We start from the raw sequence: 51,950 nt of genomic DNA, 5'->3' as shown, positions 1-51,950 counted from the left end.
CGAACACAGAAGTCAAGCTTCTTAGCGCCGAGAGTAGTTGGGGGATCGCTCCCTGCGAGGGTAGGACGTTGCCATGCATCATGGAGGATTAGCTCAGTTGGGAGAGCGTCTGCCTTACAAGCAGAGGGTCACAGGTTCGAGCCCTGTATCCTCCATTGAGCCGTTAGCTCAGTTGGTAGAGCATCTGACTTTTAATCAGAGGGTCGACAGTTCGAACCTGTCACGGCTCATTGGTTCACCAATAAAAAGAATTAAATTAGTTATTGATTTATATGACTTGTCATGATATGATGTTATAGTTGTGTTAATCAGTGAAGTCATGCCGACTTAGCTCAGCTGGCAGAGCATCTGTCTTGTAAACAGGGGGTCGGAGGTTCGAATCCTCTAGTCGGCATTAACTGAATATTATGCGGAAGTAGTTCAGTGGTAGAACATCACCTTGCCATGGTGGGGGTCGCGGGTTCGAATCCCGTCTTCCGCTTTCATCAAGTGCTGCCGGGGTGGCGGAATTGGCAGACGCACAGGACTTAAAATCCTGCGGTTAGTGATAACCGTACCGGTTCGATCCCGGTCCTCGGCACTTTTATGAAGCACCCATAGCGCAATTGGATAGAGTGTCTGACTACGAATCAGAAGGTTGTAGGTTCGACTCCTACTGGGTGCATATAGCGGGAAATAGCTCAGCTTGGTAGAGCACCTGGTTTGGGACCAGGGGGTCGCAGGTTCGAATCCTGTTTTCCCGATTAAGTAATCAATTTGGTTATTTAACAGATCGCGGTGTAGCTCAGCTGGCTAGAGCGTCCGGTTCATACCCGGGAGGTCGAGGGTTCGATTCCCCCTGCCGCGATAGGAATAAAGAACTTGGACCTTTAGCTCAGTTGGTTAGAGCAGACGGCTCATAACCGTCCGGTCGTAGGTTCGAGTCCTACAAGGTCCATCTGCTATTATAGTAGACGTGTTCCTAGTTACATTTTATGGAGGATTACCCAAGTCTGGCTGAAGGGAACGGTCTTGAAAACCGTCAGGTGGGTCAAACCACGCGAGAGTTCGAATCTCTCATCCTCCTTATATTATCGCGGGATGGAGCAGTCTGGTAGCTCGTCGGGCTCATAACCCGAAGGTCGTAGGTTCAAATCCTGCTCCCGCAATTATATGGTCCGTTGGTCTAGTTGGTTTAGGACGCCTGCCTGTCACGCAGGAGATCACGAGTTCGAGTCTCGTACGGACCGTTACATTAATTAAATAGAAGTATGGCTAAAATGGCTCGGTAGCTCAGTCGGTAGAGCAATGGATTGAAGCTCCATGTGTCGGCAGTTCGATTCTGTCCCGCGCCATAGCATTAGTTCCTGCGGGTATAGTTTAGTGGTAAAACCACAGCCTTCCAAGCTGTTGTCGCGAGTCCGATTCTCGTTACCCGCTTTTTATGGGCCTATAGCTCAGTTGGTGAGAGCGCACGCCTGATAAGCGTGAGGTCGATGGTTCGAGTCCATTTAGGCCCATTGGAGAAGTACTCAAGTGGCTGAAGAGGTGCCCCTGCTAAGGGTATAGATCGCGCAAGCGGTGCGAGGGTTCGAATCCCTCCTTCTCCGTAGTTCTATTTTACAAATATGACCCCTTGGTCAAGTGGTTTAAGACACTGCCCTTTCACGGCAGTAACATGGGTTCGAATCCCGTAGGGGTCATTATATTATCGCGGGATGGAGCAGTCTGGTAGCTCGTCGGGCTCATAACCCGAAGGTCGTAGGTTCAAATCCTGCTCCCGCAATTTGGTCCGTTGGTCTAGTTGGTTTAGGACGCCTGCCTGTCACGCAGGAGATCACGAGTTCGAGTCTCGTACGGACCGTCTTTAAAAAGGCGTTATTCATTAAGTTGAATGACGTCTTTTTTATTATCATTAATCAAACGATTTTCAATTCCTTCTTACTCGCATTGTCGGTGGTCAGACGCCCAGTTAAGGTCATGTGCAACGTTTTAGGGCATGACAAGTGCGTGATGGAAATAGTAGCCATACTAAAATGACTAGTTTTAAGTGATATCACCGGTGAATGTGATTGGGAGGACATAAAAGTAATGTTAACTAAAAAAAGAGGCGCTACCGATGAAAATCAGTAGTGTCTCCTTTAAGGTGTAGATGAATTATGATTTTAATGATCGAACAAATGAATAACGACTTTCATGATAATCATAGTCGGCCGATAAGTATTTGGCAAATGGCTTGAATGAGGCGCTACGTAACCAAACCGCGTACTCAGAATCACTGTGCCAGTTCGTTACAATAACGAAGGCAGCGTCATTTTTAGCTTCACGAAGAATCCAGAAGTGTTTAAGACCATTAGGCTTTTCATATTCAGCCCGGAAAGCACTAAATTTTGAATTAAAGACCTTTTGTTCTTCAATAGGTAGATCGATGAAAATAAAACTAGTCATACCATGCCAGTCTTCACTGCCTTTAGAAACTAAAACATCATATGAGACAGGACTTGAGAAAACTGTTTTTTCACCAGAGAGGTCGAGTAACATGTATCGATCTTCAGTGGCATTGGCTTGCATCAATAATAAATCACGATCGGCATTTTGTTGTTGAATCATGGTTAAAATTTTGCGAGTCCCAAAAGTTGCTGAAATCTTTCCACTCATTAAATATCACTCCTTAATTATTACAATTATCATTATACGTGTTTTCGAAAATAAATGAAAACAAGATGGTGAACGGTTTCAATTATTTTTATAGTTAGGTTAAAATAGATTGGAAGGGAATGATCTTAATGAAATTAACGGTATTAGGTTATTATGGTGGTTATCCTTATGATGGGGTAGGTACCAGTGCTTATTTAGTGACAGCAGGTAACTATCAACTTTTATTAGACTGTGGTTCTGGGGCGCTGAATGCGCTGGAAGAAATATTAGATCCATTGCAACTAGATGCGGTTTTACTAACACACTATCATCACGACCATACGGCTGATGTTGGCGTTTTGCAATATTACTGGCAATTACGTCAAGGTGATCGTAAAACGCCAATTCTGCCCATCTATGGCCATACAGAGGACCCATTGAACTTTGGGGCACTTACTTGGGCTGGTGCAACGGTTGGTCGAGCCTATGATCCAGCTGGTGTGACGCAAATTGGGCCGTTTGACGTGACGTTTTTAAAAACCAAGCATCCAGTACCTGCCTTTGCCGTGAAATTGGTAGAACGTTCAACCGGACAACAACTGACTTTCTCAGCAGATACTGCCGTTATACCGGAGCTGGCTGAATTTGCGACTGGTTCACAATTGTTGATGACCGATACTAACTTTGGTGCTGATAAGACTGGCAAGATGTGGCATATGACATCCACACAATCTGGCAATATTGCGAAGAAAGCCCACGTTAAGCAACTGCTGTTAACGCATCTTCCACAGGATGTTGAATTTGAACAATTACGTCAGGAAGCACAGGCTGCTGCTGGTACTGGCGTTAACGTGGTGGTGGCACAAAAGTATTTACAATTAGAACTTTAATGAGTTTTAGAAGACTAAGGGTGACTGACTTAGTCTTTTTTTGTGCGCTGACTGTTTTATGAAAACAATAAGCAAACGCTAAATTGCACACCATTGAATTAAAGACGGAAAATAGTGTTTTTAGCTTAATTTTTTACAAAATAATACATATACTAGTATAGTGTCTAGAAAACTAACCCATTCAGTTTAAACAATTTGTCGTAAATCGGTTCACAAATAATTGTTAAGGGGGTATAATAAAACTTATCTTAACCAGGTGATGTCAGTGCGCAAAAGGAGGAAAAACAATGGTTACTTTATATACCTCACCAAGTTGTACCTCGTGTCGCAAGGCGAAACTATGGCTCCAAACCCACGAGATTGATTTTACTGAACGTAATATCTTTTCAGATCCGTTATCTATTGCGGAAATTAAAGGCATTTTAAAAATGACGGAAGATGGGACGGAAGAAATTATTTCGACGCGTTCTAAAGCTTTCCAGCGGTTAAAATTAGATATTAATGAATTGTCACTTAACCAGCTGTATGGCTTAATCACTCGTGATCCAAGTATCTTGCGGCGACCGATTTTATTAGATGACAAACGCCTACAAGTTGGCTATAACGAAGATGAAATTCGTCGGTTCTTACCGCGGCAGATTCGAACGTTAGAATTATTAAAGGCCCAACAATTGGCAAATCTATAACCACAAATTGACTAGTTGGGCAATCTAATTAGTCAATTTTTTAATTTTCAGATAGATTACTTTACAAAGCGCTGAAATAAGTTAGAATTGTGATAGTGATTATGGCCCTTGACACTTAGAAAGGGGTGGATCTGTAATGGAGATGGAACGAATCAATGAAGATACGATTCGAGTTCTAATCGGCAACGATGATCTCAATGAACGCGGTATTCGCATATTGGATTTACTAGGGAATCATAAGCAAATTGAAAGTTTCTTTTATAGTATCTTAGAAGAAGTCGATGTTGATCATCAATTTCAAGATAATGATGCAGTAACTTTCCAAGTTCTACCGAACCGAAATGGCTTGGAGTTATTTATTAGTAAAAATAGTGAAAATTTACAAGACACCATTTCAAAAGCCACACAATCAGCAATGGATAATGATGATCGTGATAGCTCGCAAGATGATGTTTCTGAATATTTAAAACGTAAATTAATGCAAACAGATACTGATGGCACTAATCAAGCCCAAGGGGTACAACATAATCAGGCTAAGGATACCAATGATTTGGATCCTTATATTGAAGATCCGGATACACCAACAAAGGAATTTGTGCTACAGTTTGCAAATTTTGAAGATGTCATTGCGTTAGCCCAAATTTTCCGGCCTGACGGTTTGGCATCTAACTTATACAAATATCGTGATAAGTATTATCTGGAACTTGTTTTCTTTGTCGACCAGTCTTCAGCTGGTGGCATTCAAGACGATGTTGCTGTGGCGTTAGAGTATGCCAATAAAACTAAAGTGACTGCCGATGTGTTGTTAGAGCACGGTGAAAAGGTCATGTCGAATGCAGCGTTAGAAACTGTTCGACACTATTTTAAATAGCTTCACCTAGAAGTCGTAACCAATTCATTTGGTCGCGACTTTTTTAGTGCCGTTAAGTGACGATTTACGGAGCTGGCGTAAAAAGGAGGGGTGCTCATGTTAATGGCACAAGATGATCAGCAGCGATTGATTGATGCGGCAACAGCTAAACGACAGCAACACTATCAATGTCCGGGATGTCGTGCACCGGTGCAATTAAAGCGGGGAACCGTGGTAACCGCCCACTTTGCACATCAAGCGCACCATAGTTGCCAAACCTTTTCAGAAGGGGAAACCGCTGAACACTTGCTAGGCAAGCAACAATTAGCCGCGTGGTTTAAAGCTAGTGGTTATCAGGTCCAACTGGAAGCGCCGTTAAAAGCCCTACATCAACGGCCAGATGTTTTGGTACAGCTACCTGGTCAGCCACCGTTAGCCTTAGAGTTTCAATGTTCACCATTGTCGGTGACTCGGCTCAAAGCGCGAACTCAAGGTTATCATAATCATGGTTATCGGGTGTTGTGGTTGCTGGGGTCACCGTATCAACAGCCACGATTGCGGCCGACATCTAAAGCCATGAAATTTTTACAACTAAGCACACAATGGGGATGCTATTTGGTTTTCTGGGAGACCCACCAACAAGCCCTACAATTAAAATTTAATTTATTGAGTTTTGACGGTGATCCACTTACCAGTCAACGGCAATTCTTTCACAGCCAGCATCAATCAGTTGCGCAATTGTTGGCCTATCACCCCATACTGTTGCGACCTCAATTAGTGCCTAAGCAATTTCAACGACAAAAACGCCGACTACTCGTCGGTCGTTTGACCCAGCAACCTCGATTAGTAGCCTTACAAACGCGCTGTTATCAACAAGGTGGCACTTTAGCTACTTTGCCCAGGTGGGTCTATCCAATGACAGCTAAATGGCCAATATTAACCACGCCATTTCTAGATTGGTATATGCAAGTCTTCTTTCAATTACGGCAACTGGCGGATACCATTTTATCGTTAAAGCAGTTGGTTCAGCTTGGCTGGCAGACGTTACAACCTTGTTTAGCAGTGACTAGTTGTATCATGAAACCGCGGCAATTGCAGTTGCGATTAATTCAAGCTTTATTAACTGAACTAGTGACGCAGCATGTGCTAATAGCCGTGCCAAATGGCTGGCGAGTAAACTCACGACAATTAGCTTGGCGACGATGAAATGGGCGAAAGTTCAATAGTGTGGTACGCTAAATAACAGTGAGATTGATTGGTCGTTGGCAATGAAGCATAACGTGTAGCATTGTAAGTGGCGCCAATCTGGCTAAGGTAGACTTAGCCATCAACTTTGAAAGGAGGGCTATACCAAGACTTTTCCCCATTAGGATGATGGACTACACGTGGTATAGTCGAAATTGATATGGTTGCAACAAAAAAATTACCCACTCGTTCGGAAGTTCCAGAAGCCTTAACGTGGGATTTAACATTGATTTTTGCGGATCAAGCTGCTTATGATCAAGCTGTTATCCAAGTTAAAGCCGATATTCAGACGGTCACCGAGTTAGCAGCGTCATTTACATCATCTGCTGAAACTGTGTTAGCTGGTGTTCAAGGCGTATTAGGCTTGTATCGGCACTTAGAAAAAGTTGCCGTATATGCTAGTTTGAAGAGTGATCAAGATACTGGTAACAGTACTAATCAAGCTCTGGATGAGCAGGCCAGTGCACTAACGGCTCAAGTGTCGGCGGCCACCGCTTGGTTTGAGCCCGCCTTGTTGACGTTAACGCCTAGTCAATTGGATACGTATTTAGATGAAAATGTGAGTTTACGTGATTACCGGCATTTATTTGATACGATCCGATTGCAAAAGGGACATGTATTGTCGACTTCAGAAGAAGCACTATTAGCTGGAGCTAGCGACATTTTTGATGCTTCTGCTAAGACGTTCGGTGTGTTAAATAATGCTGACTTTGATTTCCCGGTAGTTAACGATGAACACGGAAATCCCGTTAAGTTATCCCAAGGTGTGTACGGGGTCTTATTGGAATCCGTTGATCCAGCAACCCGACGGACAGCATTCAAAGCGCTTTATCAAGTTTATGCGCAATTTCGGCGGACTTTGGCGTCAACCTTAGCCAGTCAAGTGAAAGTGCATAACTTTGTCGCGACTGCGCATCACTATCCTGATGCCCGGACAGCCGCATTAGCTGCCAATCAGATCCCGACATCGGTTTATGATCGGTTGGTCGATACGGTCGATCAACACCTTGACTTGTTGCATCGCTATGTGGCCTTACGAAAGTCAATTCTCGGCGTCGATGATTTACACATGTATGACCTTTATACGCCGTTGACCGCTAAACCGGCCCAAGCTTACACTTATGAAACCGCGCAAGCGACAGCCTTAAAGGCACTTAAGGTCTTAGGCCCAGACTATGTCAAACATGTCAAAACAGCTTTTAGTTCACGTTGGATTGATGTGGTGGAGAATCAAGGTAAACGTAGTGGGGCTTATTCATCAGGGATGTATGATACGGCGCCATATATGTTATTGAATTGGCAAGACAATATTGATAATCTGTATACCTTAGTGCATGAAATGGGTCACAGCATGCATTCATACTTGACGACGCATCATCAACCATATCAATATGGCGATTACTCAATCTTCGTTGCGGAAATTGCGTCAACGACTAATGAGAATTTATTGACGAATTACTTCTTAGCGACAACGACTGATCCAAAGGTCCGCGCTTATGTCTTAAATTATTATTTGGATGGTTTTAAAGGAACCTTGTTCCGGCAGACGCAATTTGCTGAATTTGAACAATGGTTGCATACAGAAGCCGCGGCTGGACGACCATTGACGGCGGATCGATTGTCGAAGCATTATTTACAATTGAACCAACGTTATTATGGCGATGCTGTCGTCAGTGATCCTGAAATTGCCGATGAATGGTCGCGCATTCCCCATTTCTATTACAATTATTATGTTTATCAGTACGCAACCGGTTTTGCGGCTGCCTCGACGTTAGCCCAAGGCATTTCGACTGGCCAATCCGATGCGGTTAAAAAATATCTCGGCTATTTACAAGCGGGGTCTTCAGACTTTCCGATTGACGTGATGCGCAATGCGGGTGTTGATATGACTAAAGCCACTTATTTAGAAGATGCCTTTAAAGTCTTCGAGCAACGGCTTGATGAATTTGAACAATTAGTTAAAACTAAATAATCAAAAATACCGACCATTCAGCAGTTGAATGGTCGGTATTTTTATCGGGTGGCCAAGTAAAAAGATCGCTACAGATGAGTAACGATCTTAACAATAATGGCTATAACTTTTATAAAACGTGTAGTTGTGTATTATCCAAGCTGACACAATTTTTCGTGTGTTGATTGAGCGCTTGGAAAGGGTCTAGTTGACCGTTGACTAAATCGAATAGGGTATTGTACGTAAATTGTTCCAGTAACACACCATAATCATAATTATCACAATCAAAAACAACCGCAGAAGAAGACTCAGTGATCGCCATTTCAGAAGCTAAGCGTTGATCAGCATGGAAGGCTTGTTTCGCTAAATCGCTATCACGATCTTCCATAAACATATCCAAATCAATCTTGCATTGTTTCGCCACATCTTGTGCTAGTGCGACAGAGTAACTTTGACCGGCTTTGAGGAGTGCATCTTGCATGGCAATTAAGAAATTAAGACCACGCTTTTTGCCTTGAAATAGGGCGGCCTTGTAATCCAGAATCAACCGATAAAGCGTCTGTGATTGTTGATTTTGGGCTTGCCAATCGGAAGGCTTGAAACCTTGGCGTTGCATGGCCTTTTGAATCACGTTGATATTCAATAAAGGTACGAATTGAAATTGAATTTGTTTATCTGAATCATTGGCTAGGCGTAACACATTTTGTTCATCGCGGACACATTGTTCTCCCAACGGATTTACAAATAAATACACTTCTAACACGTCATAATTCCTCCACTTTCTCTTTTCGCGTCATAGTGCAGAATACCAAATGTACATAGGTATTTGCAAGTTTTTAAATTCATAAATAATTTCATTATCAGTAAGTAAGTGTTCATTTGCATGAAACCTTCGACTGTCATCATGCACCGATTTTGTAAATCCGTAAAGTATTTTGCTCTTAAATTTCATAATTGTCATGATGTTAATGTGAATTGTCGAACCGGGATCTGATCCCTTTTTATTCTTGGAAAATATGGTAAAATTTTAGGGTATGGATTTGCAACGGAGGTGCCTTGATGGAAGATTGGAACCATTTCTTATTGCCTTATCAACAAGCAGTTGATGAGCTGAAAGTGAAATTACGCGGCATGCGCAAACAATTCCGGGATTTAAATCAACATGAACCGATTGAATTTGTGACGGGTCGGGTAAAACCGGTTGATAGCATTAAAGAGAAAATGACACGTCGCAAAGTCCAAGAAGATCGAATTGAACAAGATATGCAAGATATTGCTGGCTTGCGGATTATGTGTCAATTTGTTGAGGATATTTATCAGGTGGTCGATTTATTACGGAAACGTTCTGACATGACCATTTTGGAAGAACGGGATTATATTAGCAATGAAAAGCCATCGGGGTATCGCTCTTATCATATTGTGATTGAATACCCAGTTCAGATGGTCGGTGGGCCTAAAAAGATTCTAGCAGAGATTCAAGTTCGAACCTTAGCAATGAATTTTTGGGCAACCATTGAACACTCATTAAATTACAAGTACCAAGGCGATTTTCCTGAAAATTTGAGCCAACGACTCCAACGAGCCGCCGAAGCTGCCTTTAGTTTGGACAAAGAAATGTCCGAAATTCGCGAAGAAATTCAAGAAGCCCAAAGTCTATTTTCATATGGCAAGGGCACCCAGGGTGAGGCGACATCGCCAACGAAAGAAGATCAAGACCAATGAAAGTCACAATATTTGCGAATTCGAATGTTAAATCAAAAAAAGTTGCGCAAGAACTACATACTAAATTAGTGGCTGCTGGGTTTGAAATCGATGATTATACGCCGGATTTGGTTTTTTCAGTCGGCGGTGACGGCACGTTATTGTCGGCCTTTCATCATTATAGTGAAATGGTCGATCAAGTCCGGTTTGTCGGTGTGCATACGGGGCATTTGGGCTTTTATACAGATTGGCGTGATTACGAAATCGACCAATTAGTAGCCGGCTTAAAAGAAGATAATGGTCAAAGTGTCACGTATCCGTTATTGTCTGTCGAAATCATGTATGCGGATACTGGCGAAACGGATCATTATCTAGCCTTAAATGAATCAACGTTGAAAAAATTGGGCAGTACGATGGTGGCTGATGTTTATATTCAAGATGAATTGTTTGAGCGTTTCCGAGGTGATGGCCTATGTGTGTCAACGCCAACTGGGTCAACGGCCTACAACAAGTCTGTTGGTGGCGCCGTCATTCATCCGCGTTTAGATGCCTTGCAGATGGCTGAAATTGCCTCGATTAATAACCGGGTGTTCCGAACGTTAGGCTCGCCGGTAATTGTGGCGCCATATGAATCGATTACGATTAAGCCGCAACAACAATCACACTTTGTTTTTACGGCTGATCAAATGGATACCCAACCACGCCCAATTCAGCAAATTCGCTATTCAATTGCGAATCGGCGAATTGCCTTTGCACAACATCGGCATAACCGGTTTTGGCAACGGGTTGGCAGCTCCTTTATTGGGTTGGACGAGCAATGAAATTTACTTGGGAAAACACGTCAACGACGCCGATGAAGGTGAAGACTTTACTGACAGCGCATGGCGTAACGCGCAGTTTATTAAAAAAAGTGAAGTTCCATGGTGGCGCCATTTTAGTTGACGATCAACCGGTGTTAGCGATCCATATGCTCACTGGTGGCGAATCTGTCACGATGGTGACGCCGGATGAAGTGGGTAATGACTTCTTAGGTGTTTCTGAGTTGCCGATTGACGTGCTTTATGAAGATCGAGATTACCTCATTGTCAATAAACCGGCAGGGGTGGCGTCAGTACCAGCGCATCGTTTGCCAGATAATACCTTAGCTAACCGGGTAAAGGGTTACTATCGGGCCCAAGGTTATCAAAATGAAGTGGTCCACATTACGACGCGGTTAGATCGCGATACGAGTGGGATTGTTTTGTTTGCGAAACACCATTTTGCCCATTCAATTATCGATCGTGAATTAAAGACTCATGCGATGCGTAAAATGTATCTGGCGGTGGTAAGTGGCACGTTACCAAATGCGCACGGCTGGTTTGATCAGCCGATTGGTCGAGCGGAAGGTTCGTTTATTAAACGAACCGTAACCCCAACGGGACGCGCATCGTTAACGGAGTATTGGGTGGTCAAACGGCTTAAAAATATGACGGTCGTACGGGTTCGCCTACACACTGGGCGGACTCATCAAATTCGCGTCCACTTTGCGGCCGCTGGACATCCTTTGGTAGGGGATAGCTTATACGGTGGTCCAAGTCATCCAGCGATTGATCGACAGGCGTTACACTGCATGCAATTATCGTTTGAAGATCCATTTATTGATCACACGTTAACAACCTTTGCGCCGCTAACACCAGATTTGGTTCGATTAATTCAAAGCGAAAGTCACTAAGGCCTGAAAAACTGGCGGTAGAGACCTTACTAGCATTGGCTTAAGCTGTGCTAAAGTTAACCTCTACGCTAGCCAGTGATTCTGCCGACTGTGGGACCAGTTACAGCCAAAAGTCGGGCTTCCACTTCACTTTTGAGCCTAGCCCAAACCGCTATTCTCAAAAGGCGTCCACATCGTAAAGTCCGGAAAAATCACCCGGACTAACGATGCTTTCACGGCCGACGCCATCACTGGCTAGCTCCGACTGTATGGGGCCACATACGAATTGATTGTGATTATAGCCGAGAGTGAGTCCATGTGGGCGAACGTCAGGTAGCAAGTTAGTCTACTATTGATCAGTGTGTACTCGTCGTATCAGTGATTGTGATTAAAATACAAATCTTAGGAAATTAACTAAAAAAACGTCTTTGGCATATTTGCCAGGGACGTTTTTCGTTGCAACCTAATAATCAATAATTTTAGTACCGTGCGCTTGGTTCACATTCAACGCGGTCGTGATGTGAGCCACGTTAGCGGCCGTGATACCACCGCCGGGCAGAATTTGAATCCGACCAGCAGCTTGTTCAATTGTGGCTTTTAATTGTGGTAAGCAGTCGTCAATCGATTGACTGAGTGGCCCACCGTGCGTCAGAATTCGATCGACTTGATGATCAACGAGCCAATCAATAGTCGTTGCTTGTTGGTCAGCAGCTAAGGCATCAAATGCCATGTGGAAAGTAATGCTCATGCCACCAGCCGCACCAATTAAGAGTTCCATGGCTTCGGTATCTAGGTTGCCGTCAGCGGTTAAGGCGCCTAACGCCACACCGTCAACACCAAGCGATTGGGCTTGTAAGAGGTCAGCTTCCATGATTTTTAATTCCGTATCATTGTAAACGAAATTACCCCCACGTGGGCGGATCATTGTAATCAAGCTAACGCCATGTTCTTGGGTGTACTTAGCTGCTTCGCTCATGACGCCGCGACTAACGGTCGTCCCACCCACGGCTAGATTATCATTTAATTCAATCCGTTGGGCGCCAGCGGCAACAGCAGCAGGGAGGTTGGTGTAGTTTTCAAGTGCGACTTCTTTTAATAACATCTTCGACATCCTTTACTTTGTAAATAAGACACTAACACCTTCAGGAACGGTGATGTCTTTTTGGCGTAACGTTAATTGACCAGTTGTTAAATCACGATCATACAAGGTGGCGTTGTTAGTATTCTGATTAACGACCACCACAAAAGCTTCGGTTGGATCGAGGTCAAAGTCTCGTGGAAAATCGCCTTCAGTACTAATTTGTTGGATTAGTGTTAATGAGGCGTCATCGTTGATCTTGAAAACGGCCAACGAATTGTAACCACGATTAGAGACGTATAGATAATGACCGTCACGACTGAGACGAATGGCTGCGGCCCCATTATGGTCCGTGTAATCGGTAGGAACAGTGGCGATGGTGTGTGTTTGCGCCAAGGTACCCGTAGCAGCGTCGTAGGTTAATGTAGCCACTTGACTGGATAATTCACCAGCTAAAAAGGCATGTTTGCCGTCAGGGGCAAAGACTAAGTGCCGTGGGCCAAAACCAGCCGCCAGTTCAAGTTGTGATTGTCGGCTGAGTTTGCCAGCATCACTGACGTTGTAAACATACACCGTGTCACTACCAAGATCAATCGCCACTAAACGTTTATCGGGTGTGAGGTCCGTATAATGAATATGGGAACCATCTTGTTCAGGACGTGGGCCATTACCAGTATGGATATGTTCATCAGCCAAGGTTAAGCCACCATCGGCTTCGATCTTTAAAACGGTGGCCGCGCCGGTATGGTAGTTAGCACTATAGACAAGCTGACGAGCTTCGTCAACTGCCACATAAGCGGGTGGTGTACCGGGAGCAACAACCATGTTTAATGGTGTTGCACTGGTTTGCGCCGCGTTTAATTGCCACGCTGCCACGCCACCTTCATCATCCGCTTTAGCCACGCTATATAAGCGATTTTTCGCAGATAGTGCTAAGTAGGTTGGGTTAGCTGTTTTTGCGACTAAGCCGGTATTAGTTAATGTTTTTTCAGTCGTGTCGAGGACCCCGGCATAGATGCCCTGACTGGTTTTTTTAGTGTAAGTGCCAAATAAAATGTTTTCTAGCATACAAACATCCTCCTTCATATCTCTTTCAAGTATAGCATAAAAGGATCGTTTGAAAGCGATGACAAACTGGCGGTGAGCTTTCCGGCTATGCTACAATTAAACCAATCAATTAAAAGAATGGAGTTCTGTAAAATGGCAATCACAGCAACAGTACAATCAATCGGAGAACAAGCAATTTCGACCAACGAACCCATTTTAATTTTCTTTGCCGCCGGCGCAACGAGTGCGATTCAAGATGTGGCGATTATTCAAGACTTCACGACACCGATGACTGATTTGACGTTGAAACCAGGCAGTCTGATTAAGATTGACGATCAAACGTATACGGTGGCTTATGCCGGGGATTTAGTCCAGGCCAACTTAACGTCAATTGGTCATGCAACGATGTATTTCACGGCTGTTCCTGACAAACCGATGCAAAACGGACTTTATCTCAGTCCAGCCACCTTACCAACGATTAAAGTTGGTAGTGTGATTACGTATCAACCATAAGGATTAGACACTGACGGGGGTGCTGCTAATTGAAATCAAAACCAGTTAGTCGCCAGGTAACGAGTCAAAAAGTGATTCGTATCCTGGTGATTATCGTCTTAATTTTGGTCAGCTTATTTTTAGGAAAGCAAGTCGACTGGGTATTAACCCCAGTTCGTCAGCTATTTAGCATTGTCGGCTTACCAGTTATTTTAGCGGGCGTGCTATATTACTTGATGAATCCGCTAGTTGACTGGCTGGAGCATAAGTATCATGTGCGGCGAACGTGGACCATTATTGGCCTATTTGTCCTAATCGCGGGATTACTCGTTTGGGGCATTGTTGCGTTAATTCCGATTATTCGGACACAAACGTTAGGCATTATCAATGATTGGCCGTCATATTGGCACCATGCCAGCAATGAAATCAATGACTGGTTGAATGATCCCAAGTTATCGGCTTTGCGTGATCAAGTGGACCAATGGAATACTAATGCTAGTAAGTTGCTGAGTGGTAAAGTGACTAAATATTTGACCGGAACCGTTTCCTCGATTACCAGTGTGGTGAGCACGGTGACGACGGTAATTATTGGGTTAATCACGATGCCGTTTATTCTGTTTTACTTGTTAAAAGATGGGCATCAGCTGCCAAAGTATCTAGCCAAGTTTATCCCAACTAAGGGCCGCGCAAGTTTCTTACAAGTCTTGACGGAAATTAATGCTCAAGTTAGTAACTATATTCGTGGTCAATTGACGGTAGCGTTCTTTGTCGCGATGATGTTTGCCATCGGTTATTGGATTATCGGGTTGAAATTTGCGTTAACGCTAGGGATTGCGGCCGGAATTTTAAATTTAATCCCATATCTAGGATCGTTTCTAGCGATGGTGCCGTCGGTCGTGATTGCATTAGTGATTTCGCCGTGGATGCTAGTGAAAGTGTTAATCGTGTTTGTGATTGAACAGACGATTGAAGGTCGGGTGATTTCACCGCTAGTCTTAGGCAGTAGTTTGAAGATCCATCCGGTGACGATTTTGATCGTGTTATTGGCCAGTGGCAAGATCTTTGGCCTGATGGGTGTGATTTTTGGTATTCCAGGTTATGCGATTTTGAAAGTACTGATCAGTCATCTGTTTGCCTGGTATCGCGAACAATCGGGACGTTATCCTGATGATGAAGTGGCTAATGATGACACGTCTGCTGATGAGAAAAGCGAAAGATAAATATGACGGTAAAAGCTTTGCCAGAATTGACTTAAGCGATGTTAAATTGGTCACCTACGCCAGTCAGTGATTCTGCCGGCTGTGGGGACCGGCTCCAGCCAAAGATCGGGCTTCCACCTCGCTTTTAAGCCTAGCCTAAACCGCTAGTCTTAAAAGTTGTCCACATCGTAAAGCCCGGGACAATCACCGGACTAACGATGTTTGCACGGCCAGTGCCATCACTGACTGACTCCGGTTAGTTCGCAGCTAACAATTGAAGCAGGTAATCACGCACCATTATAGCCGAAAGTGAGTCCACCTTGAGCCCAGCCGTGGGAGCTCTTAGCGATTTATCGCTTAGAGCTCGGCGCTTTTGAAACGCGGTTTTTGGCTGAACCGGTCCGCCCACAGCGTCCCGGCTCAATGTGGGCGAACGACAGGCGGCAAGTGTGACTAATTTCGGCTGTTGAACACTTGTCATAAAAATATAATGTTCAATCTTTGGAAATTGCATAGATATCTAAAAATGGTTCGCAAACGCGTTGTTTGCGAACCATTTTTATCGGTATTAAATTTACCAGCTAGCTTTACGAACACCTGGAATTTGACCAGCGTGTGCTAAGCGACGGAAGTTTAACCGTGACATGCCAAACTTACGTAAGTAAGCGTGCGGCCGGCCATCAAGATGGTCGCGGCGATGGATGCGAACGGGTGATGCGTTCCGTGGTAACTGAGCTAACCCAGCGTAATCACCAGCGGCTTTTAATTCAGCACGCTTGGCAGCATAACGGGCAACGGTCGCTTCAATGCGCCGTTCTTTAGCAATTTTTGATTTCTTAGCCATTAATTTGGGCTCCTTTACAATGTAAGTAGACTTGCAATTCGTGCCACAAATTTTTAAATGACTTCAATGTGTTTTTTAGAACGTCTTATAAATTACCATACTCAAATCGTAATCGCTACTATTTTGTTCGCGATTGTTCAAATGTGGTATGATTAAAACACTATTTTAAAATCAGAGGTTGAAAATCGTGAAGAAAATTGATCAGGGCAGTCAGTTTGTCCAACGTCATTTAGCATTATTTAAGTGTTTAGTTTGTGACATGCCCTATGCGGCTGTCGAAGACCATACCCTCAAGTGTCCCAATGGTCATCAGCTTGACTTTTCTAAAAAGGGGACCCTTTATTTCTTAACGCATCAAGTACAAAGCGAATATGACGCAGCGATGTTAGCTGCTCGGCGGCGGATTTTACAAGCGGGATTTTTCAAACCGATTGTGACCGCAATTAATGAACAATTGCCAGCGCAACCGCAGCGAATTTTGGATATTGGTAGTGGAGAAGGCACACCATTAGCCGATTTATTGACGTTACATCAACAACCAAAAGATGTCGGGATTGGCTTTGATATTAGTAAAGACGGTGTTAATTTGGCCACACAGTTAGTGTCACCAGCTTATTATTGTGTCGCTGATTTAGCACAGCTACCTTTTACTAACAATGCGTTTACCGCGATTATGGATGTTTTTTCACCATCAGCTTATCAAGAGTTTGAACGGGTGTTAGCCCCGGGTGGTCAATTGTTAAAGGTCGTGCCCAATGCCAACTATTTAGTGGAATTGCGCCACTTGTTATTTGAACCAACGGCGCGGCAATATCAATATGATAACCAAAAGGTGTTGGACTTATTTAGTCAACACTATCCACAAGCCGAGCAACGACGGATTCAGTATGAGTTTGACCTCAGTACAGTGGATTTCAATGATTTGATGGTGATGACGCCATTGCATTGGGGTGCTACGGCGGAACGTCTAGCTCAAGCGCGAATTGAAGGTTTAGCTAAAATTACAATTGACGTTAGTTTGTTAACTGTGACCATGTAAAAGTCAGCACGGGTGCTTGCATGATTATAACCGCGGTGTTAAGATTACCTGTGAGAAATCGTTTGGTAGTTAACATCGTCTTAGCACGTTGGTGACTACCGAGTTGTACTTCATTAACGTAGCGTTTCGCCGTGCCCACACCGAAATACTACGTTTTTTTGTTGTCTAAAAACGACCGCTAATGTCCTCTTGATGTGAGGTGATTAGCGGTCGTTATTTTTTAAATGAAACCGAATGAAAAGTCAGTGCATACGGTGGCGGGCCCAAGTTTGACCGATGAAACCGAACATCAAACCGAATAATGCGGGGATCGTCCAGCCGAGACCTAATGATGCTAATGGTAGCTGGTTATTGAGGTGTTGCAACGTTTGTAGCCAAGCGGCTTGCGTCCAAGCACTTGGCATGGCGGCAACACCAGCAAGCAGGGCTGGGATCATCGTCCAAGCGGTTGTCATGGCAAATAACCAGCGTGACGTTCCTAACCATGGTGATAAGCTGGCGAGTAAAATCAAAACGATGGCCAGCGGGTAAAGTGTCATTAGCACTGGTGTGGAATAAGCAATTAATTGGGTTAAGCCGACATTGGCCAAAACGGCCGGAATTACACAAGCAACTACGATGAGACCTTGATAAGGCAATTTGGGCATCATCTCATGCAAGGTATCACCAAACGCCGAGGTCAGGCCAACCGCAGTTTTTAGACAAGCAATGATCACGATTAGCGCCAGTAATAAGTTACCAAAAGCGCCAAAATACGTCTTTGCGATTTGAGCTAAGGTGATCCCGCCGTTTGACGCTAGCGGTAATTGACCCCGACTCATGGTGCCGACAATTGCGAGTAATGCGTAGATCAACCCCATTAAACTCACACTAATAATCCCGGCCTTGATGGTGTCTTTGGCAATCTGAGCAGGTTCTTTGACCCCTAAGCCTTTAATGGCATCAACAACGACAATACCAAAGGCCAAGGAGGCGAGTGCATCCATCGTGTTGTACCCCTCCGTAAAACCGGTGAGTAGTGGGGCAGTGGCATAAGCCCCGTGGGCAGTACCATGCAGGCCACCTAGTGGTTTAATCAGAGCAACGACCAAGAGGCTACCCAATAAAATTAGAAAAATCGGGGTCAGCCATTTACCAACATAGGTCATTAATTTGCCTGGATTGCGTGCCAACCACCACGTCACGCCGAAAAAAAGGAGCGAAAATAGCAGTAGTACCATCGGTTGCTGAGCCGATGAAATGAATGGGGTTAGTCCGATTTGAAATGCCGTGGTGGCTAAGCGTGGCATCGCAAACAGTGGGCCTAAAGTGAAATATAGCATAATCGTAAAGCCATAGGCATAAGGTCGACTGACTTTAGTTGCTAAGTCGAAGACCCCATTACTACGAGTGAGGCCAATCCCCATGACACCGAGCAAGGGTAAGCCAATCCCAGTGATCAGCAAGCCAACAATGGCCCAGCCAACCTGGTGGCCTGCTTGTTGTCCTAAGTAAATGGGAAAGATTAAGTTACCAGCACCAAAGAATAGCCCAAAGAGCATGGCCCCGATAAATAAAGTTTCTCGTCCCGATAAGCGGGTTTTCATCAAAAAATTCCCCCTCTAAAAGTACGCTTGCTAATCAGCATAGCATGTTTTAGTGGGGGAAAAATTAAAAGGTTATGATAAGTCGTTAGTCAGCGTTAGCTACGGTGAATCGCATTTGATGGTGAGCCGGCTGTTCAATTTCAGCTAAGACAGCCTGTGCCATGGTTCCAGCGGTAGTGACGGATTGACCAGCGGCGTTGACAAGGAGGTCGTCGGTACCGGTTAATGCCGTAGTGGCTGGTCCGGCATGAAAATCGGCGGCGGGTGAAATGCCCACCCAATCAACGTTGTCAACGGTTTGTAAGAAGGTTAATTCTTTTAATTGATTTTGTGGAATGGCTAAGAAGCCGGCATTGGCTGGATCAGCGGCAATATCTTCAACGAGCAGGTGATGATCAGCGCCTGTGTGCAAACTGCCGGCGCCTAAGATGAAGACTAAGCGTGGGCTCGTTTTGGTTCGGACCTCAGCAACTAATTTGGTTGCTAGGTCGACATGTAAATAAGCTTGAGCGGGTGGGGTCGCCATGGCATCGACCACCACATCAACGGCTGCTAAATCAGTCGCCGTTAACGAAAAAGCATCTTTAGCCATGCGAGTTAAATTAGTGTGATCGGGCAATTGAGCTAACTTTTCTGCTGATCGACTTAAAGCAGTTACCGTGTGACCGTTGGCTAATGCAGCCGCGGTAATTGCTGAACCGGCCATGCCAGTGGCGCCAATAATTAAAATTTTCATGAACGTTTCCTCCTAAAAATAATTAATCTAATCAAGCATGATCAGTATAATGAAAGTTTTGTAAGCGTGCGACTATTTTGTCGCGGCTAGTGAAAAACTGGGCGCGAGACCATGGACATGGTATGATAGAGCTTAATATTACTAGAGTTAAGAGGAAATCATTTTGACAAATCATATTGCGTTATTTGAACCATTGATGCCAGCGAATACCGGGAATATCGCTCGGACTTGTGCCGGTACAGATACGGCCTTGCATTTAATCGAACCATTGGGTTTTAAGATTGATGATAAGCATTTAAAACGTGCCGGCTTGGATTATTGGGACAGCGTTGATATCACGTATCATGCAGATTTACCCGCTTTCTTGGAAAGCATTCCAGATTTAAACAACTTATACTTAGTCTCAAAATTCGCCGAACATGACTATAGTGATGTGGATTATAGTGATACCAGTAAGGATCATTATTTCTTATTTGGTAAGGAAACGACTGGGTTGCCAGAACCATTCATGCGGCAATATCCAGAAAAGGCCATTCGAATTCCACAAGATGATTCTCACATTCGGGCGTTGAACTTGTCGAACTCCGCTGCTATTGTGATTTATGAAGCGTTGCGTCAACAAAACTTCTTGAGCTTGGAACGGTCGCATCACTACGAAAATGATAAATTGAAATAAGTCGAAAGGACGGTCGCAATAATTAAGCGGGCGTTCTTTTTTCATGGAAATCGGTTCATATCCGAACGTGGGTTTGGTACAATAAGAGCAGTAGCTTTAGATTAGAAAGGACGATTAACGCGTGGCGCAAAAGCGACGAACAACTAAAAAAAAGCCAGCCGCTCGTAAAAAGCGACCGACAAAAGCAGCAGCCCAACATCAAATGACGGGGAACGTGATTGGCCTAATCGGGGTCTTAGTCACGGTATTTGCGTTGTTAAACCTGGGGTTAATTGGCAATTTCTTTGCGGAATGTTTTCGATTAGTTGCCGGGAATGCTTACCAGATTTTAGCCGGGTTAACCTTGATTGTGATGATTTACATCATGATTTTTGGACGTTGGCCACGAATCGGTTGGCGCTGGTGGACCGGTGGTAACTTAATTTTATACAGTTATTTATTATTATTAGAAATTCCAATGTTTAACCAGTTAAATCGGCACACGGAATTTTGGTCGATTACTTGGAATTTAATTAAAAATGATTTTGCCAAAGGTGGCATTTCAATTAATTTAGGTGGGGGCTTAGCTGGTGCGGCTGGTTATAGCATCACTTATCCATTGATGGCCAACTTTGGCACGATTTTGATTGCCATTATTTTAATTATTGCCGGGATTTTTGTGGCGTTTAATTTGCCATTTAGACAAACCGTCTTAGTCATTCGCAATTGGCTAATTAAAGTGGGCCAACAATTGCGGGCGGCCGGTGAACGCCTACAACATTATGCGCGCATTCAATATGCCCGTTGGCGAGTCCATCGTCAAGTTCGTGAAAATCAAGCGGCCTCAACTGAGCCTGCACCAGAGGCTAAACCGACGCCAGAACCAACGCCGAGTTCAGCAGTGCCGGTCACTCCATCGGCAGCCCCTCAGCCGACTAGCAGCGCTACGGCACCTAAAATTGTGGTTGCGAGTGAACAAGAAGCTCCAGCACCGATTCAAGGTAGCTTGGAAATAGATTTATTTAAAGGGAATGAAACGACTGATGACGCGGATTATCAGTTACCAACTTCTGAATTGTTGACGAAGATTCCAAAAACTGATCAAAGTGCGGAATACGCCACGATTGAGGCTAACTCTGAAAAATTACAGACAACGTTGGCTAGTTTTGGAGTGCAAGTCGATGTCAAAAACGTCAGCTTAGGCCCCTCAGTGACGAAGTATGAGTTACACCCGGCTGTCGGTGTGAAGGTCAGTAAAGTCGTGAATTTAGCGGATGACTTGGCCTTGGCTTTGGCAGCTAAAGATCTGCGGATTGAAGCCCCAATTCCTGGGAAATCTTTAATTGGGATTGAAGTGCCGAATAAACAAATTTCAACGGTCTCGTTCCGTGATATTGTTGAGGCCCAACCGGCACATCCAACTAAACCATTGGCCGTACCGCTCGGTCGTGACGTTTCTGGGAATCTAGTGACGGCTGACTTAGCTAAAATGCCACATTTACTGATTGCTGGTTCGACGGGGAGTGGGAAATCGGTGGCGATTAATGTGATGATCACGGGCTTACTGATGAACACTAAACCAAGCCAAGTGAAATTCATGTTGATTGATCCGAAGAAAGTGGAATTAGGAGTTTATAATGGGATTCCACATTTATTAACGCCGGTCGTGACGGAACCGAAAAAGGCCGCCCGAGCGTTACACAAAGTGGTGGCTGAAATGGAACGTCGCTATGAGTTGTTTGCTGATTCCAAGCAACGTAACATGCAAGGCTATAATCAGGCGATTCGGCAACAAAATGCGGCGGATGGTCAAGATCGACCAACGTTACCTTATATTGTGGTGATTGTTGATGAATTGGCTGATTTGATGATGGTCACCTCGAGTGAAGTTGAAGATGCGATTATTCGGTTAGGCCAAATGGCCCGGGCTGCCGGGATTCATATGATTTTGGCTACGCAACGCCCATCTGTAGATGTCATTACCGGGTTGATTAAAGCAAACGTGCCATCACGGATGGCGTTTGCCGTTTCCAGTGGGACCGATTCGCGGACCATTATTGATAGTAATGGGGCTGAAAAGTTACTTGGTCGTGGGGACATGTTGTATCAACCAATGGGGATGAATAAGCCGTTACGGGTGCAAGGTGCGTATATTTCTGATCACGATGTTGAAGAAGTAGTAAACTTTATTAAAGCACAACAAACGGTTGAGTATGATGATACCATGTTGGTTAAAGATGATGAGACGAGTGGTGGCGATGATCCACGCGACGGTGAGGATGAGTATTACGCTGAAGCTGTTGAATTAGTGACGGAACAGCAATCGGCTAGTGTGTCGATGTTGCAACGTCGTTTCCGGATTGGTTACAATCGTGCGGCACGGATTGTTGATGAAATGGAAGAGCGTGGTGTTGTTGGCCCATCTGAAGGTAGCAAGCCACGCAAGGTTTATCGGCAAGCTAGTGCAGAAGAACCACCAACAGAATAGGTTTACTCATAAAAAGCACGACTCGTTTTTGCGAGTCGTGCTTTTTAGTGCAATCAAGGGACGATTGCCAAGTTAAAATTCAAGTAAACCTAAACCGGATAAGGCTTGTAAAACCAAAGCGCCAACAGTTGAAATAATCATCAACCAGATGACGATCATCGTGATAATCTGAAACGGTGACTTTTTCTTTTTCATTAGTTTAATCTGCACCACACTTTTCAAAGTAATTCTTTCATAGTTTAACGTGGAATCAGCTTTTTTTCAATCTTATTTAGAAATAGTCATGATTTCGTAAATATTCAATGCAGCCAATACAAAGCACGATCGTCCCAAACATAATCCAACTGAAAGCATGTGCAATTTCGGCGCCAGGCAAATGAACGTTCATCCCGTAAATCCCACCAATAATTGTTGGAATCGTTAAAATCAGAGTTAACGAGGTTAAAACTTTCATGACATCATTCAAGTTGTTAGAAATAACGGCTCCCACTAATTGACTGTATTGTTGTAAGATTTGATTAGTCGTGGCCGTCATCGTGATGGCTTGTTGGTTTTCTAACTGAATATCATCGGTTAAAGCTTGATGATTTGGTGCCGTAAAATGCGTACTGGAAGCCGCTACCGCCTGAAAAACGGGAGCGTTTTTAGTTAGAGCGGTATTAAAGCGAATCAATGATTTTTGATAAGCCATAATCCGAAAGAGTTCTTCGTTACGTGTTGCCCGGGTTAAATGGCGCTCAAGTTGATTGGTTTTGGCGGTGATTTGATGCAGTGCGGTGATATAAGCGTGAGCGATATACCACATGATGGTTAAAATAAAGTCCTCGTGATTGTCTAAGCTCAATTTTGAGGCCACGGGATCCATAATGAAATCATGAATAAAGCTTGCGGGATAATTGCTAACCGTTAAGACGGCATGTGGCGTTAAAATTAAGGCCAGTGGATAAACTTGATATTCCAAGTAGCCTAAATCGCTAGTTGTTAATTTAGGAAACTGTAAGACCATTAGGGCCGCTTGATCGTTGACTGTTTGATCGAGCTGTTCACTTCTGGGGACACTGTCATCATCTAAGACGGCGGTCAAGTAATCACGGGGAAAGTTAAATTCCTGAACTAATTGATCGATTTCAGCCTGGGTTGGTTGTTCAACGTTTAACCAGCGCTGTTGGGTTGTTTGGCGACCAATTTTGAGTTGACCAGTAGTGGTAGCCGTATAAGTTTGTAACATTTGCGCATCCTCCATGAAGTGGTTTAAGTTATTATAGAACGGTTAAGGCCCGTTGAAAAGTTTAGCAAGAATCCCTATAATAATAGCGATAAGCGATTGGAGGATACGATGCAGGTCTTGTTTACGAATTGGCTTGGCCAATTAAGCTTACTAGTGATTGTGACACTTGTGATGAGTGGGGCGCACCGTTTATTGAAACAACATTGGCCCGCGGGCTTGCTAGTAATCGATGTTTGGCCACCACTATTAATTATTTTTACGCATTTTTTGACGATGCAAGCAACGGAAAGTTCGATTGTGCCGTATGAGATGTTGTCGTTGATGATTTTAGGCATCGGTATCACCGTGTTAGAAGTCCTACAGCGTGGTGAAATCTTGTATGGACGGTTCTTTCGATTATACTGGCGTACCTGTGATTTAATTACCATTTTAGTCTATTTGATTGCGCTTGTGAGTTACATTGTGGCCAAAGTTGGTCCTTAATTTAAAAATCCCCCCACCAATCCCCACCGATTAAATTGTTAATCGGTGGGGATTTTTTATAATATTTGATAACAATTGCGAAAAGTAACAAATCGGTGTGGTAGGAAGTGGGGGGGTGTGGTAGACTTAAATATGTTTAATGAAAGGGGTTGATTGCCTGTGGCTGCTAAGATGTTCTTCGGTGAATTTGAACATAGTTTAGATGCCAAGGGGCGTTTAATCATCCCTGCTAAGTTTCGTGAGCTATTAGGCCCGAACTTTGTGATCACCCGTGGGATGGACGGCTGTATTTTTGGCTATCCACCTGCTCGATGGTCAACACTGCAGGCTCAGCTCGATGCGTTGCCGTTAACGAAAAAGGATGCACGGGCCTTTGTCCGCTTCTTTTACTCAGCGGCAGCAGAATGTGAATTGGATAAGCAAGGGCGAATTATGATTCCTGCCTCATTACGTCAATACGCGGACTTAGCAAAAAAATGTGTCATTGTGGGGGTTTCTGATCGTTTCGAAATTTGGAGTGCCGATAAGTGGCAAGCCTTTGAAGCGGAAACCACAACTAACTTTGACGACTTAGCTGAGAATTTAATAGATTTTTAAACTGATTGATAACGAAAGGGGGGCCTGAAGTGGCTGAATTTGAACATACCACCGTGTTATTACACGAAGCGGTGGCGGCATTAGCCATTAAACCGGATGGCATTTACGTGGATTGCACCCTCGGCGGTGGCGGTCATTCACGTGAAATTTTAAAGCAACTTGGGCCTGAGGGTCATTTGTTTAGCTTTGACCAAGATCAAACGGCAATTGATTATAATCAAACCAATTTGGCGACATACTTAGCCAGTGGTCAGTTGACGTTTATTAAAAGCAATTTTGCGAATTTAAAAGCGGAATTGGTTGATCGTGGCATTACGGCAGTTGATGGCATTGTTTATGATTTGGGCGTCTCATCACCACAATTTGACAATGCAGAGCGAGGTTTTTCTTACCAACATGATGCACCGTTGGATATGCGAATGGACCAAAGCGCCCCATTAACGGCTCAAACGGTGGTCAATACGTGGCCATATGCTGATTTGGTTCGCATCTTTTACCGGTATGGTGAAGAAAAATTTTCCAAACAAGTGGCCCGAGCAATCGAGCGGGCACGGGAAACGGCACCCATTGAAACAACTGGTCAGTTAGTTGATTTGATTAAGAGCGCCATTCCTATGCGGGCACGGCGGACTGGTGGTCATCCGGCTAAAAAGGTTTTTCAAGCGATTCGGATCGCGGTTAACAATGAATTGGGTGTGTTAGAAACGTCACTTGAACAGGCCGTTGATTTAATTGATGTGCATGGTCGGGTGAGTGTGATCACGTTCCAGTCATTGGAAGATCGCTTAGTCAAAACAATTTTTAAAGAACACAGTGATTTACCAGAACTACCGCCTGGTTTACCGGTGATCCCGACTGAGATGCAACCAGATTATCGCTTAGTTAATCGGAAACCGATTAGTCCAAGTGAGGCTGAAGTTACAGCCAACCGGCGGGCGCGGAGTGCTAAATTGCGTGTGATCGAACGTTTAAATATTAAACATAATTAGCTTTAATTAAGGAGTGAATGACAATGGCCCAAAATGGATTGGCGCGGGAGCTTCCTCGTGAAACCCCTGGTGTTTCGACAACCCCGGTACATAAAACCGTCGCAACGCCGAACCCTGCTCTCAAGACTCAGCGGGTTCCGTTTTCAGCATTTGAAAAGGTATTATGTGTCACTTTTAGTATGATTATTTTTGGCTTAGCCCTTGCGCTGGTGTCAACCAACATTGCTGTTGGAAATGCACAAAGTCAATTGCAAACTGTCCAATCAAAGATCTCAAAGGTTCAGGCTAGCAACACTTCAGCCTCGCAACAAATCAGTGAACTTTCGAGCCGGACGCGGTTGAACAAAGTTGCTAAGCGGTATGGTTTATCGCTTAACAACAGCAGTATAAGGAATGTTTACAAATGAATAAGAACAAACAACGAATGACTTCGAAACGGTCACCAAAACAAAATCGACGGATCTTTGGCCAATGGCTATTCTTTGGCGCGATTGCGATTTTTGGTGTTTTGATCATTCGTTTTTCGTATATCGCCATTGGTCATCATGTGGCGGGAGTGAATTTAACACAAGCGACGAAGCAGTTGTATACGGAAAATGAAACGATCGCCGCAAAACGAGGCACAATTTATAGTGCGAATGGCGATGCAATCGCCGAAGATACGAGTACGTATACGCTCTATGCAATTGTGGCTAAAAATCAGAAGAATAGTCAGGGCAAAGTTCAAAATGTCCAAAGTACAACTAAGACTGCAAAAGTTTTAGCCAAGTATTTGCCAATTAGTTATAAGAAGGCCTTGAAGACGCTTCAAGTCAAGTCGGGCACTTTCCAAGTGGAATTTGGTACCGCCGGTAAGAATATTTCGTTAACAACGAAGAAAAAAATTGAAGCCACTAAAATAACTGGCCTTCATTTTATTGAATCACCGGCTCGTCTGTATCCAAATGGCATGTTTGCTTCCCACTTGATCGGGTTGACGACCTCGAAAAATGTTAAAAATTCTGAACGAACTCGCTTGACGGGGTCAATGGGTATTGAGTTGGCGTTTAATAAACAATTAACTGGGACTGATGGCCATAAAACGGTGACGAAGAGTGGTTACCAAGGCCAGACATCGACTGGTAAAGCGGTTAAAAATGGCGACAATGTTTATACGACCATTGATAGTAAGTTACAGACACTCTTAGAAACGAAAATGTCGACGGTTGAAAGCCTTGTGCATCCCAAATCGATGACAGCCACGTTGATGAATGCCAAAACTGGGGCCATCTTGGCTACCAGCCAACGGCCAACTTTCAATGCGCAAACTCAGTCCGGCTTATCTAAGATGTGGCGAAACTTGCTCGTTGAAGATACGTTTGAACCAGGGTCGACGATGAAAGTCTTCACGATGGCAGCGGCAATTAATAGTGGTAATTACAATGCCAACATAACCGTGCCAACTGGGGAGTATAAAATCGGTGGTAAGACGGTACCCGATTGGAATACAGCTGGTTGGGGGAATATCACCTATGCCAAAGGATTTGCCTTGTCCAGTAATGTGGCGATGGCCCATTTGGAACAAACGATGGGGGCTAAAACTTGGTTGAAGTATATCAAACGGTTTGGCTTGCGGAGTAGTACCAATAGTGGGCTAGCTAACGAACAAACGGGCTCGATTCAATTTACCTATCCGATTGAACAAGCTGATACGTCATTTGGTCAAGGAATTCAAATTACCCCAATGCAGATGCTACGTGGCTTCACGGCTATTGCGAATAATGGTAAAATGTTACAGCCTTACTTTGTTTCTAAAATCGTTAACCCGAATACGAAAAAGACGGTTTACAAAGCTAAAACCAAGGTTGTTAGTCAACCCGTCACGGCGAAAACCGCGCAATCTGTGTTGAAGCACATGCAGGATGTGGTTTATAAGTCATATGGGACGGGGACGGCCTTTAAGATTAAAGGTTATCGGATTGCAGCGAAAACCGGGACTGCCCAAGTTAGTAATGGGAGTACTTATGAGACTGGTAATGATTCCTATTTGTACTCAGTTGTTGGGATGGCACCGGCTAAGAATCCGAAGTACATCTTATACATCACCATGAAACAACCAACTTTAGGGACAACGTCAGCGTCTGAAGACATGGCCGAAATTTTTAAACCGGTGATGCAACGTGCTTTGGATGAACAAAAGGCCAGTGAAGCGAAGACTAAGACTATTAAGATGCAAGATTTGATTGAGAAATCAACGTCAGCCGCTAAGAAAGCGGCTAAAAAGATTGGGGTGACCCCAATTATTGTTGGTAAGGGCTCACGAATTGTTAAACAGTCGGTTTCTTCGGGAACCGTTTTGAGTAGCAAGCAACGGGTCGTTCTGGTGACTAATGGTCAGATGTATATGCCAAACTTAACGGGCTGGTCAGCGAGTGAGGTTGCTGATTTCGCTTCTTTAACAGGGTTGAAATTGACGACTAGTGGCACCGGTTATGTGGAGGATCAAAGCATTTCAGCCGGTAACCCGATTGATGCCAAACAAGTATTGAGTGTGAAATTGAAGTAATAACTAAGTTGTAGAATGGAGAATTGTTGTGAGTTTATTTGAATCAATAGCGACTTTAATTAGTGGCTTTATTATTGTTTTTGGGCTGATGCCCTCGTTAATCCGGTACTTCCGGGCCCGTAAAGAAGGCCAAATGATTCGTGAAGAAGGCCCATCTTGGCATGAAAAGAAATCGGGTACCCCAACCATGGGGGGCTTATTATTCATTATCGCCATTTTGGTGACAACGATCTGGGTTGGCTGGTGGCAAGGCCAACTGATGCCAACAACTTGGATTTTAATGTTTATTCTGGTGCTTTATGGGGCTTTAGGGTTTTGGGATGACAGTATTAAGTTATGGCGCAAGCAAAATGAAGGCTTGAAAGCTTGGCAAAAATTGTTAGGCCAAATTGTCGGTGGGATTATTTTCACTTTAGTTTACCAACATGAACATCTGCCAATGGGCTTACGCATTCCTGGTTTTGGGGATTGGTCATTAGGTATTTGGTACATGATTTTCGTCATCATCTGGCTAGTTGGCTTTTCGAATGCTGTTAACTTGACCGATGGTTTGGATGGTCTTGTAGCTGGGCAAGCGACGATTGCGTTTGGCGCCTATGCGATTATTGCCATTCACCAAAAACAATTTGATGTCGCTTTGTTCTGTTTAGCCGTGATTGGGTCATTATTAGGATTCTTCGTTTATAACCACAAGCCGGCAAAGATTTTCATGGGTGATATGGGATCGTTAGCTTTAGGGGGCGCTTTAGCCGCCGTATCGATTTTATTACATCATGAATTATCCTTATTATTAATTGGGATTATCTTCGTTTGTGAAACAGCTTCAGTTATTTTACAAGTGGCCTCGTTCAAGCTAACCGGTAAACGAATTTTCTTAATGAGTCCAATTCACCACCACTTTGAAATGAAGGGTTGGAGTGAATGGAAGATTGACCTGGTCTTTTGGACCGTTGGGTTAATTGCCGCTGTGATTTGTGTCGCAACGATTATTTAAAGGAATCAAGTTGTACGACTAGAGATTTAAAACAAATTTAGGGAGATCTTGGGATATGAAGTCGGTTGAACAGTATCGCAACCAAAAAGTATTGGTATTAGGTTTAGCAAAAAGTGGCATGAATGCGGCACGCTTGCTCCATAAGCTTGGCGCTTTTGTGACCGTTAATGATAAAAAAGATTTTGATGACAATCCCGATGCACAAGCCTTACTTAGTGAAGGCATTAAGGTGATTACGGGCGGGCATCCTTTGTCATTATTAGACGAAGACTTTAAAGTGGTCGTGAAAAACCCTGGGATTCCATATTCGAATCCAATTGTGGCGGGCGCCTTAGCCAAGCACATTCCGGTGATTACCGAAGTTGAATTAGCTAGTCAAATTTTGGCTGGTGAATTGATTGGTGTGACTGGGACTAACGGGAAAACGACCACGACCACAATGATTACGATGATGTTAAACCAACGGACCGATGCTGGTAAAGCTTATGTAGCTGGTAATATTGGTGTGCCAGCGTCAGCGGTTGCCCAAAAAGCGCAGCCTAACGACACGATGGTAACCGAATTATCTAGCTTCATGCTTTGTGGGATTGAAACCTTACACCCACATATTGCGGTCTTGACGAATATTTATTCGACCCACTTGGATTACCACGGCTCTCGTGAAAATTATATTAAAGCAAAAATGCGCATTACCATGAATCAAACCGCCGATGATTATTTTGTGGTTAACTGGGATTCTGAAGAGTGGCGCAATCTTAGCCAACAATCGGCTGCTCAAGTTGTGCCATTTTCACGACAACACAACACCGAGGCTGGCGCCTATGAAAAAGATGGTCAACTCTATTTTAAAGATGAATACATTATGGATGCCAAGGACATTAAAATTCCTGGTGACCATAACGTTGAAAATGCATTAGCCGCAATTGCGGTGGCTAAGCTGTCAGCAGTGCCAACTGCCGGGATCGTTCAAGTTTTGAAGACATTTTCTGGCGTTCGTCATCGGACACAGTATGTGGAAACTTATGAAGGTCGTCAATTTTATAATGACTCTAAAGCGACCAACATTGTCTCCACTGAAATGGCCTTGAAGGGCTTCGATCAACCGGTTGTTTTATTGGCCGGTGGCTTAGATCGTGGTAATACGTTTGAAACCTTGGCACCAGCCTTAAAGGACCATGTTAAAGCCATGATTGTCTTTGGCGAAACGGCACAAAAGATGGCTGACGCTGGTAAATTAGCTGGTATTGAAACGATTAAATTCACTGAAAACTGTGAAACTGCGGTGCCATTAGCTTGGGATCTCAGTGAAGCCGGTGACATTATCATGTTGTCACCTGCAAACGCGAGTTGGGATCAATATCCAAACTTTGAAATTCGTGGCGATCGTTACATTAAAGCGATCGAAACCTTAACTGGAAAGGCGGAAGAAAATTAATGCGATTAATGATTTCTGGCGGTGGGACTGGTGGCCATATTTACCCAGCCTTAGCGTTAATTGAAGCCTTACAAGCTCAAGATCCAACCGCTGAAGTTTTATATGTTGGGACGCATCGCGGGCTAGAAAGCCGGATTGTACCCGAACGTGGGATTGAGTTTAAAACGATCAAGATTCAAGGCTTTAAACGGTCGTTGTCTTTACAAAACTTTAAGACGATTTGGTTGTTTTTGAAGAGCGTCGGGACTGCCCGCCGCTATATTAAAGCTTTTAAGCCGGATGTTGTCGTGGGTACTGGTGGTTATGTGAGTGGGGCCGTGGTGTTTGCGGCTAGCCAGATGCATATTCCAACTGTGATTCATGAACAGAATTCCGTCGTTGGGGTGACCAACAAGTTTTTGAGCCACTTTGTCGATCGAATTGCGATCTCTTTTGAAAGTGCGCGATCACAATTCCCTGAGAAAAAAGTCGTTATGACCGGTAATCCACGTGCCCAACAAGTGGTCAACATTAAAAGGACTGCAGCGTTGCAAGCCCTCGGATTAGCTGATGATCAACCAACTGCGTTGATTTTTGGTGGGAGTCGTGGGGCCGCACGTATCAATGCGGCGACCTTAGAAGCCATTCCAGAATTAAATCAACGGTCATATCAGACTTTATTTGTCACTGGTCAAGTGCATTACGATCAGTTGATGGCTAAACTCGGTGAGACCAAACTGGCAGCGAATGTTAAGATTGTCCCTTACATTAAGAATATGCCAGCGATTTTACCAGAAATTGCCGCGATTTTGGGACGAGCTGGTGCGACGAGTATTGCAGAAATTACGGCTTTAGGCATTCCGTCAATTCTAGTGCCAAGTCCATATGTCACTAATGATCATCAAACAAAAAATGCTCAAAGTTTAGTTGACTCGGGTGCTGCTAAATTAGTTAAAGAGGCTGATTTGACAGGTGCAAGCTTGTTAGCAGCTCTTGATAGTTTGATGCTCCATGCGGATGCCCGTGAATCCATGGCTGCCCATGCCAAACAGTTAGGCCAACCAGCGGCAGCGGATCAATTATTGCAGGTCTTAGAATCGGTTGTTAAACGGTAACCATGACTAACTTGAAAGGGTGGGTGTGATGGCTTTTTTCAAACGACAACCCAAAGATAACCGACCCTTGGATCAACTAACACCATGGGAACGCTATCAACGACAAGCCGACGCTAATAAGCAGGCTGAAAAGAAACGGCATGCGAGTTGGACTGGTAAACCGTTACGGATTGGGGATAAATTACCCAAACTCAAGTTACAACGTCGCCAGTTGGTCACCAAACGAGCAACCTTGCTAATCAGTTTGTTTTTGGTGGGCATGTTAATTTCTGGGTATTTCATTTCACCGTTGAGTCATGTGCAAACAATCCAGGTTACTGGGACCGAAAAATTAACGGCCACAGAAGTTCAAACGGCGACCGAAATTAAACCGGGAACATCGCTCTGGGCTGTGATTGGTCACGATACGCAAACAAGTCAACGGGCGCGTAAAGCCAATCAACAAATTGGTGCTGTTAAAACCAAGCTAGTCGGGTTGAATCAAATTAAGATTCAGGTGCACGAAATTCGGATTGCCGGTTATTTATCGACTGGCAATACGTATCGGCGGGTGTTAGAAAACGGCAAGATTATGACAACTACCGTGGCCCAGCCGAGCGGTACCTATCCCATGTATGCTGGTTTTAAAAGTGGTCAGCGATTGCAAACGATGATTCATCAGTATGCTAAGTTACCGGCAGCGGTCAAACATAACATTTCAGAAATCAAGTTTACGCCAACCAAAGCCAACCCAGAACGGGTGCATTTGTATATGAATGATGGTAACGAAGTTTACGCGACAATCACGACATTCGCTAGCAAAATGAGCTATTATGCCGGGATTGCTGCGAAGATGAAACAAGCTGGGGTTGTCAACCTAGAAGTAGGCGCCTATTCATATTCGTTTAAAAAGTCGCATAATTGATGAGAATGCCGGCTTAGACCTTTTTAAAAGCGCTGTATCTATGGTAAACTAGGTGATAATTGGATATGTTAACAAATTCTTTGAATATTTATGTAAGGTTAATTACTAGGAGGTTCCTCTATTATGGATAATTCAGGAATTTATGTCGGACTTGATATAGGGACCACCTCAATAAAAGTCATTGTTGCTGAACGTGTGAAGGGACAAATGAACGTTATTGGTGTGGGAAGCGAACGTTCTAATGGTCTGAGTCGTGGGGTGATTGTCGATATTGACAAAGCTGCCTCCGCGATTCAGTCAGCGGTACGCCAAGCGGAAGAAAAAGCAAGTATCGAGATAAAGAAAATCATTGCGGGTGTCCCGGCTAACTTAGTCAAAATTGAGCGTTGTCGTGGCATGATTGCTGTGGCGGACGAATCAAAAGAAATTAATAATGAAGATGTACAAAATGTATCAGCGGCGGCATTAGTTCAGAGTTTGCCCCCTGAACGAGAAGTATTGGATGTCATTCCTGATGAATTCGTCGTGGACGGGTTTGATGGGATTAAAGATCCACGTGGGATGGTTGGGGTACGCCTCGAAATGCACGGGACTTTGTTCACTGGTCCTAAGACCATTATTCATAATACGCGCAAGGCGATTGAAAAAGCTGGTCTTCAGATTGAACAAATTATTATTGCCCCGTTAGCACTAAGCTCATTAGTGTTAAACGATGGCGAACAAGACTTCGGTTCGGTAATTGTAGATATGGGCGGTGGTCAAACGACTGCGGCTGTAATCCATGATCATCAGCTGAAATACACGTATGTTGATCAGGAAGGTGGTCAATATATCACTAAAGACATTTCAGTGGTGTTGAATACATCCATTGAAAATGCCGAAAAACTAAAGCGTGATTATGGTTATGCGGATGCCCAACAGGCTTCGGATGAAGATGAATTTCCAGTCGAAGTCGTTGGTCAAAGCACGCCAACACAAATTAGTGAACAATACTTAGCAGAGATTATCGAAGCCCGACTTGATCAGATTTTCGATAAAATCAAACAACATTTGGATGAGATTCATGCCCTTGATTTACCGGGTGGCGTGGTCTTAACCGGTGGGGTGGCGGCCCTACCTGGAATTACCGATTTAGCGAGTCAAATCTTTGGCACGAATGTTCGGACATTTATTCCAAACCAAATGGGCTTACGACATCCGTCATTTGATGAGGCGTTAGCCGTCATTAAATACCAAGCGGCTTTAAGCGAGGTAGCATTACTCGTGAAGAGTACGTTAACTGGTGATACGCGTGCGAGTGTGGCCTTAGATTTTTCAACGACTACCACCGCAACGCCTGCTACTGGACAACAAGCAACCACTCAACCGCAAGCAACAACGACAACGCAAAAAACAACCAAAAAACAGCCTGCTAAGCAGGACCCCGATCAAGCAAGTGGCTTTGATAGATTTAAGAGCTTCTTTAACCACTTCTTCGATTAAGCGGATAAAAATGACGGAGGCAAGATTATGGAATTTTCTTTAGATTCAACCCAGAACTCAGGGGCTAATATTAAAGTCATTGGCGTGGGTGGCGGTGGCGGTAACGCCGTTAACCGGATGATCGCGGAAGATGTCAAAGGTGTCGAATTTATCGTTGCCAATACTGACGTCCAAGCCTTACAAACGTCCAATGCAGAAACTAAGATTCAATTGGGACCAAAACTAACGCGTGGTTTAGGTGCCGGTTCTAACCCAGATGTTGGTTCAAAGGCCGCTCAAGAAAGTGAAGAAGCTTTGACGGAAGCCTTACAAGGCTCTGACATGGTCTTCGTTACTGCCGGAATGGGTGGCGGTACCGGGAACGGTGCCGCACCAGTCGTGGCTAAAATTGCCAAAGACTCAGGTGCCTTAACGGTTGGGGTTGTGACCCGACCATTTACCTTTGAAGGGCCTAAACGTGCTCGTAACGCGGCTGAAGGTATTGCACAAATGAAAGACAACGTGGATACGTTGATCGTTATTGCCAATAATCGCTTACTTGAAATTGTGGATAAAAAGACGCCAATGATGGAAGCTTTCCAAGAAGCCGATAATGTGTTACGTCAAGGGGTTCAAGGGATCTCTGATTTGATCACGTCACCTGGTTACGTTAACTTGGATTTTGCCGATGTTAAAACAGTCATGCAAAACCAAGGCTCAGCATTGATGGGAATCGGTTCTGCTAGTGGTGAAAACCGGACAGCCGATGCCACGAAGCAAGCAATTTCATCACCATTGTTGGAAGTTTCGATCGATGGTGCCGAACAAGTCTTGTTGAATATCACGGGTGGTCCCGACATGTCCTTATACGAAGCACAAGCAGCTTCTGATATCGTGTCACAGGCGGCAACAACTGATGTTAACATTATCTTTGGGACGTCAATTGATGAAAGCTTAGGCGACGAAGTTCGGGTCACGGTTATTGCGACTGGGATTGACCAAAAGCGTGAAGAATTAAAGGATACTGGTCATAGTCGGAGTGAAAAGGCCCAATCACGTGGTGGGATGTTTAGCACACCTGCTGATCAACCAACCAGTGCCGCCAGCCAAGCTGATGCTAATTCAGCAGCCACTACCAGCAATGATCCATTTGGTAACTGGGATATTCGCCGCGAACCAAGCAGCTCACGTCCAGCTAGCAATGATGCTGAATTTAAGAACGTTGAAAAAACTGACTTTGATGTCTTTAATGACAATGCACAAGCTGATAATAGTGCTAATGATGATCATGGTGATTCATTAGACACGCCGCCATTTTTCAAGCGGCGTCGGAAATAGGCCCAATTGAAGGGAAGCGATCATGATGGCCGGACGTTTTAGTTTCAATAACTTTTTTGGTGTCGGTGACGAAGATGAGCTGCCGTCATCAACTAATTCGCAGCCGACGCGGGATGCTCCTGCTAACACAGCAGGTACGGCCGCAACCCCGAAGATTGTCCCGATGCAAGGTGGTAAATCCGTGAATAGTAAGATTGCCTTATTTGAACCGAAAATTTATTCGGATGTCAAAGAAATTGCGTCTCAATTGCTTAAAAATCAAGCCGTGATTGTTAATTTTGATCACGTGGATGATCAAATGGCACGGCGCATTGTTGATTTCTTAACCGGGACGGTCTTTGCCATCAATGGTGAAATTGAACGAATCGGTGACGAAATTTTTCTCTGTATTCCTGAAAACTACGAAGTTTCTGGGAGTACGACAAGTCAATTTAATCCCAATAGTTTATAAGGATAAGGAGTGATTGCCCTGTCATATTTGTTTATGATTATTGACCGGTTATTTCAGTTGTACCAAATTGCCTTAGTCGTCTATATTTTAATGTCCTGGTTCCCAGGAGCTTATAATACGGCGGTTGGTCGCTTTTTAGGCCGCATCTGTGAACCGTTTCTAAGTGTCTTTCGGCGTTTCATTCCCGCCATTGCGGGACTAGACTTTTCGCCAATCATTGCGTTTTTGGTGTTAGAGTTTGCGGAACGTGGGTTGTACTACTTATTGATTAGCTTAAACTTACTTTAAAGAACGAGGATAGTATCGTGAATGATAATTTAAAACAGCATTTTCGCGATAGTGAGGCCCCCTTTATTGAACAAGTCACGGGGTGGTTACAACAAGCCGCGGATCAATATCGGCCGATTTTAACGGCATTTTTGAATCCGAGACAGGTTTATATTGCCCAGACGATGGTCAATCAGTTAGATGACGTGCGGATGACCGCTAATGGTGGCTATCCGCAGGCCGAATTAAAACGGGTTTTGTTTTATCCCGATTATTATGAACCACAGGCAGCTGATTTTCAGTTGACGCTGTTTGAGGTGGTTTATCCGGTGAAGTTTGCGACATTGAAACATGGCCAGATTTTAGGAACCTTGGCCAACTCCGGTGTTGAACGCGATGTTTTCGGAGACATTATTTCCGATGGCACGACTTGGCAGTTTTTCTGCGAAACGGAGATGGCGGATTACTTCAGCGATCAGATCGATCGGATTGGCAAAACCAAATTACATTTAACGGCTCAACCGCTGGAATCAGCGATTGATGCGCAAAATGATTGGGAAACCATTACCACCACGGTGAGTTCATTACGCGCCGATAGTGTGATTAAAGCCGCGTTTAATTTATCGCGGCATCACGCTAAAGAAATGATCGAAGGTTCTCATGTGCGTTTAAACTGGGCTGATCTGAATAAAGCTGATTATGAATTGGCTTTATTAGATATGTTGAGTGTGAACCATTATGGTCGGGTTCGGCTGGTTGAAATCGGTGGGGAAACCAAAAAAGCGCGGTTGCGAATTAGCTTAAATATTATTCATAGTAAATAGATATTGGAGGAAATTTAGTATGGTGTTAAGTCCTGATGACATTCATAACAAAGAGTTTTCCACGAAATTACGTGGATACAATATTGATGAGGTAAATGATTTTCTTGAACAAATTATCAAGGATTATCAAATTACCTTAAAGCAAAATAAAGACCTCCAGGAACGTTTAGACGCTAGTGAAGGCAAATTGAAATACTTCAACGAATTGAAGGATTCCTTAAATCAATCAATCTTAGTTGCACAAGAAGCAGCGGATAAGGTGAAGACTAACGCGAAGAAGGAAGCGGATATTATTACCCGTGAAGCTCAGAAGCAGGCGTCAGATATTGTGAGTGAAGCCACTGATAAGTCTAACCAAATGATTGATGAAGCGTCACAAAAGGCTAAACGTCTATCTGTTGAAACGGATGATTTAAAGAAGCAAACGCGGGTCTTCCGTCAACGACTTCAAGTCATGCTCGAATCACAATTAGAAGTGGTTAAGAGTAAGGATTGGGACCAACTATTAAGTGAAACCGATACGTCGACTTATGCTGAAATTCAACACGTTTTAAAAGAAGATGACCTTGACAACGGCGCCAATGCGAGTGTAAACTCAGAAGCAACCGCTGAAATTACCGATGCAGCTGCGGGTGAAACGCCAGTGGCCGATGGTGGCGATCAAAGCCAACAACAAACGGTGGTTATTTTCCCTGATGATGATGTTGACTCTGCACAATAAGTCGATTAGAATCAAAGGTACAATTTAACTTTAGTTAATATTTTGAGGAGAACAGCAACCCAAAGGATTATACGCACAGAGAGCCGCGGTAAATGTGAAGTGGCCGTCCCTGATGCTTTGGCAGATCATCTCCGAGTGTCATCCTGAACTTTTGCGTAGGGGTGACCGGTTCATGACCGTTAAATCATGCTAAGAGAGAATCTAAACAATTCTAAATTTGGGTGGTACCACGATAACTTCGTCCCTATGCGGGCGGAGTTTTTTTGTACCCAAAAATGCAGTAATTGATGGAGATAAAATATTTAAGGAGTGATCAAATGCGTGTTAAAGAAACGCTTAATCTTGGTAAAACCAAGTTTAAAATGCGTGGGAACTTACCCGTTAAAGAAGCCGAACGTCAAGACGTTTGGACAGAAAATAAAGTCTACGAACATCGACAAAAATTAAATGAAGGTAAACCAACCTTTATTTTACATGATGGCCCTCCTTACGCGAACGGCGATATTCATATGGGACATGCGCTTAATAAGATCACCAAAGATTTTATCGTGCGTTATAAATCAATGAATGGTTTCCGTGCGCCATACGTGCCTGGTTGGGATACCCATGGGTTACCAATCGAACAAAAGTTGCAACAAGCTGGCTATGATCGGAAAAAGATGTCAACGAATGAATTCCGTGAACTTTGTCGCGAATATGCGTTGAAGCAAGTGGATCGTCAACGGACTGAATTCAAACGTTTAGGCGTTAGTGGTGAATGGGACAATCCTTATTTAACCTTGAAGCCTGAATTTGAAGCAGCACAAATTCGCGTTTTTGGTGCTTTTGCCAAACGCAAGTTGATTTATCGTGGTAAAAAGCCGGTTTATTGGTCATGGTCATCAGAATCAGCTCTAGCTGAAGCCGAAGTTGAATATCATGATGTGACCTCACCATCTGCTTTCTATGGCGAAAAAGTCATCGATGGTAAGGGTGTCTTAGATGACGACACTTACATGGTTGTTTGGACGACCACGCCATGGACGATTCCTGCTTCTGAAGGGATCACCATTGATGCTGGGTTTGATTATGCGGTTGTTCAACACAGCGGTGATGATCACAAGTACGTTTTAGCAGCTGAATTGGTTGACGAAAATGCCGAACGCTTCGGTTGGGAAGATGTTAAGGTCGTTAAGACGGTTAAAGGGGCCGATTTAGATCGGGTTCTTTGTGAACATCCATTTGACGCAGACCGCAAGATCGTCACGATGTTAGGTGATTTCGTCACCTTAGATGCCGGGACTGGCCTTGTGCATACGGCGCCTGGTTATGGGGAAGATGATTACCGCATCGGGATGAAGTATGACTTACCAGTTTTTGCACCAGTGAATAACCAAGGTTACTTGACTGAAGAAGCTGGCCCAGATTTTGCAGGTGTCTTCTATGATGATGCCAACAAGATCGCGTTGGATAAGTTAAAAGCGGCTGGCTTGTTACTCAACTACATGCCATACGAACATAGCTATCCATTTGACTGGCGGACCAAGAAGCCAATCATCTTCCGGGCAACCCCACAATGGTTTGCGTCAGTTGGTGATATGCGTGATGAAATCTTGCATGCGATTGATGACGTTCAATTCTTCCCAGAATGGGGTCAAAAACGACTACACAACATGATTCGTGATCGTGGTGACTGGGTCATTTCACGGCAACGTGTCTGGGGTGTGCCACTCCCAATCTTCTATGCAGAAGATGGCACGGCCATTATGGAAACTGAAACCATCAACCATGTGGCTGACTTAGTGGGTCAATATGGGTCAAACGTTTGGTTTGAACGTGACGCTAAAGACTTATTGCCAGATGGCTATACCAATGAACATTCACCACATGGCGAATTCACTAAAGAAAACGACATTATGGATGTTTGGTTTGACTCTGGTTCATCACACCAAGGGGTCTTAGCAGAACGCGATTACCTCACTTATCCAGCTGACTTATACTTGGAAGGGTCTGATCAATACCGGGGTTGGTTCAACTCTAGTTTGATTACCAGTGTGGCCGTTTCAGGTCAAGCACCTTACAAACAAGTGTTATCACAAGGGTTCACTTTGGATAACAAGGGTCGTAAGATGAGTAAGTCATTAGGTAACACGATTGCGCCTGAAGAAGTCATCAAACAAATGGGGGCTGAAATTGTCCGTTTGTGGGTGGCCTCGGTGGATGCCAGTTCCGATGTCCGTGTTTCAATGGAAAGTTTCAAACAAGTCGCCGATGGTTACAAGAAGTTCCGGAACACGATGCGGTTCATGCTAGCTAACACGACTGATTTTGATCCTGAAACCAACCGTGTGGCCTTTGATGATTTAGCAACAGTTGATCAATACATGGCCGTTCGCTTGAATGACTTTGTGGCCGAAGTCAAAGATCATTACGATCATTACGACTTCTTAGACATTTACAAGTTGTTATTGAACTTCTTAACGGTTGATTTGTCGAACTTCTACTTGGATATCGCTAAAGATATCATGTATATTGATGCTGAAGATAGCCATTCACGGCGGTCAATGCAAACGGTCTTCTACGACACGTTAGTGACCTTAACGAAGCTCTTCACACCAATGTTGCCACATACGACTGAAGAAATTTGGCCATTCTTGAAGGAATCCGAAGAATTTGTTCAATTGACAGATATGCCAACGGTACAAACCTATGCCAATGCTGATGACTTGAACAATGGCTGGGGTCAATTCATGGACTTACGGAGTGCTGTTTTGAAGGCCTTAGAAGAAGCCCGTGATGCGAAGTTAATTGGGAAATCCTTAGAAGCCCACTTAGACTTATACGTTGATGACAAGACAAAAGCCATGTTATCAAGTTTAGACACGAATGTGCGGCAAATGTTGATGGTTTCAGCGTTAGATCTTCATGATTTAGCTGATGCCCCAGCCGATGCTGAAAAGTTCGATGGTGTCGCGATTAAGGTTAGCCATGCGGATGGGGAAGTTTGTGCCCGTTGCCGGATGACGAAGACGGATGTCGGTAGTGATACGGCTTATCCAACCTTATGTGCCCGCTGTGCAGATATTGTACGGACCAATTACCCAGAATCAGTTGCAACTGGTTTAGAAGAATAAGGGTGAATGAAAGTGCTTGGCTTAATTGCCAGGTGCTTTTTTTATAAGCATTTAAAGGTTGAAAGTTAAGTATGACGGTAAAAGTTTTACTATAATTGACTTAAGTTATGCTAAATTGATCACCTACGCCAGTCAGCGATTCTGCCAGCTGTGAGGACCGGTTTCAGCCACAGTGCGGGCTTCCACCTAGCCCAAACCGCTAGTCTCAAAAGTCGCCCACAGCGTTCCGGCTCAATGTGGGTGAACGGTAGGCGACAAGTAAGCCTAATTTTGATTGATGAATACTTGCTCCATCAACGATAATTACTAAAAAGTAAGGTTCAACCTTTAGATACAATCTAAATTTGATAAAGATAACGGTTACAACATTGCTTTTGGTCCTTGGTAATTGAATTATTGCTAAAAAGTAAGTATGATAGTGAAGTAATATCAATCAGATTATAAATAGATAGGATGCTGATGGTAGTGAAAATGATCAAGGTGCATGGTTCCGGTAATGATTTTTATTTATTGGACCAAACGCAATTTCCAGAACCACTAACGGATGCCGAATTAAAACAATTGGCAATTAATAGTTGTAAACGTGATGGCGCGGGCCTCTTTGAAGGGGCCGATGGTGTCTTGGTCGTTGATAAATCAGCTCATCCCGGGGCTTTAGGCCGGATGCGCGTGATTAATGCGGACGGGACGGAAGCCAGTATGTGTGGGAATGGGTTACGGACCGTTGCCCGCTACTTAGGGACTCAAAATAGTACGGACGCATTCCGAGTACAAACGATGTATGCAGATTTAAAGGTACAAGCAGTTCCTGATTTTGCCACGCATGTGCCAGCATTTAGTGTTGAAATTTCGCCAGTATCTTTTGACGCACAAACTTTAGGCATGCATGCGAATCATGATGTAGCAACGATTATCAATGAAACCATTCCAGCGTTATCTGACACATTGAAGTTTTCGGCAGTTGCGGTGCCTAATCCGCATTTGATCGCTTTTGTTGATCATGAAACGTTAATGGGTCCAGAACTTGGGCGGATTGGTCAATGGATGAACGATGGTAAAAATGAGATCTTCCCAGACGGCGTTAATGTCAGTTTTGTGGAAGTCTTAGGCCAAAATTCAATCTTTGTCCGGACATTTGAACGTGGTGTTGGTTTCACGAATGCTTGTGGGACCGCCATGTCAGCATCGTCCTTAATGTATGTCTTGTTACATCAGGACAGTACTGATTTCAATCAAGAAATTCACGTCACTAATCCTGGTGGCATGGTTAAAACCGTGGTTCATCAAGGCGCTGATGAAGAATATTGGATGGAACTTATTGGCAATGCCACTTTTGTCAAAATTGTGACTTTACCAGTTGCGGAAGCCTTAGCAGCTGATTTCAGTCAAGCTAGTGTGACGGTAACAGGTGAACAAACGGCTTACGAGGACTTTGTGGCTGCATTACCAACGGCTTAATTTTCTAAACGCTGGCTAGTCGGTTAATGACTGGGCAGCGTTTTTTGATGGTTAAGATTTCGATACATTTGAACCGAAAATTGCATTCAGTCGTAAAAATCGGTATCCTTATTGAGGAAAGCTAGTTTGGTGATTAGACCAAACCAGGTTAGGAGGAAACCAGATTATGGCTGATGACGATAGTCGAGTGACGCGGCGACAATACCACCGTCAAGATGAAGAACCTGATGAGTCTTCAACTAGTGGGGCAACACGGCGTGCGTATGCGGCTGAGAATAATCGGGCGCTGGAAGAAGCTAAAACAAAACGGTTAGGTCGTAAACTCAACTGGGTTATTTTAGGCCTAGTGATTGCGATTGTGATTGTCTTTTTAATATTATTTTTAACTCCATAGGAAAGTAGGCATTATTTTAATGAAATTTGGGATTATTTGCGCAATGGAAGAAGAACTGAAAACCTTACGGGAAGCACTACAAGGTGAACAGATTAAACCGATTAAAGACATAACCTTTTATGAAGGAACGATCGATAATCAAGCAGTTGTCCTCGTACAATCCGGAATTGGTAAGGTTCAAGCTGGGATGACCACGGCTTTAATGATCACGAACTTTGATGTTGATGTTGTGATTAATTCTGGTTCAGCTGGGGGAATTGGTCAAGGTCTGTCAGTCGGTGATGTCGTTGTCGCTACAGCAACCGCTTACCATGATGCCGATGCTACCGCTTTTGGGTACGAGTATGGGCAATTACCACAACAACCATTGTATTACGAGACGGACACTAACTGGGTGAACCAAATTGTTGCAGCTGCCAAAGCAACCGGATTACATGCTAAGACTGGGTTAATCGTGTCTGGCGATCAATTTATCGCAGGTAAAGCGGCAACCGATAAGATCTTAGCGCATTTTCCAAAGGCACTATCTAGTGAAATGGAAGGGGCCGCAATTGGTCAAGCTTGCCACCAATTTAACACACCTTATGTGGTGATTCGGGCCATGTCTGATGTCGGTGATGAAGATGCCGGCGTGAGTTTTGATGAATTTATTTTAGCCGCTGGTAAACAATCAGCAGCGATGTTATTGGCTTTATTTGCCGCCCAAAATAAGTAAACAAACTGAATCTGTGAAGAAAGAAGTATTATAATGAAGCGAGTGTACCTAGATAACGCCGCAACCACACCCATGGCGGCGTCGGTTGTGACTAAGATGATGGATGAAATGCAGCATAACTTTGGGAATGCATCCAGTACCCATGCCTTTGGCCGCGCCGCGCGCGAAGTCTTAGACGATAGTCGTCACATCATTGCCCAAAGCATTAACGCCGCGGATGATGACATTATTTTTACCAGTGGTGGGACGGAAAGTGATAACACGGCGATCATGCAAACCGCCATTGCACGCCAATCTTTAGGCAAACATATCATCACGACCGCAATTGAACATGAAGCCATTTTAAAGCCGTTAGCTGAACTAGAAAAGCAGGGCTTTGAGGTCACTTATTTACCAGTTGATGCAAATGGTAATCTCAGTTTAGCCGATTTTAAAGCGGCGTTGCGCCCAGATACGATTCTGGTCTCAATTATGACCGGGAACAACGAAGTCGGTTCACACATGCCAATTCATGAAATTGGGGACTTGCTAAAAGATCATCAAGCTTGGTTCCATACGGATGCGGTGCAAGCTTATGGCTTGTTAGACATTGATGTTGAGCGTGATCATATTGATTTATTGTCAACGTCAGCGCATAAAATTAATGGTCCTAAATTCTTAGGCTTCCTCTACAAACGTAATGGGGTTAATTTCCCAAGTTTTGTTAAGGGTGGTGACCAAGAAGACAAGCGTCGCGCGGGAACTGAAAATGTGCCGGCTATCGCTGGCTTTGCCCAAGCGGTTAGTGAATTGACTACTGAAGAAAAAGCCCATCGACAAACGAAATATCACGATTTCAAACAATATGTCGTTGACCAGTTGACGGCCAATGGTGTGGATTTTGAGGTCAACGGGGCGTTAGGAACCGACAACTTACAACATGTCTTGAATATTTGGGTCAAAGGCATTTCAACCTATACGTTACAAACGAATTTGGATTTAGGTGGGGTAGCGGTATCCGGCGGTTCTGCTTGTACTGCGGGGAGTCTAGAACCTTCGCATGTGTTGATCGCGATGTTTGGGGAAGACTCACCACGGATTAGTGAATCCATTCGATTAAGTTTTGGTCGCTATACGACTAAAGACGATTTGGATCAATTTGTCACGGTCTTGACTAAGACGGTGCAACGGTTACAAAAATAAAGGAGGATGAGCAGCATGGCTTATACGACCACGGTTAAATTACCCGGCGATACGAAAACCTATCAATTGAGTACCGGCATTAAAAAATATACGTTAATGGATTTAGGATTTACCAAAGGAAAATCGGGGGCTTTTGCCTACGAACGCGCGTTAGATCCCAATTCACCTTATAATGCGGCCTTTAAGTTCAAGATGGCTGTTAATGCTGATTTAACGGGCTTTAAGATGTCTACGGTAACCGGCAACGGGTTACAACACGTCGATATCTTTAAAAATGAAGCGCATCCTGAGGCTGTTGAACAACTCAATTACATCATTAAAGACTTTTTAGACCGCGATGTTTTAATCGTTAAGGCCTAAATGACGAAACGCCTGGCTTGCAGCCGGCGTTTTCTTTGTTATAATGGTATTTACTGGAATTGTACGACCTTCAAATCGTGGATTCTCCAGAATCTTTTGGAAATGATGGTGAACAAGTATGACTGATCACAGTAACACACGTGTCGTTGTCGGCATGAGTGGTGGCGTGGACTCATCAGTCGTGGCCTTATTGCTTAAGCAGCAAGGCTATGATGTGGTGGGGGTCTTTATGAAGAACTGGGACGATACCGATGAAAATGGTGTCTGTACCGCAACCGAAGACTACAAGGACGTTGCTAAAGTTGCCGACAAAATTGGGATTCCTTACTATTCAATCAACTTTGAAAAGGAATATTGGGATCGGGTCTTTACGTATTTCTTAGACGAATACAAGAAGGGCCGAACACCTAACCCCGATGTGATCTGTAATAAAGAAATCAAGTTCAAGGCATTCTTAGACTATGCCATGGACTTGGGCGCGGACTACATTGCCACTGGGCATTATGCGCGCTTAGAGCATGACGAAGATGGAACGATGCACTTATTGCGTGGGGTTGATAGCAATAAGGATCAGACCTACTTCTTGAGTCAATTAGATTCAAAGACTTTACAAAAGGTGATGTTCCCCTTAGGTGGCATGATCAAGCCTGATGTTCGGAAGCTAGCCTTGAATGCTGGCTTAGCAACGGCTAAGAAGAAGGATTCGATGGGGATTTGCTTTATCGGCGAAAAGAATTTCCATGAATTCTTAAGTCACTACTTACCCGCAACACCTGGTAAGATGATGACCTTTGATGGTGACGTTAAGGGCGAGCATGCTGGCTTGATGTATTACACGATTGGTCAGCGTCGCGGTTTAGGTATTGGTGGCGACGGTGAAGACAATGAGCCTTGGTTTGTTGTTGGTAAGGACCTCGAAAAGAATATCTTGTATGTCGGTAAGGGTTATCACAATCCTCATTTATATGCGACTTATTTAGAGGCGTCTGACTTACACTTTGTCACGAATGAAGACTTAGGTAATGATTTCCATGTGACGGCTAAGTTCCGGTATCGCCAAAAGGATTCCGGTGTAACCGTGCACTTTAATGAGGATCATACGCAAGTGCGGGTCACCTTTGATGATCCAGTTCGGGCAATTACGCCAGGACAAGCGGTGGTCTTCTATCGTGGTGAAGAATGTCTCGGTTCCGGGATGATCGATGCTGCTTACAACGACGAGCGAGTTCTTCAATATATCTAAACTAAAGGTTGAACGTTGATATGACAAGGGTTCAACAAAGCGTGATCATGCTTGTCATCTACCGTTCATCCACATTGAGCCGGAACGCTGTGGGCGGACCGGCCCAGCCAAAGGGCGGTCTGGACCGTCGTTTTGAACCGCCCAACCCGCGTTTCAAAATCGCTAAGAGACTCCCACGGCTGAGCTCAATGTGAACTCACTCTCGGTTATGATGGATACGTAGATTACGTGGTCCACGATATAACCGGAGTCAGCCAGTGATGGCGCCGGCCGTGAAAACATCGTTAGTCTGGATGATTTTTTCCGGGCTTACGATGTGGACGACTTTTGAGACTAGCGGTTTTGGCTAGGCTTAAAAGCGAGGTGGCAGCCCGCACTTTGGCTGAAACCGGTCCCCACAGCCGGCAGAATCACTGGCTGGCGGAGGTGGCTAATTTAGCAAAGCTTTTATCGTCATATTTATCTGTCAACCTTTAGCGTTAAAGTGTTTAACGAAGCTGACTAACTGCGATTGCGGTTAGTCAGCTTTTTTGTAGCCGCAAGTTAGCCTAGAAATCAAGCTTGATTTTCAGGCAGGAGTTGCTTATTCTAAATGAAGACGGCCAGTGGGCTAACTCGTTTAGTGAGGAAATGAAAAGATATGGAACGGTTCCGAAATTTCAAAATTTTGAATACGCTACCGCAAAAAATGGTGGCGGGCTTTGTCGTGTTAATTGTGCTTGGTACTTTGTTACTAAGTCTACCATTGGCAACGGCAGCTGGACGAACCACATCATTTATTGATGTGGTCTTTACCGCAGCTTCAGCGACTTGTATTACGGGACTAACGGTTGTGAATACCGCGAGTCATTGGTCCGTTTTTGGTCAACTTGTTATTTTAGGGCTAGCCGAAGTTGGGGCCTTAGGGTACATGACGTTTGCAGTATTACTCTTTAATATCATGCGTCGCAATATCGGGTTGTCGACGCAATTAATGGTCAAGGAATCATTGAACTTAGAAAATTTAAGCGATACGAAAAGTGTCATGCGCTACGTGGTTGGCTTGTCATTGTTATTTCAAGTTGGTGGCTTGGTTTTACTAGCCGTTGATTTTATACCCCGCTTTGGCTGGCGTCGTGGCCTATATGTATCGTTGTATCATTCGGTGATGTCTTTTTGTAATGCCGGCTTTGATGTCTTTGGCAATAGTTTACTGAATTTTCGTGGGGATTCGTATGTGTTAATTGTCACGATGATCCTCATTATTGCTGGGGGATTAGGCTTTTTAGTCTGGCGTGATTTATTGTTATATCATGAACGCAAACGGCTTAGTTTGAACTCAAAATTGACGTTAGTTACTACCATTAGTTTATTTGTGATTGGGTTTGTGTTGTTCTTGGTGACCGAACGTAATTTACACGCGTTGCCGGCTTCGTGGTTTAATCGGACGGTTAATACGTTGTTTTTGAGTGTTACGCCACGAACGGCGGGATTGATCACGGTCCCAACAACTAGTTTGCAAGCCGGTAGTATCTTCTTAATGATGATTTTGATGTTTGTCGGTGGGACGCCAGGGTCGACTGCTGGTGGGATTAAAACCACGACGTTCGGCATTCTGATGTTTCAAAGTATTGCCCAGTTACGAGGCAAACGAGATGTTGAATTTAGTCATCGGCGCTTTAGTCAGGCCAACATTAGTCGCGCGTTATTATTGATCTTTTTGGCGAGTATCGTGATTACAGTGGCAACGTTGATTTTGACTCAAACAGAGCATATTCCGAAAGAATTCGGCTTGGAATACATTGTCTTTGAAGTCTTATCCGCATTTGGTACAGTTGGACTGAGTTTAGGGCTAACGCCACATTTGACGGTAATTGGCAAATTGGTGATTATGTTGTTGATGTTTATCGGTCGTGTTGGGATCTTTACGTCACTTTATTCATTATCCAAACGTCAACCTAAAGTCAACTCAATTCGTTATCCAGAAGAAAATATTTTAATCGGTTAAGGAGGGGCAGTCATGAAGAAAAGTTTTGCGGTCTTTGGCTTAGGTCGTTTTGGCGAAAGCGTGGTACGCACTTTAGTGGCGGCGCATCAAGATGTGCTAGCCGTTGATATTGAAGAAGGTCCTGTTAATGAATTAATGGAAGTGGCGACGCAAACGCTGATTGCGGATACGCGTGATGAAGAAGTACTTCGTGATCTAAATATTGATACGTTTGATTATGTCATTATTGGGATTGGAAATAACATGGAGGCCAGCATTTTAACCACGATGCTAAGCAAGGAGCAAGGGGCTAAAAAAGTGATCGCTAAGGCCGAGACGAGTGACCAAGGCCGAGTACTTGAACGCGTTGGTGCCGATCAGGTTGTCTTTCCTGAACGGGATATGGGACAAGGCATTGTCCGCAAACTGTTATCTAATCACATTTTGAACTTTATTGACTTAAGTGATGAGTATACATTAGCTGCGATTGAGATTACTGATCCCACTTTTGTTGATCAAAATCTGATTGATTTGAATTTACGTCAACGATTTGGATTGACCGTCATTGCGATTAAACATGCGGGTGAGATTAACGTGTCACCGAAGCCTACTGATATGATGGCACTGCATGATGTACTCACTGTGGTAGGACCGATTAAAGGGGTCTCCGCGCTAGATGCGGCTTTAAAAAAATAAGGAAGAATGAAGCGTTTGGCTCAGGTCAAACGTTTTTTTGCGGCTTAAATGGGTTGGTACGGAAACCAATCGAATCAAAATATTGATGAGCGCCTCTTTGTACAGTCGTGGTAAGCTATGGCTGGTGTCGGAGAAAGAGAGCTGGTGGTCAAACGGCAATAATAAGTATCAATACTGGCCAGAGAGTGAATAGGGATAAGCACATAAGAGAATGGAGGAGAATGACATGCGGGTAACACGGATGATGACAAGTATCGGTGGGAGCTTCACTTTGGCACTACTGGCTTTCACCCCGTTGATTGCAAGCGCTGCCACTGGCCCGGGAACGAGTAGTAGTGATAATTTAACGACAGCGTCCGCGGGTTATGCAGCAACGACCGGGAGCAATGCCCAAGCACAATCTAATGCTGAATTTACGGTAGCGCCCGGTGCCTTGACGCTGGATCAGGTGCCAAATATTGCGTTAGGTAGTGTTAATGTCAAGGACATTGTGACTGGCAGCCCAGAATTACCATTAGTAGCAAGCAATACAACTGGCGGTAGTGGCTATGATGGCAATGGTAATCAAGATGTGAGTGTGACTGATTATCGTGGTAATCATGCCGGTTGGACGTTGACCGTTGGGATGGGACCCTTTACATCAGGACCAGCAACGGTAACTGGGGCAACTTTGGCTTTAAATTTGACGAAAAATTCAACGGATAATGCAACAACGGATGCGCCGGTATCATTGCATCTGACACAAGATACACCGAGTGCTGGTTGGATTAGTAATCCGCAAACAGCTTGGGCGGTGTTGTCTAGTTCAGGTGAAGGACGTAATACTGCATTTGCGGATACCACGAGTTCGTTGACGATTGACAAACAGGCAACCATTACGGCGGGTACTTATGATGCGACGCTATATTGGGCTTTACAAAATGCCCCAGTAGCGACACCAGCAACCACGCCTTAGTGGTGATTCAAGAAACGAGTTTAAGATTGCATTCTTAGGGATTTAAAGGGGGGTTGAACATGCGTCATCAATGGCAATGGTGGTTAGTGTTAAGTTGGGGCTTGTGTTTATTGGGGTTATTAGGTGGTCCACCAGCACCGGTACAGGCGGCCAGTCAACCACGTAATTTCGTCGCGACCCCCTTGCTCCCTAAAAATCAACTAAGTCAAAAAGCAGGATATTTTGACTTGAAGGTCACACCTGGGCAAACGCAGTCATTAAAATTGGCGGTGACTAATCCAGGATCGACCACGCGAACCTTGGAAGTGATGCCGGTTAATGCGACTACTTCGGATGCGGGCAGTGTCGTGTATGTGCCATCTAACCGAACTGATCCATCAGCACAAACCACGTTTACTAAAATGACCTCTGGGGCGTTGACGATCAAGCTTGCGCCACATCAAGGTAAAACGGTCACCTTTAAAACCAAGATCCCAGCTGGCGGATTTAATGGTCAGGTTTTAGGTGGGCTCTTCGTAACCGACCCCACGGCGACGAGTACCAAACCTAAAAGCAAGGCTCAAAATTTTCGGTTACAAAATCGTTATGCAGAAGTGACGGCGGTGGCGTTAACTTGTCATCCTAAGCAACAGCTTCCCGTTAAACTAACTTTAGCCCAGGTTAAAGTGGGATTGCGTGGCACGCAGCCGATGGTCTTTGCTAAGATTCGCAATCTGACACCAGTTCTATTTGGGCAATTAGAGATTGAGGCGCAAGTCGTGTCACTAAAGACCGGGCGAGTGGTGGCAACTGAACAGTTGAAAAATGGGTCAGTCGCCCCAAATAGTTGGTTTAATTATGCAGTACCGCTGGGAACGAAGACTTTAGCGGCTGGACACTATCAGCTGAACTTACACTTGACCAGTGGTAAGCGACAATGGCGGTTTAAGCGTCAATTTACGTTATCGGCGACGCGGACACGTGAGCATAATACGGCGACTAAAGCGGTTCATCAACCACGGCAAATTAATTGGTGGTTGTGGGGCTTATTAGCGTTGATCGTGATCCTCTTACTGATTGGCGGTTCATACTGGCTGGGCCGGCGCCGCAACCAGTCTGGGAGGTGAGCCCAGATGGCACGCAAATGGTTGAGTTATCTATTAGGATTAAGTTGGTTATTAGTGAGCCTATGGGTCCCAATCATGAGCCAAGCAGCGAGTGCAACCGCACCGCAAACTCCTAGTAGTCCACCAAGTTCTATACTTGGTTTGAATCTAGCTGGGGGCTTTAGACAACAACCGCAAGATGTCAATCAAGTTGCTGGTCAAACGGTGACGTTAGCCGCTAAAGGGACGCGGAATGCACTTGAAGCGGCGACTAGCTTGTTGAATAGTCGTAAATACGTTTGGTGGGAATCAACGGATGGCGGCCAAACGTATCAACAAGTCGGGAGTAATAGTGCGACGTATAGTTTTACTGCGCCAAATGTGACCACGAGTACGCCACTATATTTTCAGGTTCAGTATAAATCCAGTGGCATCAGCGCTTTTAGTGATTACTGGTCACGAATTGCACAGGTCACAGTGGAACCTAGTCGAATTGCGGCTACCGGGATCAAAGTTAGTGCGGACACCACGACCTTGAGTAATAGTGAAAGTACGGCAGTTCATGCTGACTTGAGCCCAAGCAATTCAACCGATCAAGTCACTTGGAAAAGTAGTGATTCAACCTTAGCCAGTGTTGACGATTATGGTAATGTTGATGC

At 44.3% G+C, this 51,950-nt stretch carries 49 protein-coding genes and 19 tRNA genes (1 of these 68 running past the window's edge); 59 read left to right on the top strand and 9 right to left on the bottom strand.

Annotated features, from left to right (window positions below; all coding sequences use genetic code 11):
- Window positions 1-82 precede the first annotated feature (82 nt).
- From FFM84_RS04880 to FFM84_RS04790, 19 genes are all read left to right on the top strand, one after another.
- Window positions 83-155, top strand: a tRNA-Val gene (locus tag FFM84_RS04880).
- A 2-nt stretch (window positions 156-157) separates the two neighbouring features.
- Window positions 158-230, top strand: a tRNA-Lys gene (locus tag FFM84_RS04875).
- Between the two features lie 91 nt (window positions 231-321).
- Window positions 322-394: transfer RNA gene (locus tag FFM84_RS04870), tRNA-Thr, on the top strand.
- Between the two features lie 15 nt (window positions 395-409).
- Window positions 410-481 (top strand) — tRNA-Gly (locus tag FFM84_RS04865).
- Window positions 482-494: 13 nt separating this feature from the next.
- Window positions 495-580, top strand: a tRNA-Leu gene (locus FFM84_RS04860).
- Between the two features lie 10 nt (window positions 581-590).
- A tRNA-Arg gene (locus FFM84_RS04855) sits at window positions 591-664 on the top strand.
- A 5-nt stretch (window positions 665-669) separates the two neighbouring features.
- Window positions 670-743: transfer RNA gene (locus FFM84_RS04850), tRNA-Pro, on the top strand.
- Window positions 744-773: 30 nt separating this feature from the next.
- Window positions 774-847 (top strand) — tRNA-Met (locus FFM84_RS04845).
- Window positions 848-863: 16 nt separating this feature from the next.
- Window positions 864-937, top strand: a tRNA-Ile gene (locus tag FFM84_RS04840).
- A 39-nt stretch (window positions 938-976) separates the two neighbouring features.
- A tRNA-Ser gene (locus FFM84_RS04835) sits at window positions 977-1,066 on the top strand.
- 8 nt (window positions 1,067-1,074) lie between these two features.
- Window positions 1,075-1,148: transfer RNA gene (locus FFM84_RS04830), tRNA-Met, on the top strand.
- A 6-nt stretch (window positions 1,149-1,154) separates the two neighbouring features.
- A tRNA-Asp gene (locus FFM84_RS04825) sits at window positions 1,155-1,229 on the top strand.
- A gap of 32 nt (window positions 1,230-1,261) precedes the next feature.
- Window positions 1,262-1,334 (top strand) — tRNA-Phe (locus FFM84_RS04820).
- A 14-nt stretch (window positions 1,335-1,348) separates the two neighbouring features.
- Window positions 1,349-1,419: transfer RNA gene (locus tag FFM84_RS04815), tRNA-Gly, on the top strand.
- A gap of 6 nt (window positions 1,420-1,425) precedes the next feature.
- Window positions 1,426-1,499 (top strand) — tRNA-Ile (locus FFM84_RS04810).
- Between the two features lie 2 nt (window positions 1,500-1,501).
- A tRNA-Ser gene (locus tag FFM84_RS04805) sits at window positions 1,502-1,589 on the top strand.
- A gap of 20 nt (window positions 1,590-1,609) precedes the next feature.
- Window positions 1,610-1,682, top strand: a tRNA-Glu gene (locus FFM84_RS04800).
- Between the two features lie 9 nt (window positions 1,683-1,691).
- Window positions 1,692-1,765, top strand: a tRNA-Met gene (locus FFM84_RS04795).
- A 3-nt stretch (window positions 1,766-1,768) separates the two neighbouring features.
- Window positions 1,769-1,843, top strand: a tRNA-Asp gene (locus FFM84_RS04790).
- Window positions 1,844-2,136: 293 nt separating this feature from the next.
- Here FFM84_RS04790 and FFM84_RS04785 read toward each other — a convergent pair.
- Window positions 2,137-2,637: an antibiotic biosynthesis monooxygenase gene (locus FFM84_RS04785; RefSeq protein ID WP_130843139.1), complete on the bottom strand. Its 501-nt coding sequence runs from the start codon at window positions 2,635-2,637 to the stop codon at window positions 2,137-2,139.
- A gap of 128 nt (window positions 2,638-2,765) precedes the next feature.
- Here FFM84_RS04785 and FFM84_RS04780 point away from each other — a divergent pair, with 128 nt between their 5' ends.
- From FFM84_RS04780 to pepF, 5 genes are all read left to right on the top strand, one after another.
- Window positions 2,766-3,506, top strand: a complete 741-nt coding sequence (locus tag FFM84_RS04780; protein ID WP_130843140.1) for an MBL fold metallo-hydrolase — start codon at window positions 2,766-2,768, stop codon at window positions 3,504-3,506.
- Window positions 3,507-3,793: 287 nt separating this feature from the next.
- On the top strand, window positions 3,794-4,192 hold the full coding sequence (gene spxA / locus FFM84_RS04775) for a transcriptional regulator SpxA (RefSeq protein WP_130843141.1): 399 nt from the start codon (window positions 3,794-3,796) through the stop codon (window positions 4,190-4,192).
- A gap of 136 nt (window positions 4,193-4,328) precedes the next feature.
- Window positions 4,329-5,063 carry an adaptor protein MecA gene (locus tag FFM84_RS04770; RefSeq protein ID WP_130843142.1) on the top strand — a complete coding sequence of 245 codons (735 nt, stop codon included), beginning with the start codon at window positions 4,329-4,331 and terminating at the stop codon, window positions 5,061-5,063.
- Window positions 5,064-5,159: 96 nt separating this feature from the next.
- On the top strand, window positions 5,160-6,248 hold the full coding sequence (locus FFM84_RS04765; protein ID WP_130843143.1) for a competence protein CoiA: 1,089 nt from the start codon (window positions 5,160-5,162) through the stop codon (window positions 6,246-6,248).
- Window positions 6,249-6,447: 199 nt separating this feature from the next.
- Entirely contained in the window at window positions 6,448-8,259 is a 1,812-nt protein-coding gene (gene pepF, locus FFM84_RS04760; protein WP_130843144.1) for an oligoendopeptidase F, read from the top strand.
- 109 nt (window positions 8,260-8,368) lie between these two features.
- Here pepF and FFM84_RS04755 read toward each other — a convergent pair whose 3' ends face one another.
- Window positions 8,369-9,001, bottom strand: a complete 633-nt coding sequence (locus tag FFM84_RS04755; protein ID WP_137643805.1) for a DsbA family protein — start codon at window positions 8,999-9,001, stop codon at window positions 8,369-8,371.
- A gap of 293 nt (window positions 9,002-9,294) precedes the next feature.
- Here FFM84_RS04755 and yjbM point away from each other — a divergent pair, with 293 nt between their 5' ends.
- The 3 genes from yjbM to FFM84_RS04740 are packed head-to-tail and all read left to right on the top strand — an operon-like array spanning window position 9,295 to window position 11,650.
- The gene (gene yjbM / locus FFM84_RS04750) at window positions 9,295-9,960 is read left to right on the top strand and encodes a GTP diphosphokinase (protein WP_165444443.1); all 666 of its coding nucleotides are present in this window, start codon (window positions 9,295-9,297) and stop codon (window positions 9,958-9,960) included.
- Window positions 9,957-10,760: an NAD kinase gene (locus FFM84_RS04745; RefSeq protein WP_130843147.1), complete on the top strand. Its 804-nt coding sequence runs from the start codon at window positions 9,957-9,959 to the stop codon at window positions 10,758-10,760. Before yjbM ends, FFM84_RS04745 begins: the two co-directional genes overlap by 4 nt.
- A complete protein-coding gene (locus FFM84_RS04740; protein ID WP_130843148.1) occupies window positions 10,757-11,650 on the top strand; it encodes an RluA family pseudouridine synthase in 894 nt (297 codons plus the stop codon). The genes FFM84_RS04745 and FFM84_RS04740 overlap by 4 nt, the downstream gene beginning before the upstream one ends.
- 442 nt (window positions 11,651-12,092) lie before the next feature.
- Here FFM84_RS04740 and FFM84_RS04735 read toward each other — a convergent pair whose 3' ends face one another.
- Together FFM84_RS04735 and FFM84_RS04730 are read right to left on the bottom strand one after the other, a co-directional pair.
- Entirely contained in the window at window positions 12,093-12,731 is a 639-nt protein-coding gene (locus tag FFM84_RS04735) for a copper homeostasis protein CutC (RefSeq protein WP_130843149.1), read from the bottom strand.
- Between the two features lie 12 nt (window positions 12,732-12,743).
- Entirely contained in the window at window positions 12,744-13,775 is a 1,032-nt protein-coding gene (locus FFM84_RS04730) for a lactonase family protein (protein ID WP_130843150.1), read from the bottom strand.
- Between the two features lie 132 nt (window positions 13,776-13,907).
- On the opposite strand from FFM84_RS04730, the gene FFM84_RS04725 reads away from it, so the two are divergent.
- Together FFM84_RS04725 and FFM84_RS04720 are read left to right on the top strand one after the other, a co-directional pair.
- Complete coding sequence (locus FFM84_RS04725; RefSeq protein WP_130843151.1) at window positions 13,908-14,267, top strand: PTS glucitol/sorbitol transporter subunit IIA; 360 nt, start codon at window positions 13,908-13,910, stop codon at window positions 14,265-14,267.
- A gap of 29 nt (window positions 14,268-14,296) precedes the next feature.
- Window positions 14,297-15,466, top strand: coding sequence for an AI-2E family transporter (locus FFM84_RS04720; protein WP_130843152.1), 1,170 nt, complete (start codon window positions 14,297-14,299; stop codon window positions 15,464-15,466).
- A 553-nt stretch (window positions 15,467-16,019) separates the two neighbouring features.
- Here FFM84_RS04720 and rpsN read toward each other — a convergent pair.
- Entirely contained in the window at window positions 16,020-16,289 is a 270-nt protein-coding gene (gene rpsN, locus FFM84_RS04715; RefSeq protein WP_130843153.1) for a 30S ribosomal protein S14, read from the bottom strand.
- Between the two features lie 187 nt (window positions 16,290-16,476).
- Here rpsN and FFM84_RS04710 point away from each other — a divergent pair, with 187 nt between their 5' ends.
- A complete protein-coding gene (locus FFM84_RS04710) occupies window positions 16,477-17,328 on the top strand; it encodes a methyltransferase domain-containing protein (RefSeq protein ID WP_130843154.1) in 852 nt (283 codons plus the stop codon).
- A gap of 242 nt (window positions 17,329-17,570) precedes the next feature.
- Here the strand turns inward: FFM84_RS04710 and brnQ are convergent, their stop codons facing one another.
- Both brnQ and FFM84_RS04695 read right to left on the bottom strand, forming a co-directional pair.
- Window positions 17,571-18,914: a branched-chain amino acid transport system II carrier protein gene (gene brnQ / locus FFM84_RS04700; protein ID WP_130843155.1), complete on the bottom strand. Its 1,344-nt coding sequence runs from the start codon at window positions 18,912-18,914 to the stop codon at window positions 17,571-17,573.
- An 85-nt stretch (window positions 18,915-18,999) separates the two neighbouring features.
- Window positions 19,000-19,650 (bottom strand): NAD(P)-dependent oxidoreductase, encoded by a 651-nt coding sequence (locus FFM84_RS04695; RefSeq protein WP_130843156.1) that lies wholly within the window; start codon window positions 19,648-19,650, stop codon window positions 19,000-19,002.
- Between the two features lie 163 nt (window positions 19,651-19,813).
- On the opposite strand from FFM84_RS04695, the gene FFM84_RS04690 reads away from it, so the two are divergent.
- Entirely contained in the window at window positions 19,814-20,326 is a 513-nt protein-coding gene (locus FFM84_RS04690; RefSeq protein ID WP_130843157.1) for a tRNA (cytidine(34)-2'-O)-methyltransferase, read from the top strand.
- Window positions 20,327-20,447: 121 nt separating this feature from the next.
- Window positions 20,448-22,793, top strand: coding sequence for a DNA translocase FtsK (locus tag FFM84_RS04685; RefSeq protein ID WP_130843158.1), 2,346 nt, complete (start codon window positions 20,448-20,450; stop codon window positions 22,791-22,793).
- Window positions 22,794-22,865: 72 nt separating this feature from the next.
- Here the strand turns inward: FFM84_RS04685 and FFM84_RS04680 are convergent, their stop codons facing one another.
- The gene (locus FFM84_RS04680) at window positions 22,866-22,988 is read right to left on the bottom strand and encodes a DUF4044 domain-containing protein (RefSeq protein ID WP_130843159.1); all 123 of its coding nucleotides are present in this window, start codon (window positions 22,986-22,988) and stop codon (window positions 22,866-22,868) included.
- 76 nt (window positions 22,989-23,064) lie between these two features.
- On the bottom strand, window positions 23,065-24,021 hold the full coding sequence (locus tag FFM84_RS04675; RefSeq protein ID WP_130843160.1) for a magnesium transporter CorA family protein: 957 nt from the start codon (window positions 24,019-24,021) through the stop codon (window positions 23,065-23,067).
- Window positions 24,022-24,129: 108 nt separating this feature from the next.
- Between FFM84_RS04675 and FFM84_RS04670 the strand changes: the two genes are divergently transcribed.
- The 27 genes from FFM84_RS04670 to FFM84_RS04540 form a co-directional block, all read left to right on the top strand.
- Window positions 24,130-24,504, top strand: coding sequence for a DUF3397 domain-containing protein (locus FFM84_RS04670; protein WP_130843161.1), 375 nt, complete (start codon window positions 24,130-24,132; stop codon window positions 24,502-24,504).
- Between the two features lie 171 nt (window positions 24,505-24,675).
- Complete coding sequence (gene mraZ, locus FFM84_RS04665) at window positions 24,676-25,101, top strand: division/cell wall cluster transcriptional repressor MraZ (protein WP_130843883.1); 426 nt, start codon at window positions 24,676-24,678, stop codon at window positions 25,099-25,101.
- 29 nt (window positions 25,102-25,130) lie between these two features.
- The gene (gene rsmH, locus FFM84_RS04660) at window positions 25,131-26,090 is read left to right on the top strand and encodes a 16S rRNA (cytosine(1402)-N(4))-methyltransferase RsmH (RefSeq protein ID WP_130843162.1); all 960 of its coding nucleotides are present in this window, start codon (window positions 25,131-25,133) and stop codon (window positions 26,088-26,090) included.
- A 23-nt stretch (window positions 26,091-26,113) separates the two neighbouring features.
- On the top strand, window positions 26,114-26,497 hold the full coding sequence (ftsL, locus tag FFM84_RS04655; RefSeq protein WP_130843163.1) for a cell division protein FtsL: 384 nt from the start codon (window positions 26,114-26,116) through the stop codon (window positions 26,495-26,497).
- Entirely contained in the window at window positions 26,494-28,635 is a 2,142-nt protein-coding gene (locus FFM84_RS04650) for a penicillin-binding transpeptidase domain-containing protein (protein WP_130843164.1), read from the top strand. Before ftsL ends, FFM84_RS04650 begins: the two co-directional genes overlap by 4 nt.
- Window positions 28,636-28,723: 88 nt before the next feature.
- Window positions 28,724-29,629, top strand: coding sequence for a phospho-N-acetylmuramoyl-pentapeptide-transferase (gene mraY, locus FFM84_RS04645; protein ID WP_225424738.1), 906 nt, complete (start codon window positions 28,724-28,726; stop codon window positions 29,627-29,629).
- A 55-nt stretch (window positions 29,630-29,684) separates the two neighbouring features.
- Entirely contained in the window at window positions 29,685-31,064 is a 1,380-nt protein-coding gene (gene murD / locus FFM84_RS04640) for a UDP-N-acetylmuramoyl-L-alanine--D-glutamate ligase (RefSeq protein ID WP_130843166.1), read from the top strand.
- On the top strand, window positions 31,064-32,158 hold the full coding sequence (gene murG / locus FFM84_RS04635) for an undecaprenyldiphospho-muramoylpentapeptide beta-N-acetylglucosaminyltransferase (RefSeq protein ID WP_130843167.1): 1,095 nt from the start codon (window positions 31,064-31,066) through the stop codon (window positions 32,156-32,158). Before murD ends, murG begins: the two co-directional genes overlap by 1 nt.
- Before the next feature lie 28 nt (window positions 32,159-32,186).
- Window positions 32,187-33,062: a cell division protein FtsQ/DivIB gene (locus tag FFM84_RS04630; RefSeq protein ID WP_130843168.1), complete on the top strand. Its 876-nt coding sequence runs from the start codon at window positions 32,187-32,189 to the stop codon at window positions 33,060-33,062.
- Window positions 33,063-33,185: 123 nt separating this feature from the next.
- Window positions 33,186-34,544 carry a cell division protein FtsA gene (ftsA, locus tag FFM84_RS04625; protein WP_130843169.1) on the top strand — a complete coding sequence of 453 codons (1,359 nt, stop codon included), beginning with the start codon at window positions 33,186-33,188 and terminating at the stop codon, window positions 34,542-34,544.
- Window positions 34,545-34,571: 27 nt separating this feature from the next.
- On the top strand, window positions 34,572-35,861 hold the full coding sequence (gene ftsZ / locus FFM84_RS04620) for a cell division protein FtsZ (protein ID WP_130843170.1): 1,290 nt from the start codon (window positions 34,572-34,574) through the stop codon (window positions 35,859-35,861).
- 25 nt (window positions 35,862-35,886) lie between these two features.
- Window positions 35,887-36,312, top strand: coding sequence for a cell division protein SepF (locus FFM84_RS04615; protein WP_130843171.1), 426 nt, complete (start codon window positions 35,887-35,889; stop codon window positions 36,310-36,312).
- Window positions 36,313-36,345: 33 nt separating this feature from the next.
- Complete coding sequence (locus FFM84_RS04610; protein ID WP_130843172.1) at window positions 36,346-36,600, top strand: YggT family protein; 255 nt, start codon at window positions 36,346-36,348, stop codon at window positions 36,598-36,600.
- Between the two features lie 17 nt (window positions 36,601-36,617).
- Complete coding sequence (locus tag FFM84_RS04605) at window positions 36,618-37,403, top strand: YlmH family RNA-binding protein (protein WP_130843173.1); 786 nt, start codon at window positions 36,618-36,620, stop codon at window positions 37,401-37,403.
- Window positions 37,404-37,422: 19 nt separating this feature from the next.
- Window positions 37,423-38,124, top strand: coding sequence for a DivIVA domain-containing protein (locus tag FFM84_RS04600; protein WP_130843174.1), 702 nt, complete (start codon window positions 37,423-37,425; stop codon window positions 38,122-38,124).
- A 317-nt stretch (window positions 38,125-38,441) separates the two neighbouring features.
- On the top strand, window positions 38,442-41,237 hold the full coding sequence (gene ileS / locus FFM84_RS04595) for an isoleucine--tRNA ligase (RefSeq protein WP_130843175.1): 2,796 nt from the start codon (window positions 38,442-38,444) through the stop codon (window positions 41,235-41,237).
- Between the two features lie 459 nt (window positions 41,238-41,696).
- Window positions 41,697-42,695, top strand: coding sequence for a diaminopimelate epimerase (gene dapF, locus FFM84_RS04590; RefSeq protein ID WP_130843176.1), 999 nt, complete (start codon window positions 41,697-41,699; stop codon window positions 42,693-42,695).
- 166 nt (window positions 42,696-42,861) lie between these two features.
- The gene (locus tag FFM84_RS04585; protein ID WP_130843177.1) at window positions 42,862-43,089 is read left to right on the top strand and encodes a hypothetical protein; all 228 of its coding nucleotides are present in this window, start codon (window positions 42,862-42,864) and stop codon (window positions 43,087-43,089) included.
- A 19-nt stretch (window positions 43,090-43,108) separates the two neighbouring features.
- Window positions 43,109-43,804: a 5'-methylthioadenosine/adenosylhomocysteine nucleosidase gene (locus FFM84_RS04580; protein WP_130843178.1), complete on the top strand. Its 696-nt coding sequence runs from the start codon at window positions 43,109-43,111 to the stop codon at window positions 43,802-43,804.
- A 33-nt stretch (window positions 43,805-43,837) separates the two neighbouring features.
- The gene (locus FFM84_RS04575) at window positions 43,838-44,986 is read left to right on the top strand and encodes a cysteine desulfurase family protein (protein WP_130843179.1); all 1,149 of its coding nucleotides are present in this window, start codon (window positions 43,838-43,840) and stop codon (window positions 44,984-44,986) included.
- A gap of 15 nt (window positions 44,987-45,001) precedes the next feature.
- Window positions 45,002-45,346 carry a DUF1831 domain-containing protein gene (locus FFM84_RS04570; protein ID WP_130843180.1) on the top strand — a complete coding sequence of 115 codons (345 nt, stop codon included), beginning with the start codon at window positions 45,002-45,004 and terminating at the stop codon, window positions 45,344-45,346.
- A gap of 118 nt (window positions 45,347-45,464) precedes the next feature.
- Entirely contained in the window at window positions 45,465-46,589 is a 1,125-nt protein-coding gene (gene mnmA, locus FFM84_RS04565; protein ID WP_130843181.1) for a tRNA 2-thiouridine(34) synthase MnmA, read from the top strand.
- 640 nt (window positions 46,590-47,229) lie between these two features.
- Window positions 47,230-48,576 carry a TrkH family potassium uptake protein gene (locus tag FFM84_RS04560; RefSeq protein ID WP_130843182.1) on the top strand — a complete coding sequence of 449 codons (1,347 nt, stop codon included), beginning with the start codon at window positions 47,230-47,232 and terminating at the stop codon, window positions 48,574-48,576.
- Window positions 48,577-48,588: 12 nt separating this feature from the next.
- Window positions 48,589-49,251 (top strand): potassium channel family protein, encoded by a 663-nt coding sequence (locus FFM84_RS04555; RefSeq protein WP_130843183.1) that lies wholly within the window; start codon window positions 48,589-48,591, stop codon window positions 49,249-49,251.
- A 226-nt stretch (window positions 49,252-49,477) separates the two neighbouring features.
- On the top strand, window positions 49,478-50,206 hold the full coding sequence (locus tag FFM84_RS04550) for a WxL domain-containing protein (protein ID WP_130843184.1): 729 nt from the start codon (window positions 49,478-49,480) through the stop codon (window positions 50,204-50,206).
- 59 nt (window positions 50,207-50,265) lie between these two features.
- Window positions 50,266-51,312, top strand: a complete 1,047-nt coding sequence (locus tag FFM84_RS04545) for a WxLIP family cell surface protein (protein WP_130843185.1) — start codon at window positions 50,266-50,268, stop codon at window positions 51,310-51,312.
- Between the two features lie 6 nt (window positions 51,313-51,318).
- A protein-coding gene (locus FFM84_RS04540; RefSeq protein ID WP_130843186.1) for a WxL domain-containing protein crosses the window boundary here: on the top strand, window positions 51,319-51,950 show its start. It continues 826 nt past the right edge of the window; the window shows 632 of its 1,458 coding nt (coding positions 1-632); it begins with the start codon at window positions 51,319-51,321; the stop codon falls past the right edge of the window.

It is taken from the genome of Lactiplantibacillus mudanjiangensis (assembly GCF_005405385.1).
Classification (GTDB): Bacteria; Bacillota; Bacilli; order Lactobacillales; family Lactobacillaceae; genus Lactiplantibacillus; species Lactiplantibacillus mudanjiangensis.
The sequence above is the reverse complement of the archived record's forward strand: the minus strand, read 5'-3'. Positions and strand labels throughout refer to the sequence as shown.

Coding starts and splice junctions, on each gene's coding strand:
- FFM84_RS04785 (WP_130843139.1), bottom strand. CDS start 2,637: ATGAGTGGAAAGATTTCAGCAACTTTTGGGACTCGCAAAATTTTAACC.
- FFM84_RS04780 (WP_130843140.1), top strand. CDS start 2,766: ATGAAATTAACGGTATTAGGTTATTATGGTGGTTATCCTTATGATGGG.
- spxA (WP_130843141.1), top strand. CDS start 3,794: ATGGTTACTTTATATACCTCACCAAGTTGTACCTCGTGTCGCAAGGCG.
- FFM84_RS04770 (WP_130843142.1), top strand. CDS start 4,329: ATGGAGATGGAACGAATCAATGAAGATACGATTCGAGTTCTAATCGGC.
- FFM84_RS04765 (WP_130843143.1), top strand. CDS start 5,160: ATGTTAATGGCACAAGATGATCAGCAGCGATTGATTGATGCGGCAACA.
- pepF (WP_130843144.1), top strand. CDS start 6,448: ATGGTTGCAACAAAAAAATTACCCACTCGTTCGGAAGTTCCAGAAGCC.
- FFM84_RS04745 (WP_130843147.1), top strand. CDS start 9,957: ATGAAAGTCACAATATTTGCGAATTCGAATGTTAAATCAAAAAAAGTT.
- FFM84_RS04740 (WP_130843148.1), top strand. CDS start 10,757: ATGAAATTTACTTGGGAAAACACGTCAACGACGCCGATGAAGGTGAAG.
- FFM84_RS04735 (WP_130843149.1), bottom strand. CDS start 12,731: ATGTTATTAAAAGAAGTCGCACTTGAAAACTACACCAACCTCCCTGCT.
- FFM84_RS04730 (WP_130843150.1), bottom strand. CDS start 13,775: ATGCTAGAAAACATTTTATTTGGCACTTACACTAAAAAAACCAGTCAG.
- FFM84_RS04725 (WP_130843151.1), top strand. CDS start 13,908: ATGGCAATCACAGCAACAGTACAATCAATCGGAGAACAAGCAATTTCG.
- rpsN (WP_130843153.1), bottom strand. CDS start 16,289: ATGGCTAAGAAATCAAAAATTGCTAAAGAACGGCGCATTGAAGCGACC.
- brnQ (WP_130843155.1), bottom strand. CDS start 18,914: ATGAAAACCCGCTTATCGGGACGAGAAACTTTATTTATCGGGGCCATG.
- FFM84_RS04695 (WP_130843156.1), bottom strand. CDS start 19,650: ATGAAAATTTTAATTATTGGCGCCACTGGCATGGCCGGTTCAGCAATT.
- FFM84_RS04680 (WP_130843159.1), bottom strand. CDS start 22,988: ATGAAAAAGAAAAAGTCACCGTTTCAGATTATCACGATGATCGTCATC.
- FFM84_RS04675 (WP_130843160.1), bottom strand. CDS start 24,021: ATGTTACAAACTTATACGGCTACCACTACTGGTCAACTCAAAATTGGT.
- FFM84_RS04670 (WP_130843161.1), top strand. CDS start 24,130: ATGCAGGTCTTGTTTACGAATTGGCTTGGCCAATTAAGCTTACTAGTG.
- mraZ (WP_130843883.1), top strand. CDS start 24,676: ATGTTCTTCGGTGAATTTGAACATAGTTTAGATGCCAAGGGGCGTTTA.
- ftsL (WP_130843163.1), top strand. CDS start 26,114: ATGGCCCAAAATGGATTGGCGCGGGAGCTTCCTCGTGAAACCCCTGGT.
- FFM84_RS04650 (WP_130843164.1), top strand. CDS start 26,494: ATGAATAAGAACAAACAACGAATGACTTCGAAACGGTCACCAAAACAA.
- mraY (WP_225424738.1), top strand. CDS start 28,724: ATGCCCTCGTTAATCCGGTACTTCCGGGCCCGTAAAGAAGGCCAAATG.
- murD (WP_130843166.1), top strand. CDS start 29,685: ATGAAGTCGGTTGAACAGTATCGCAACCAAAAAGTATTGGTATTAGGT.
- murG (WP_130843167.1), top strand. CDS start 31,064: ATGCGATTAATGATTTCTGGCGGTGGGACTGGTGGCCATATTTACCCA.
- FFM84_RS04630 (WP_130843168.1), top strand. CDS start 32,187: ATGGCTTTTTTCAAACGACAACCCAAAGATAACCGACCCTTGGATCAA.
- ftsA (WP_130843169.1), top strand. CDS start 33,186: ATGGATAATTCAGGAATTTATGTCGGACTTGATATAGGGACCACCTCA.
- ftsZ (WP_130843170.1), top strand. CDS start 34,572: ATGGAATTTTCTTTAGATTCAACCCAGAACTCAGGGGCTAATATTAAA.
- FFM84_RS04615 (WP_130843171.1), top strand. CDS start 35,887: ATGGCCGGACGTTTTAGTTTCAATAACTTTTTTGGTGTCGGTGACGAA.
- FFM84_RS04610 (WP_130843172.1), top strand. CDS start 36,346: ATGATTATTGACCGGTTATTTCAGTTGTACCAAATTGCCTTAGTCGTC.
- FFM84_RS04600 (WP_130843174.1), top strand. CDS start 37,423: ATGGTGTTAAGTCCTGATGACATTCATAACAAAGAGTTTTCCACGAAA.
- ileS (WP_130843175.1), top strand. CDS start 38,442: ATGCGTGTTAAAGAAACGCTTAATCTTGGTAAAACCAAGTTTAAAATG.
- dapF (WP_130843176.1), top strand. CDS start 41,697: ATGGTAGTGAAAATGATCAAGGTGCATGGTTCCGGTAATGATTTTTAT.
- FFM84_RS04585 (WP_130843177.1), top strand. CDS start 42,862: ATGGCTGATGACGATAGTCGAGTGACGCGGCGACAATACCACCGTCAA.
- FFM84_RS04580 (WP_130843178.1), top strand. CDS start 43,109: ATGAAATTTGGGATTATTTGCGCAATGGAAGAAGAACTGAAAACCTTA.
- FFM84_RS04575 (WP_130843179.1), top strand. CDS start 43,838: ATGAAGCGAGTGTACCTAGATAACGCCGCAACCACACCCATGGCGGCG.
- FFM84_RS04570 (WP_130843180.1), top strand. CDS start 45,002: ATGGCTTATACGACCACGGTTAAATTACCCGGCGATACGAAAACCTAT.
- mnmA (WP_130843181.1), top strand. CDS start 45,465: ATGACTGATCACAGTAACACACGTGTCGTTGTCGGCATGAGTGGTGGC.
- FFM84_RS04560 (WP_130843182.1), top strand. CDS start 47,230: ATGGAACGGTTCCGAAATTTCAAAATTTTGAATACGCTACCGCAAAAA.
- FFM84_RS04555 (WP_130843183.1), top strand. CDS start 48,589: ATGAAGAAAAGTTTTGCGGTCTTTGGCTTAGGTCGTTTTGGCGAAAGC.
- FFM84_RS04550 (WP_130843184.1), top strand. CDS start 49,478: ATGCGGGTAACACGGATGATGACAAGTATCGGTGGGAGCTTCACTTTG.
- FFM84_RS04545 (WP_130843185.1), top strand. CDS start 50,266: ATGCGTCATCAATGGCAATGGTGGTTAGTGTTAAGTTGGGGCTTGTGT.